Source organism: Streptomyces sp. NPDC031132 (assembly GCF_055570595.1).
Map to the genome: position 1 here is coordinate 150,962 of NZ_JBVIGX010000013.1, position 54,631 is coordinate 205,592.

56 protein-coding genes and 1 pseudogene (1 of these 57 only partly in view) are annotated in these 54,631 nt (G+C 72.0%); 20 read left to right on the forward strand and 37 right to left on the reverse strand.

The annotated features are described in order from the left end of the window. Positions 1–149 precede the first annotated feature (149 nt). The 6 genes from ACZ49B_RS21190 to ACZ49B_RS21215 all read right to left on the reverse strand — a co-directional run bounded on the left by ACZ49B_RS21190 (position 150) and on the right by ACZ49B_RS21215 (position 6,488). Positions 150–1,724: a DoxX family protein gene (locus ACZ49B_RS21190; RefSeq protein ID WP_468308061.1), complete on the reverse strand. Its 1,575-nt coding sequence runs from the start codon at positions 1,722–1,724 to the stop codon at positions 150–152. 158 nt (positions 1,725–1,882) lie between these two features. Continuing rightward, on the reverse strand, positions 1,883–2,854 hold the full coding sequence (gene rlmB / locus ACZ49B_RS21195; protein WP_030300786.1) for a 23S rRNA (guanosine(2251)-2'-O)-methyltransferase RlmB: 972 nt from the start codon (positions 2,852–2,854) through the stop codon (positions 1,883–1,885). 112 nt (positions 2,855–2,966) lie between these two features. Then, positions 2,967–4,367 carry a cysteine--tRNA ligase gene (gene cysS, locus ACZ49B_RS21200; RefSeq protein WP_468308065.1) on the reverse strand — a complete coding sequence of 467 codons (1,401 nt, stop codon included), beginning with the start codon at positions 4,365–4,367 and terminating at the stop codon, positions 2,967–2,969. Positions 4,368–4,470: 103 nt separating this feature from the next. Then, the gene (gene ispF / locus ACZ49B_RS21205; protein WP_468308067.1) at positions 4,471–5,004 is read right to left on the reverse strand and encodes a 2-C-methyl-D-erythritol 2,4-cyclodiphosphate synthase; all 534 of its coding nucleotides are present in this window, start codon (positions 5,002–5,004) and stop codon (positions 4,471–4,473) included. After that, positions 4,994–5,740, reverse strand: coding sequence for a 2-C-methyl-D-erythritol 4-phosphate cytidylyltransferase (gene ispD, locus ACZ49B_RS21210; RefSeq protein ID WP_468308068.1), 747 nt, complete (start codon positions 5,738–5,740; stop codon positions 4,994–4,996). The genes ispF and ispD overlap by 11 nt, the downstream gene beginning before the upstream one ends. Positions 5,741–6,005: 265 nt before the next feature. Continuing rightward, complete coding sequence (locus tag ACZ49B_RS21215; protein WP_003953493.1) at positions 6,006–6,488, reverse strand: CarD family transcriptional regulator; 483 nt, start codon at positions 6,486–6,488, stop codon at positions 6,006–6,008. 649 nt (positions 6,489–7,137) lie between these two features. On the opposite strand from ACZ49B_RS21215, the gene ACZ49B_RS21220 reads away from it, so the two are divergent. Further along, positions 7,138–7,821 (forward strand): copper chaperone PCu(A)C domain-containing protein, encoded by a 684-nt coding sequence (locus tag ACZ49B_RS21220; RefSeq protein WP_468308071.1) that lies wholly within the window; start codon positions 7,138–7,140, stop codon positions 7,819–7,821. Positions 7,822–8,188: 367 nt separating this feature from the next. Here ACZ49B_RS21220 and ACZ49B_RS21225 read toward each other — a convergent pair. From ACZ49B_RS21225 to phoR, 3 genes and pseudogenes are all read right to left on the reverse strand, one after another. Continuing rightward, a pseudogene (locus ACZ49B_RS21225) lies at positions 8,189–8,260 on the reverse strand (DNA-binding response regulator); the annotation flags it as partial. Between the two features lie 129 nt (positions 8,261–8,389). Beyond that, on the reverse strand, positions 8,390–9,061 hold the full coding sequence (phoP, locus tag ACZ49B_RS21230; RefSeq protein WP_466527820.1) for a two-component system response regulator PhoP: 672 nt from the start codon (positions 9,059–9,061) through the stop codon (positions 8,390–8,392). A 61-nt stretch (positions 9,062–9,122) separates the two neighbouring features. Then, a complete protein-coding gene (gene phoR / locus ACZ49B_RS21235) occupies positions 9,123–10,349 on the reverse strand; it encodes a two-component system sensor histidine kinase PhoR (protein ID WP_468308074.1) in 1,227 nt (408 codons plus the stop codon). A gap of 212 nt (positions 10,350–10,561) precedes the next feature. On the opposite strand from phoR, the gene phoU reads away from it, so the two are divergent. Both phoU and ACZ49B_RS21245 read left to right on the forward strand, forming a co-directional pair. Then, positions 10,562–11,239 (forward strand): phosphate signaling complex protein PhoU, encoded by a 678-nt coding sequence (gene phoU / locus ACZ49B_RS21240; RefSeq protein WP_112449136.1) that lies wholly within the window; start codon positions 10,562–10,564, stop codon positions 11,237–11,239. 102 nt (positions 11,240–11,341) lie between these two features. Beyond that, a complete protein-coding gene (locus ACZ49B_RS21245) occupies positions 11,342–11,491 on the forward strand; it encodes a hypothetical protein (protein WP_363179467.1) in 150 nt (49 codons plus the stop codon). 87 nt (positions 11,492–11,578) lie between these two features. Here the strand turns inward: ACZ49B_RS21245 and ACZ49B_RS21250 are convergent, their stop codons facing one another. Continuing rightward, positions 11,579–12,337 (reverse strand): phosphoglyceromutase, encoded by a 759-nt coding sequence (locus ACZ49B_RS21250; protein WP_266628056.1) that lies wholly within the window; start codon positions 12,335–12,337, stop codon positions 11,579–11,581. 152 nt (positions 12,338–12,489) lie between these two features. Between ACZ49B_RS21250 and ACZ49B_RS21255 the strand changes: the two genes are divergently transcribed. Further along, on the forward strand, positions 12,490–13,767 hold the full coding sequence (locus ACZ49B_RS21255; protein ID WP_468308079.1) for an MDR family MFS transporter: 1,278 nt from the start codon (positions 12,490–12,492) through the stop codon (positions 13,765–13,767). A 109-nt stretch (positions 13,768–13,876) separates the two neighbouring features. On the opposite strand, the gene ACZ49B_RS21260 is transcribed toward ACZ49B_RS21255, so the two are convergent. Then, complete coding sequence (locus ACZ49B_RS21260) at positions 13,877–14,380, reverse strand: type III secretion system chaperone family protein (protein WP_468308082.1); 504 nt, start codon at positions 14,378–14,380, stop codon at positions 13,877–13,879. Then, a complete protein-coding gene (gene mshA / locus ACZ49B_RS21265) occupies positions 14,373–15,743 on the reverse strand; it encodes a D-inositol-3-phosphate glycosyltransferase (protein ID WP_468308084.1) in 1,371 nt (456 codons plus the stop codon). Before mshA ends, ACZ49B_RS21260 begins: the two co-directional genes overlap by 8 nt. A 229-nt stretch (positions 15,744–15,972) precedes the next feature. On the opposite strand from mshA, the gene ACZ49B_RS21270 reads away from it, so the two are divergent. From ACZ49B_RS21270 to ACZ49B_RS21280, 3 genes are all read left to right on the forward strand, one after another. Next, a complete protein-coding gene (locus tag ACZ49B_RS21270) occupies positions 15,973–16,782 on the forward strand; it encodes a class I SAM-dependent methyltransferase (protein WP_468308087.1) in 810 nt (269 codons plus the stop codon). Positions 16,783–17,006: 224 nt separating this feature from the next. Further along, entirely contained in the window at positions 17,007–18,068 is a 1,062-nt protein-coding gene (locus tag ACZ49B_RS21275; protein ID WP_468308089.1) for a C40 family peptidase, read from the forward strand. 280 nt (positions 18,069–18,348) lie between these two features. Further along, positions 18,349–19,656: a PP2C family protein-serine/threonine phosphatase gene (locus tag ACZ49B_RS21280; protein WP_468308092.1), complete on the forward strand. Its 1,308-nt coding sequence runs from the start codon at positions 18,349–18,351 to the stop codon at positions 19,654–19,656. A gap of 84 nt (positions 19,657–19,740) precedes the next feature. Here the strand turns inward: ACZ49B_RS21280 and ACZ49B_RS21285 are convergent, their stop codons facing one another. From ACZ49B_RS21285 to ACZ49B_RS21325, 9 genes are all read right to left on the reverse strand, one after another. Then, positions 19,741–20,082, reverse strand: a complete 342-nt coding sequence (locus ACZ49B_RS21285) for a DUF2516 family protein (protein WP_030300817.1) — start codon at positions 20,080–20,082, stop codon at positions 19,741–19,743. Positions 20,083–20,226: 144 nt separating this feature from the next. Continuing rightward, on the reverse strand, positions 20,227–20,802 hold the full coding sequence (locus tag ACZ49B_RS21290) for a hypothetical protein (RefSeq protein ID WP_468308094.1): 576 nt from the start codon (positions 20,800–20,802) through the stop codon (positions 20,227–20,229). A gap of 26 nt (positions 20,803–20,828) precedes the next feature. Further along, the gene (locus ACZ49B_RS21295) at positions 20,829–21,227 is read right to left on the reverse strand and encodes a helix-turn-helix domain-containing protein (protein WP_468308097.1); all 399 of its coding nucleotides are present in this window, start codon (positions 21,225–21,227) and stop codon (positions 20,829–20,831) included. Positions 21,228–21,278: 51 nt separating this feature from the next. Continuing rightward, on the reverse strand, positions 21,279–21,698 hold the full coding sequence (locus ACZ49B_RS21300; RefSeq protein WP_468308099.1) for a VOC family protein: 420 nt from the start codon (positions 21,696–21,698) through the stop codon (positions 21,279–21,281). Between the two features lie 10 nt (positions 21,699–21,708). Then, the gene (locus tag ACZ49B_RS21305; RefSeq protein WP_468308102.1) at positions 21,709–22,143 is read right to left on the reverse strand and encodes a helix-turn-helix domain-containing protein; all 435 of its coding nucleotides are present in this window, start codon (positions 22,141–22,143) and stop codon (positions 21,709–21,711) included. Continuing rightward, positions 22,140–22,670 (reverse strand): hypothetical protein, encoded by a 531-nt coding sequence (locus tag ACZ49B_RS21310; protein WP_468308105.1) that lies wholly within the window; start codon positions 22,668–22,670, stop codon positions 22,140–22,142. The genes ACZ49B_RS21305 and ACZ49B_RS21310 overlap by 4 nt, the downstream gene beginning before the upstream one ends. Positions 22,671–22,781: 111 nt before the next feature. Next, entirely contained in the window at positions 22,782–23,600 is an 819-nt protein-coding gene (locus ACZ49B_RS21315) for a putative protein N(5)-glutamine methyltransferase (protein ID WP_468308108.1), read from the reverse strand. Between the two features lie 20 nt (positions 23,601–23,620). Beyond that, positions 23,621–24,865 (reverse strand): GNAT family N-acetyltransferase, encoded by a 1,245-nt coding sequence (locus ACZ49B_RS21320; RefSeq protein ID WP_468308111.1) that lies wholly within the window; start codon positions 24,863–24,865, stop codon positions 23,621–23,623. 90 nt (positions 24,866–24,955) lie between these two features. Continuing rightward, positions 24,956–25,549: an RsiG family protein gene (locus ACZ49B_RS21325; RefSeq protein WP_468308114.1), complete on the reverse strand. Its 594-nt coding sequence runs from the start codon at positions 25,547–25,549 to the stop codon at positions 24,956–24,958. A gap of 162 nt (positions 25,550–25,711) precedes the next feature. Between ACZ49B_RS21325 and dtd the strand changes: the two genes are divergently transcribed. Then, a complete protein-coding gene (gene dtd, locus ACZ49B_RS21330; RefSeq protein ID WP_468308115.1) occupies positions 25,712–26,137 on the forward strand; it encodes a D-aminoacyl-tRNA deacylase in 426 nt (141 codons plus the stop codon). A gap of 18 nt (positions 26,138–26,155) precedes the next feature. On the opposite strand, the gene ygfZ is transcribed toward dtd, so the two are convergent. The 13 genes from ygfZ to ACZ49B_RS21395 form a co-directional block, all read right to left on the reverse strand. Beyond that, on the reverse strand, positions 26,156–27,124 hold the full coding sequence (ygfZ, locus tag ACZ49B_RS21335; RefSeq protein WP_468308118.1) for a CAF17-like 4Fe-4S cluster assembly/insertion protein YgfZ: 969 nt from the start codon (positions 27,122–27,124) through the stop codon (positions 26,156–26,158). A gap of 33 nt (positions 27,125–27,157) precedes the next feature. Next, entirely contained in the window at positions 27,158–27,613 is a 456-nt protein-coding gene (locus tag ACZ49B_RS21340) for a Fur family transcriptional regulator (RefSeq protein WP_468308121.1), read from the reverse strand. A gap of 99 nt (positions 27,614–27,712) precedes the next feature. After that, a complete protein-coding gene (locus ACZ49B_RS21345; RefSeq protein ID WP_030300838.1) occupies positions 27,713–28,285 on the reverse strand; it encodes a heme-binding beta-barrel domain-containing protein in 573 nt (190 codons plus the stop codon). Positions 28,286–28,559: 274 nt separating this feature from the next. Beyond that, positions 28,560–29,489, reverse strand: a complete 930-nt coding sequence (locus tag ACZ49B_RS21350; protein WP_468308124.1) for a hypothetical protein — start codon at positions 29,487–29,489, stop codon at positions 28,560–28,562. After that, on the reverse strand, positions 29,486–30,343 hold the full coding sequence (locus ACZ49B_RS21355; RefSeq protein ID WP_468308127.1) for a hypothetical protein: 858 nt from the start codon (positions 30,341–30,343) through the stop codon (positions 29,486–29,488). Before ACZ49B_RS21355 ends, ACZ49B_RS21350 begins: the two co-directional genes overlap by 4 nt. Further along, positions 30,340–31,113 carry a hypothetical protein gene (locus ACZ49B_RS21360; RefSeq protein WP_468308129.1) on the reverse strand — a complete coding sequence of 258 codons (774 nt, stop codon included), beginning with the start codon at positions 31,111–31,113 and terminating at the stop codon, positions 30,340–30,342. Before ACZ49B_RS21360 ends, ACZ49B_RS21355 begins: the two co-directional genes overlap by 4 nt. A 113-nt stretch (positions 31,114–31,226) precedes the next feature. Beyond that, positions 31,227–31,490 carry a DUF3099 domain-containing protein gene (locus ACZ49B_RS21365; RefSeq protein ID WP_030300849.1) on the reverse strand — a complete coding sequence of 88 codons (264 nt, stop codon included), beginning with the start codon at positions 31,488–31,490 and terminating at the stop codon, positions 31,227–31,229. Positions 31,491–31,612: 122 nt separating this feature from the next. After that, positions 31,613–31,903: a DUF1416 domain-containing protein gene (locus ACZ49B_RS21370; RefSeq protein ID WP_327284077.1), complete on the reverse strand. Its 291-nt coding sequence runs from the start codon at positions 31,901–31,903 to the stop codon at positions 31,613–31,615. Positions 31,904–31,961: 58 nt separating this feature from the next. After that, positions 31,962–32,807 carry a sulfurtransferase gene (locus ACZ49B_RS21375; RefSeq protein ID WP_468308133.1) on the reverse strand — a complete coding sequence of 282 codons (846 nt, stop codon included), beginning with the start codon at positions 32,805–32,807 and terminating at the stop codon, positions 31,962–31,964. A 216-nt stretch (positions 32,808–33,023) separates the two neighbouring features. Next, positions 33,024–33,113, reverse strand: coding sequence for an Ms5788A family Cys-rich leader peptide (locus tag ACZ49B_RS21380; RefSeq protein WP_350875872.1), 90 nt, complete (start codon positions 33,111–33,113; stop codon positions 33,024–33,026). 155 nt (positions 33,114–33,268) lie between these two features. Then, on the reverse strand, positions 33,269–33,979 hold the full coding sequence (locus ACZ49B_RS21385) for an LmeA family phospholipid-binding protein (RefSeq protein ID WP_468308136.1): 711 nt from the start codon (positions 33,977–33,979) through the stop codon (positions 33,269–33,271). A 119-nt stretch (positions 33,980–34,098) separates the two neighbouring features. Then, positions 34,099–35,271 (reverse strand): hypothetical protein, encoded by a 1,173-nt coding sequence (locus tag ACZ49B_RS21390; protein ID WP_468308256.1) that lies wholly within the window; start codon positions 35,269–35,271, stop codon positions 34,099–34,101. Between the two features lie 760 nt (positions 35,272–36,031). Further along, positions 36,032–36,286, reverse strand: coding sequence for a MoaD/ThiS family protein (locus ACZ49B_RS21395; protein WP_468308139.1), 255 nt, complete (start codon positions 36,284–36,286; stop codon positions 36,032–36,034). A gap of 451 nt (positions 36,287–36,737) precedes the next feature. Here ACZ49B_RS21395 and ACZ49B_RS21400 point away from each other — a divergent pair, with 451 nt between their 5' ends. The 5 genes from ACZ49B_RS21400 (at position 36,738) to ACZ49B_RS21420 (ending at position 42,057) form a co-directional block, all read left to right on the forward strand. Next, positions 36,738–37,529 (forward strand): response regulator transcription factor, encoded by a 792-nt coding sequence (locus ACZ49B_RS21400; RefSeq protein WP_468308141.1) that lies wholly within the window; start codon positions 36,738–36,740, stop codon positions 37,527–37,529. Positions 37,530–37,553: 24 nt separating this feature from the next. Continuing rightward, positions 37,554–38,576, forward strand: coding sequence for a LacI family DNA-binding transcriptional regulator (locus ACZ49B_RS21405; RefSeq protein ID WP_030300863.1), 1,023 nt, complete (start codon positions 37,554–37,556; stop codon positions 38,574–38,576). Between the two features lie 140 nt (positions 38,577–38,716). Further along, entirely contained in the window at positions 38,717–39,817 is a 1,101-nt protein-coding gene (locus tag ACZ49B_RS21410; RefSeq protein WP_468308145.1) for a S1C family serine protease, read from the forward strand. Positions 39,818–39,868: 51 nt separating this feature from the next. Next, on the forward strand, positions 39,869–40,621 hold the full coding sequence (locus tag ACZ49B_RS21415) for a response regulator transcription factor (protein WP_468308148.1): 753 nt from the start codon (positions 39,869–39,871) through the stop codon (positions 40,619–40,621). Further along, complete coding sequence (locus tag ACZ49B_RS21420) at positions 40,618–42,057, forward strand: sensor histidine kinase (protein WP_468308151.1); 1,440 nt, start codon at positions 40,618–40,620, stop codon at positions 42,055–42,057. The genes ACZ49B_RS21415 and ACZ49B_RS21420 overlap by 4 nt, the downstream gene beginning before the upstream one ends. A 41-nt stretch (positions 42,058–42,098) precedes the next feature. Here ACZ49B_RS21420 and ACZ49B_RS21425 read toward each other — a convergent pair whose 3' ends face one another. Next, positions 42,099–42,992, reverse strand: coding sequence for a phosphatidylinositol-specific phospholipase C (locus ACZ49B_RS21425; RefSeq protein ID WP_468308154.1), 894 nt, complete (start codon positions 42,990–42,992; stop codon positions 42,099–42,101). 101 nt (positions 42,993–43,093) lie between these two features. After that, positions 43,094–43,663: a TetR/AcrR family transcriptional regulator gene (locus tag ACZ49B_RS21430; RefSeq protein ID WP_468308157.1), complete on the reverse strand. Its 570-nt coding sequence runs from the start codon at positions 43,661–43,663 to the stop codon at positions 43,094–43,096. Between the two features lie 152 nt (positions 43,664–43,815). Between ACZ49B_RS21430 and ACZ49B_RS21435 the strand changes: the two genes are divergently transcribed. Next, on the forward strand, positions 43,816–44,601 hold the full coding sequence (locus ACZ49B_RS21435) for an alpha/beta fold hydrolase (protein WP_468308160.1): 786 nt from the start codon (positions 43,816–43,818) through the stop codon (positions 44,599–44,601). A 132-nt stretch (positions 44,602–44,733) separates the two neighbouring features. Here the strand turns inward: ACZ49B_RS21435 and ACZ49B_RS21440 are convergent, their stop codons facing one another. Next, positions 44,734–46,548 (reverse strand): bifunctional metallophosphatase/5'-nucleotidase, encoded by a 1,815-nt coding sequence (locus tag ACZ49B_RS21440; RefSeq protein WP_468308163.1) that lies wholly within the window; start codon positions 46,546–46,548, stop codon positions 44,734–44,736. 175 nt (positions 46,549–46,723) lie between these two features. Between ACZ49B_RS21440 and mshD the strand changes: the two genes are divergently transcribed. The 6 genes from mshD to pstA all read left to right on the forward strand — a co-directional run. Next, complete coding sequence (gene mshD / locus ACZ49B_RS21445; RefSeq protein WP_468308166.1) at positions 46,724–47,656, forward strand: mycothiol synthase; 933 nt, start codon at positions 46,724–46,726, stop codon at positions 47,654–47,656. A gap of 237 nt (positions 47,657–47,893) precedes the next feature. Then, positions 47,894–50,167, forward strand: a complete 2,274-nt coding sequence (locus tag ACZ49B_RS21450; RefSeq protein WP_468308169.1) for an RNA degradosome polyphosphate kinase — start codon at positions 47,894–47,896, stop codon at positions 50,165–50,167. After that, on the forward strand, positions 50,148–51,104 hold the full coding sequence (locus ACZ49B_RS21455) for a CHAD domain-containing protein (protein WP_468308172.1): 957 nt from the start codon (positions 50,148–50,150) through the stop codon (positions 51,102–51,104). Before ACZ49B_RS21450 ends, ACZ49B_RS21455 begins: the two co-directional genes overlap by 20 nt. A 287-nt stretch (positions 51,105–51,391) precedes the next feature. After that, positions 51,392–52,531, forward strand: coding sequence for a phosphate ABC transporter substrate-binding protein PstS (gene pstS, locus ACZ49B_RS21460; RefSeq protein ID WP_468308174.1), 1,140 nt, complete (start codon positions 51,392–51,394; stop codon positions 52,529–52,531). 126 nt (positions 52,532–52,657) lie between these two features. Then, positions 52,658–53,647, forward strand: a complete 990-nt coding sequence (pstC, locus tag ACZ49B_RS21465) for a phosphate ABC transporter permease subunit PstC (protein WP_468308176.1) — start codon at positions 52,658–52,660, stop codon at positions 53,645–53,647. Continuing rightward, positions 53,647–54,631 carry the 5' portion of a phosphate ABC transporter permease PstA gene (pstA, locus tag ACZ49B_RS21470; RefSeq protein WP_468308179.1) on the forward strand. The gene runs 98 nt beyond the window's last position, so the window shows 985 of its 1,083 coding nt (coding positions 1–985); the start codon lies at positions 53,647–53,649; the stop codon falls past the right edge of the window. Before pstC ends, pstA begins: the two co-directional genes overlap by 1 nt.

Genomic DNA, 54,631 nt, shown 5'->3' on the forward strand with positions numbered 1-54,631 from the left:
GAAGGCCCCGACCAGGGTTGGTGGGGGGTGTGGCCGGGGGGGGTGTCTTTGGGTGCTTGGGGGGGGGTGGGTGGGCGGGGGCCGGCTGTCTTGGCCGCCCCCCGGCCCCGGCTTCGTCTCGTGGAGTGCAGTGCAGTCCCGTCCCGTCGTCAGCCGAGGAGGCCGCCGACCAGGCCGGGCTTCTTGGACGGCGCGTCGCCGCCGCCGCTGCCGCTGCCGGAGGTGGAGGACGGCGGCTTCGGGGTGGACTGCTTGGGCGTGCTGCTCGAGCTGTGGCCGCTGCCGGAGCCGCGGGTGGCGGTGGGCGACTGCGAGCCGGTGCCGGCGGTCTCCTTGGTGGTGGAACCGGTGCTGCCCCGCCCGGACTTGGCGGCGGGCGCCGAGGCGCTGGCGGTGGGTTCTGCGGGCTTGGAGGGCTGCTGGGCGGTGGGCTGCCGCTGCTGTTGCTGCTGCTTGGTGGGGGCCTGCGGGAGCGGGGAGCCGGGCAGGTAGTTGCTGGGGGCCTGGCCGGGTCCGGGCACCGTGACCACGGTGGTGGAGCGGACGGCGCCGCCGAGGAGCGAGCCGATGAGCAGGGTGAGTCCGCAGACGATGGTGGCCATGATGGTTCCGCGGCGCAGGACGCGTCGGCGCAGCCGCCAGATCTCGGAGCGGGGTCCGAGGGTGCGCCAGGCTTCGCCGGCGAGGCGGCCGTCGAGGGAGTAGACCGGGGCGCCGGCGATGATCAGCGGGCTCCAGGCGGCGAGGTAGATGATGTCGGGGGCGTCGTAGGCGGGGACGGTCTTCCAGCTCACCGTCATGAGGAGTGCGGCGGACAGCAGGGCGCCGATGCAGGCGGCGAACCGCTGCCACAGGCCGAGGACGGTCAGGACGCCGACGATGACCTGGAGGAAGGCGACGCTGAGCCCGGCCCCGACGGGGTGGGCGAGGGCGAAGTCGCGCAGGGGTTCGGCGAGTGCCCAGGGGTGGAGGGTGCGGAGCCAGGTGACCATGGAGCCGCGTTCGCCGCCGTCGAAGTAGACGGGGTCGCACAGCTTGCCCATGCCGGCGTAGATGCAGATGAAGCCGAGGAAGACGCGCAGCGGGAGGAGGACGACGCCGAGGTTCATGCGGCGGCCGGGGTAGTACGAGGCCTGCCCGCGCGTGTCGGGGGAGGCCCGGCGGGAGTCGGTGCCGGGGCCGCCGTCGTGGCCGCCGTGGCCGTCGTAGCGGTCGTAGGGGCCGCCGCCCGCGTACCGGGCGTCGTGGGGGAGGTCGCGTACGGGGGTCAGCGGGCGGGTCTCGTCCGGGGATCCGTAGGTGCGCTGGCCGATGACGGTCGGCGTGGCGAGGGTGTCCTCGGCGAGGTCGTGGGCGAGGTCGATCCGGGGGATGGTCTGGGTCGCGCCCGCATCGCCGTCGTCGTAGCCGCCGTGTCCACGCCCGTGTTCGCGCACGGCCTGGATGAGTCCGCCCATCGCGGCGGTGTCGCCGGGGGCGGATCTGCCGCTCCAGACGACGGGGGCCCGGCGGCGGCCGGCACCGGCGGCGGCGACCACGGCGCCGCCGAGGACGGGCACGCGGCCGGGGGCGTTCGCGGGCTTGGAACGCGCGCTCGGGCTCGGTGCGAGCCGCACGCGGAAGCTGGCGTGGTTGACGATGACCTGTGCGGGATCGCACGGCACCTTGACCATGCTCAGCGCGGGCTGGTCGTCGAACCCTGACGTTCTGGTGTCCACACTCATCTAACCGAGTGATCAGTGGTTAGGACACTGCCTTGACGGGAGGGATGTGTCCGAGGCCCGTCAAGATCAAGCCACCCCGCCCGAAAGGGGCGGGGTGGCACGCTCACGGGTCACGTTCCATGAGCCAAGTGGATCAAGGCGGCGGGGCCGCCCGGGGGTCAGACGCGGCCGCGGGTGGCCCGGCGGCGGGCCGCCTCGTAGAGCACGACGCCCGCGGCGACACCGGCGTTCAGGGACTCGGCGCCGCCCGGCATCGGGATGCGGACGAGGTAGTCGCAGTTCTCGCCGACGAGCCGGCCGAGGCCCTTGCCCTCGGAGCCGACGACGATGACGACGGGACCGCCGAGCGCCTCCAGGTCCTGCACCTCGTGCGTGCCCTCGGCGGCGAGGCCGACGATGGCGATGCCGGCCTTCTTGAAGTCCTGGAGGGCGCGGGTGAGGTTGGTGACGCGGGAGACCGGGGTGCGGGCGGCGGTGCCGGCCGAGCTCTTCCAGGCGCCGGCGGTCATACCGGCCGCGCGGCGCTCGGGGATGACCACGCCGTGGCCGCCGAAGGCGGAGACGGAGCGGACGATCGCGCCGAGGTTGCGGGGGTCGGTGACCCCGTCGAGGGCGACGATCAGCGGGTCGTCGCCCTCGTCGTACGCGGCGGAGGTGAGGTCCTCCGGGTGCGCGTACTCGTACGGCGGGACCTGGAGGACCAGGCCCTGGTGGTTGAGCCCGTTGGTCATGCGGTCGAGCTCGGGGCGCGGGGCTTCCATCAGGTTGATGTTGCCGCGCTCGCCCGCGAGCTGGAGGGCCTCGCGGACGCGCTCGTCGTTGTCGATGAACTGCTGGACGTAGAGGGTGGTGGCCGGGACGCCGTCGCGCAGCGCCTCGAAGACCGGGTTGCGGCCGACGACCATCTCGCTGGTGCCCTTGGGGCCTCCGCGGCGCGGGGCCGGACGGCGCTTGGCGGCCTGGCGGGCCATGGCGTTGCTGATGCGGTTCGCCTTGTGCTTCTTGCGGTCCTCGGCCTTGGGCGTGGGGCCCTTGCCTTCCAGGCCCTTGCGCCGCTGGCCACCGCTGCCGACCGTGGCGCCCTTCTTGTTGGACGTGCGGCGGTTCCTGCGCTGGCTGTTCCCGGCCATGACCTCTACCTGTTTTCGTTGGTGCTGCGATATGTACGTATGAAGAGTGTGCCGCCCGGAGCGCCGGGCGGCCACCAAGCTCGGCTGCCCGGGCTCGGGGCGGGCCGGGCGCTCAGCGCGGGCCGAGCGTCCAGCGCGGGCCTGCCGGGCTGTCCTCGATGACGAGGCCGGACTGCTGGAGCTGGTCGCGGATGGCGTCGGCGGTCGCCCAGTCCTTGCGGGCCCGGGCGGACTCGCGCTGCTCGAGGACGAGGCGTACGAGGGTGTCGACGGCGCCGTGGAGGTCCTCGCCGCGGTCGTTCTCCTCGGCCCAGTGCGGGTCGAGCGGGTCGAGGCCGAGCACGCCGAGCATGGCCCGTACTTCGGACAGCCGGGCGATCGCGGCGTCCTTGTCGTCGGCGGCGAGGGCGCTGTTGCCCTGGCGGACCGTGGTGTGGACGATGGCGAGCGCCTGTGGGACGCCCAGGTCGTCGTCCATGGCCTCGGCGAAGGCGAGCGGGACCTCGGGAGCCGGGTCGACGGTCTTTCCGGCCTTCTCGATGACGCGCTGGTAGAAGCCCTCGATGCGCGCGAACGCGGACTCGGCCTCGCGCAGCGCTTCCTCGCTGTACTCGATCATCGAGCGGTAGTGCGGGGTGCCGAGGTAGTAGCGCAGGACGATGGGGCGCCAGTTCTTGACCATCTCGGAGACGAGCACCGAGTTGCCGAGGGACTTGGACATCTTCTCGCCGGACATGGTGACCCAGGCGTTGTGGACCCAGTACTTCGCGAACTCGTCGCCGAAGGCCTTGGCCTGGGCGATCTCGTTCTCGTGGTGCGGGAAGATCAGGTCCAGGCCGCCGCCGTGGATGTCGAAGGCCTCGCCGAGGTACTTGTGCGCCATGGCGGAGCACTCGAGGTGCCAGCCGGGGCGGCCGCGGCCCCACGGGGTCTCCCACGAGGGCTCGCCGGGCTTGGCGGACTTCCACATGGCGAAGTCGCGGGGGTCGCGCTTGCCGGTCTCGCCCGCGCCGGAGGGCTGCTGCAGGTTGTCGAGCTCCTGGTTGGAGAGCGCGAGGTAGCCGGGGTACGAGCGCACGTCGAAGTAGACGTTGCCGTCGGACTCGTAGGCGTGGCCGCGCTCGATGAGGCCGCGCATCATCTCGACCATCTCGGTGACGTGCCCGGTTGCGCGCGGCTCGTAGGTGGGCGGGAGGCAGCCGAGGGCGGTGTAGCCGTCGTCGAAGGCCCGCTCGTTGTCGTAGCCGATGGACCACCAGGGGCGGCCCTGCTCGGCGGACTTCGCGATGATCTTGTCGTCGATGTCCGTGACGTTGCGGATGAAGGTGACGTCGTAGCCCCGGTACGTGAACCAGCGGCGCATCATGTCGAAGTTGAGGCCCGACCTGATGTGCCCGATGTGCGGGGCCGCCTGGACGGTGGCGCCACAGAGGTAGATCGAGACGCAGCCCGGGACGAGCGGGGTGAAGTCGCGGATCTGCCGGGCGCTGGTGTCGTACAGGCGAATAGTCACGGCATCCAGGGTAGTGGGCGTGCGGCAGTGCCCCGCGACCCTTTATGGGCGCGGGGGCGCTTTGTTGCCCAAGCGGTGTCGTCGGGGGCCGCGTACGGACGGGCTAGGCGGGGCTCGTCCGGTACACCAGTGCGGTGGCGATGGCGGCGAGGCCCTCGGCCCGGCCGGTGAGGCCGAGACCGTCGGTGGTGGTGCCGGAGACGGAGACGGGGGCGCCGGCGGCTGCCGCGAGCGCCTTCTGCGCTTCTTCGCGCCGTTTGCCGATCTTCGGGCGTACGCCGATCACCTGGATGGCGATGTTGCCGATCTCGAAACCCTCGGCGCGGACGATGCGGGCGGCTTCCGCCAGGAGGGTGACTCCGGCGGCGCCGGACCACTCGGGGCGGGAGGTGCCGAAGTGCGCGCCGAGGTCGCCGACGCCGGCGGCGGAGAAGAGGGCGTCGCAGGCTGCGTGGGCGGCGACGTCGCCGTCGGAGTGCCCGGCGAGGCCGTCCTCGCCCTCCCAGAGCAGCCCGGCGCACCACAGCTCGCGTCCGGCCTCGAAGGCGTGCACGTCGGTCCCGATGCCGACGAGCGGCATGACGGGGCCGGCGGCGGCCCCGGCGGACTCCTCAGAACCTGCGGAGCTAGTACGCATCGGTGGCCCTCCTGCGGGCGAGTACGGCCTCGGCGAGGACCAGGTCGAGCGGGCGGGTGACCTTGAAGGCCTCTTCGTGGCCGGGGACCACCATGACGGTGATGCCGAGCTGTTCCACCATTCCGGCGTCGTCGGTGGCGCCCTCGCCGTTGACGGCGATCGTCTCGTGCGCGCGGACGAGGGTGGCGAGGTCGAAGCCCTGCGGGGTCTGTACGGCGCGCAGCCTGGCCCGTTCGGGAGTGGCGACGACCGGCTCGGGCTCGCCGGGCTTGCCGGGCTCGACCTCCTTGACGGTGTCGGCCAGCGGCAGCGCCGGCACCACGGCCGGCGAGCCGTCGCGTACGGCTTCGACGACGGAGTCGACGGTGTCCACGGGGACGAGCGGGCGGGCCGCGTCGTGGATGAGGACGGAGGTGACGTCCGCGGGGAGCGCGGCGAGGCCGGCGCGTACGGATTCCTGCCGGGTTTCGCCGCCGGGGACGACCAGGATGTCGGTCCGGTCGGGCAGGGCGTGCTCGTCGACGAGCCGGCGTACCTCGGCGGCGCCGTCGGACGGGGCGACGACGACCACGAGGGAGACGGCCCGGGAGCGGGCCATCGCGCGGACGGCGTGGATGAGCATGGGGGTGCCGCCCAGGGCCCGCAGGGCTTTGGGGGCGCCGGGGCCGAGGCGTACCCCGCGGCCGGCGGCCGGGATCACCGCGGCGGTGCGGTGGGGGCGCGTTTCGTCAGACATCAGTAGCTCCGAGCCAGGTTTGTGACTTCGGCCGACGTGGGTATGGCCTGAAGGGTGCCGGGTGCGACGCCCTCGCCCCTTCCGTGACGACCGGTCGAGCAGGCTGTCCGGACCCGGCACGCCGGTGGAAAAAAGCCGGTGGAAAAAGATGTGGGTGCAGACATGCCGCAGCGCCCGGCAACAGCCCTCTCGTGGAGGAGAGGGCGTGTCATCGGGCACCGCGGCACAACCGTGTGAACGCTGTTTTCCTGGGCGGCACGCCGCGTCAGGACGCGAGAACCTCGTCGAGGAGGGCTTCCGCCTTGTCCTCGTTGGTGTTCTCGGCGAGCGCGAGCTCGCTCACCAGGATCTGGCGCGCCTTCGCGAGCATGCGCTTCTCGCCCGCGGAAAGCCCGCGCTCACGCTCACGACGCCACAGGTCACGCACCACTTCGGCGACCTTGATGACATCGCCAGAAGCGAGCTTCTCCAAATTTGCCTTGTAGCGCCGGGACCAGTTCGTCGGCTCTTCGGCATACGGTGCACGCAGCACCTCGAAGACCCGGTCCAGCCCGTCCTGGCCGACTACGTCGCGAACGCCGACGAACTCCGCATTGTCCGCAGGCACACGAACCGTCAGGTCGCCCTGGGCGACCTTGAGCACCAAGTAGGTCTTGTCCACGCCTTTGATCTGGCGAGTTTCGATGGCCTCGATCAGCGCGGCCCCGTGATGGGGATAGACCACGGTGTCGCCAACCTTGAACGTCATGTGACAGGTACCCCTTCCGTGGCTATCCAGGGTAACACGAGAACTGACTGTTATGAATGGCGTTTTCGCAGGTCAGGGCACATCTCGGGGCTTGACAACAGCGACACGAACGTGCTGCGAAGGGCTTCCGGAGGGGGGTATTCGCAGGTCGGAGGCGCTGTGCGGACCGGGCGAAACGGCCACGTTACACCCGGGTGGTGATCGCGTCCCTGTGACGTACGTCCCGTTTTGCCGGTTTCGAAGCCGGGAAACCGAACTACTCCGTTCGACTGGCGACCACCCGTACGGAGCGGTTCCGGCCCAATCCGGAATTGATCACCGACGGCCGTTCGAAGGAATCCCGGAATTGATCACGGCAGGTCCGGAGGGCGATATGCGGGCGGCACATGATCGGCAGATGAACGGCGCGGGAAGTGCGGGACGGAAGGGCGGCCGGAAGGGCGGGAGCAAGGCTCGACGGAAGGGCCTGCGGAAAGGAAGATCGCGGGGCCGGTGCAGGGCGGCCCGTGCGCTGCGGAGGGTCGGGTGCGGGGGCGGGGCGGCGGCTCGGTAACCTAAGCGCGCTGACACACCCTTAGGACGGCTTTACCTCGGCCGCTCTGAGACTGCCCACCCTTCCGTTCCGTACGTCCAAGGAGTTGCCGCCGCCGTGAGCCGCAGCCTTCGACGCGGCGCCCTCGCCGCCACCGCCGTCGTGTTCTCGATCGCCTCGCTGGCCGCTTGCGGTGCAGGCAACAACGCGGAGACGCTCCAGATCAAGCCGGACAACGCCGCCGTCACCAAGGGCGAAATCAAGATCCAGAACGCGCTGGTGATCACTCAGGGCGAGAAGGGCAAGAAGGGCCCGGCCGCGGTCTCCGCGACGGTCTTCAACTCCGGCGACAAGCCGCAGACCCTCGACGCCATCACCCTCCCGGGTGGCAAGTCCAAGGTCGTCCTGAAGGGCGCCGAGGGCGCAGCCGGCAAGGTGACCGTGCCGGCCGGCGGCTCCGTGGTCATCGGCGGCAAGGGCAACGCCTCCGCCGTGGTCGAGGGCGGCGAGGCCGTGCAGAACGGCAACGCGCAGAAGGTCGTCTTCCAGCTGAGCAAGACGGGCGACGTGGAGCTCGACGCGTTCGTCGTCCCGGGCACCGGCATGTACGCGGGCTTCGGCCCGACCGAGGCCCCGGCCGCGGCCCCCGGCTCCGCCCCGTCGGGCAGCCCCTCGGGCACGCCGTCGGGCAGCCCGTCCGGCTCCCCGGCCACGGCCCCGTCGGGCGCCGCTTCGGGCACCCCGTCGGGCGCGGCCTCGGGTTCGCCGTCGGGTTCCCCCTCGCACAGCGCCGGCCACTGAACCGGTAGCACCCCGTACGAAAGGGCCCCCTCCGCTCCGGCGGAGGGGGCCCTTTCGTATACGACTGCGGAGCCTGCCCCAGGGGCCTCCCGGGCTTCGGGACGCTGCGCCGGCCTCCGACCGGCCACGGCCGGCCAGGGCCCCCGCAACCGCCGGAGGCTACGGCTTACGGCTCAAACTTGTACCCCAGGCCGCGGACCGTGACCAGGTAGCGCGGCGCGCCCGGGTCGGGCTCGAACCCCATCCCCCGTGCGCCCCTCACACCGGTCGGCCCCAGGGGCCTCCCGGGCTTCGGGACGCTGCGCCGGCCTCCGACCGGCCCCGGCGACGGCCGGCCAGGGCCCCCGCAACCGCCGGAGGCTACGCCTTACGGCTCGAACTTGTACCCCAGACCGCGGACCGTGACCAGGTAGCGCGGCGCGCCCGGGTCGGGCTCGAGCCCCATCCCCCGTGCGCCCCTCACACCGGTCGGCCCCAGGGGCCTCCCGGGCTTCGGGACGCTGTGCCGGCCTCCGACCGGCCACGGCCACGGCCGGCCAGGGCCCCCGCAACCGCCGGAGGCTACGGCTTACGGCTCGAACTTGTAGCCCAGGCCGCGGACCGTGACCAGGTAGCGCGGCGCGCCCGGGTCGGGCTCGATCTTGGCGCGGAGGCGCTTGACGTGGACGTCCAGGGTCTTGGTGTCGCCGACGTAGTCCGCGCCCCAGACCCGGTCGATCAGCTGCATGCGGGTCAGTACGCGGCCCGCGTTGCGCAGCAGCATCTCGAGCAGGTCGAACTCCTTCAGGGGGAGGTCCACCTTGGCTCCGGCGACGGTGACCACGTGGCGGTCGACGTCCATCCGTACGGGGCCGGCCTCCAGCGCGGCCGGGGTGACCTCCTCCGGCTCACCGCGGCGGCGCAGGACCGCGCGGATGCGGGCGACCAGCTCCCGCGAGGAGAAGGGCTTGGTGACGTAGTCGTCGGCTCCTATCTCCAGCCCGACGACCTTGTCGATCTCGCTGTCCTTGGCCGTCACCATGATGACGGGGACGTTGGAGCGGCCGCGCAGCTGCCGGCAGACCTCCGTGCCGGGCAGGCCGGGGAGCATCAGGTCGAGGAGGACGAGGTCGGCGCCGTTGCGCTCGAACTCGTCGAGCCCGTCGGGCCCGGTCGCGGCGATGGCGACCTCGAAGCCTTCCTTGCGGAGCATGTAGGACAGGGCGTCGCTGAAGGATTCCTCATCCTCGACGACGAGCACTCGGGTCACGGAAGGACCTCCGGGGCAGGAATGGCTGGCGTGGTTCTTTGGGGAGCGTGGTTCAGGCAGAGGTGGGGTGGCTGGGTGCGGGGGCGGGATCCGCGGCCGGGCCGGCCGGGGACGCGGGAGCCGGAGCGGCTGCTTCCGGCAGGCGCAGGGTGAACGTGGAGCCCTGACCCTCCGAGCTCCATACAGACACCTCCCCGCCGTGTGAGGCCGCTACGTGCTTCACGATCGCAAGGCCGAGGCCGGTTCCTCCCGTGGCGCGGGAGCGGGCCGGGTCCACGCGGTAGAAGCGCTCGAAGATGCGCTCGCGGTCCTTTTCCGGGATGCCGATGCCCTGGTCGGTCACGGCGATCTCGATCAAGTCTCCCCCGGGTGCCGCGACCCTGCGTCCGGCTATGCCGACGCGGGTGCGGGCGGGGCTGTAGTTGACGGCGTTCTCGACCAGGTTCCCGAGGGCTGCCGCGAGCTGGCCGCGGTTGCCCCAGACGCGCAGGTCGGCGGTGCCGCCCGCGGCCATGGTGATCTGCTTGGAGGATGCCGTGTGGCGGCAGCGGTCGATGGCCTCGGCCACGAGCGTGTCCACGCGTACGGGCTCCGCGTCCTCGAGCGGGTCGTCGTTCTGTACCCGGGAGAGGTCGATGAGCTCCTGCACGAGGTTGATCAGGCGGGTGGCCTCGATCTGCATGCGGCCGGCGAAGCGGCTGACCGCCTCGGGGTCGTCCGCGGCGTCCATGACGGCCTCGGACAGCAGGGAGATGGCCCCGACCGGCGTTTTCAGCTCGTGCGACACGTTCGCGACGAAGTCGCGCCGTACGGCCTCGATGCGGCGTGCCTCGGTGAGGTCCTCGACCAGGAGCAGGACGAGGCGGGAGCCGAGGGGGGCGACGCGCGCCGAGACCGCGAGGCCCTCGCCGCGGCCGGTGCCGCGCCGGGGCAGGTCGAGCTCGACCTGGCGTATCTCCCCGTCGCGGCGGGTGTCGCGGGCCATGTGGAGCATGGGTTCGACGGCCAGTTTGCCGCCGCGTACGAGCCCGAGGGCGTAAGCGGCGGACGAGGCCTTGACGACCGCGTCCCCCTCGTCGAGTACGACGGCGGAGGAGCGGAGCACGGAGAGGACGGTGTCCACGCCGGGCGGGAGCACCGCGTTGATGTCGGGGCGCATGGAGCTCCGGGTGGGGCGGGCATGGTCGCGCTCGCTCCAGCGGAACGCCAGCATCGCGATCACACCGGTGCAAAGACCGGCGATCGCTGCAGCTGCGGCGACCGCCGCGTTCACGTCCATGCATCCAGGTTAAGCAGGCGCAACGACACTTCCACAGCCGTTCGGGTGGCACCTCGAACAGTCGTCGCCCAGAGTTCACCGTGGCGACGGGGTTGATTCACTTGGGGTGCCGAAGTCGGACGCGTTTGCGGCCCAACGTGTCAACGTGGGGGCACGAGGCGGCCCCGGCCCGGCCCGTGGGGCAAGAGGCAGTAGGCAAGAGAGGGACACCCATGCGTGACGCGTACCACGAGGAACTGGACTCGATCGGAGAAGGCCTGGTCGAGATGGCGCGGCTCGTCGGTTCCGCGATCGGGCGGGCCACGACCTCCATGCTCGACGCCGACCTGAAGCTCGCCGAGAGCGTGATCGCCGCCGACCAGAAGGTCGACGACCTCCAGCACGACCTGGAGGCCCGTGCCATCGCGCTGCTGGCGCGCCAGCAGCCCGTCGCCACCGACCTGCGCATCGTGGTGACCTCGCTGCGCATGTCCGCCGACCTGGAGCGCTCGGGCGACCTGGCCCAGCACGTGGCGAAGCTGGCCCGGCTGCGCTTCCCGGACACGGCGGTGCCGCGCGACCTGCACGCGACCATCCTGGAGATGGGGCAGCTGGCGCAGCGCCTGATGGCGAAGGCGGCCGAGGTCATCATCACGAAGGACGTCGACCTGGCGCTCCAGCTGGAGCAGGACGACGACGAGATGGACCAGCTGCACCGCACGCTGTTCCAGCACCTGATGGACGACCGCTGGAAGCACGGCATCGAGACCGCGGTCGACGTGACCCTGCTGGGCCGCTACTACGAGCGCTTCGCGGACCACGCGGTGTCGGTGGCCAAGCGCGTGGTCTACCTGGTGACGGGCGAGCACGCGGACGAGCTGCAGCCGCCGACGCAGGTCGAGGGCGTCTGAGCCGTTCTGCCCCCGTGCGCCGTTGACGCGCCGGTGCGGCTGGGCATGAATGAGGCGAAGGCCGGTACGACTCTCCCTGTACGCCGCCTGCGAGGAGGAACCATGCCCGATTCCCCCGTCCCCATCACCCCGGACCACGAGCAGCCGCCGAGGCCGGAGCCCCTCCGCCTCCCGCTGCTCGCGGCCTGCGGCTGCGGCTCGGGCTGCGGCTGCGGCTGCCAGTCCGGCGCGCCCTGCCAGTGCGGCGGCTGAGCCGGCCGCCCCGCCCCGGCACCCGGAGCGACGAGAAGGCCCCCACCCGCTGAATCCAGCAGGTGGGGGCCTTTCCGTACGTCAGGGTTACTTCTTGCCCTGGTTCTTGACCGCCTCGATGGCGGCCGCCGCGGCCGTCGGGTCGAGGTAGGTGCCGCCCGGGTTGAGGGGCTTGAACTCGGCGTCCAGCTCGTAGGCGAGCGGGATGCCGGTCGGGATGTTCAGGCCCGCGATGTCGGCGTCGGAGATGCCGTCCAGGTGCTTGACCAGGGCGCGCAGGGAGTTGCCGTGCGCGGCCACCAGGACCGTGCGGCCCGCGAGGAGGTCGGGGACGATGCCGTCGTACCAGTACGGGAGCATGCGGACGACGACGTCCTTGAGGCACTCGGTGCGCGGGCGCAGCTCCGGGGGGATGGTCGCGTAGCGCGGGTCCTCGGACTGGGAGAACTCCGTACCGTCCTCGAGGGCCGGCGGCGGGGTGTCGTACGAGCGGCGCCACAGCATGAACTGCTCCTCGCCGAACTCGGCGAGGGTCTGGGCCTTGTCCTTGCCCTGGAGCGCACCGTAGTGGCGCTCGTTCAGGCGCCACGAGCGGTGGACCGGGATCCAGTGGCGGTCGGCGGACTCCAGGGCGAGCTGCGCGGTGCGGATCGCGCGCTTCTGGAGGGACGTGTGGACCACGTCGGGGAGGAGGTCGGCGTCCTTCAGGAGTTCGCCACCGCGGACTGCCTCCTTCTCGCCCTTCTCGTTGAGATTGACGTCCACCCAGCCGGTGAACAGGTTCTTCGCGTTCCACTCGCTCTCGCCGTGACGGAGGAGGATCAGCTTGTACGGTGCGTCGGCCATGCGTACGAGCCTAATGGACGCCCGGGGGCGCTCGCGCGCGGTGTCCACGGTCGTCGATTGACGGTGCACGTCAATCCGGTGGCCTTCTCAGACTCCCCACCCGTAGGGTGCGGCAAGCAGGAGGGCCACTTACATCGCCGGGGGGATTCCGTATGTCCGTTACCAGTCTCAGACGGGCGGCGCGCGCGAGCGTGTCGGGTCTGCCGCGGGAGTTCTGGTGGCTGTGGACCAGCACGCTGGTCAACCGCCTCGGCGCGTTCGTCGCCACGTTCCTGACCTTGTACCTGACCGTGGACCGGGGCTATTCGGCCTCCTTCGCGGGACTCGTGGTGGCGTTGCACGGGCTCGGCGGGGTGATCTCCTCGCTCGTCGCGGGCGTGATGACCGACCGGCTGGGTCGGCGCCCGACGCTGATGGCGGCTCAGGCCTCGACGGCGTTCTCGGTGGCGCTGCTCGGGTTCATGGAGCACCCGGCGGCCATCGCGGCGGTGGCGCTGCTGGTCGGCATGACCTCGAACGCCTCGCGCCCGGCGGTGCAGGCGATGATGGCGGACATCGTCCGGCCCGAGGACCGGGTCCGGGCCTTCGCGCTGAACTACTGGGCGATCAACCTGGGCTTCGCCGTCTCGGCGACGGCGGCGGGCTTCATCGCCGAGTACAGCTACCTGGCCGGGTTCCTCGGCGAGGCGGCGCTGACGCTGGTCTGCGCGGTGCTCGTGTTCGTGAAGCTGCCGGAGTCGCGGCCGGAGCGCACCGCCGCGGAGAAGGCGGCCGCCGAACCGGAGATCGGGCTCGGCACGGTGCTGCGCGACGGGCGCTTCATGGGCGTGGTCGGGCTGTCGTTCCTGATCTCGCTGATCTTCACGCAGGGCTCGTTCGGGCTGCCGCTGGCCATGAGCTCGGGCGGTTTCTCCGCCGGGGACTACGGGCTGGTCATCGCCGTCAACGGGGTGCTGATCGTGCTGTTGCAGCTCCCGGTCACCCGGTTCATCGAGACGGGCGACCCGCAGAAGCTGCTGGTGGTCTCGGCGCTGCTGGCCGGGTACGGGTTCGGGCTGACGGCCTTCGCCGGGTCGGTGTGGAGCCTGGGGCTGACCGTCTGCGTGTGGACGCTGGCCGAGATCATCAACTCCCCGACCCAGATGGGCCTGGTCGCCCGGCTCTCCCCGTTGCACGGGCGCGGCCGCTACCAGGGCATGTACACGATGTCCTGGGCGGTGGCCTCACTGCTGGCTCCGCTGATGGCCGGGTTCATGATCGACCGGTGGGGTGCGGGCTGGCTCTGGGCGTCCGTGGCGCTGCTGGGCACGGTGGCGGCGCTGGGCTACTGGCTGCTGATGCGGAACCTGGCCGGGAACGAGTCCGGGTCCGTGGTCTCGGCATCGGCTGCGGCGCCGGCGGTCCCGGCCCCGGCCGTCGCCGACGCCTAGGGCCTGTCTTTTGGATCAGGCCGGATCAGGGAGCGGGGCCCGACGACACGGCGAGCGCGCGTGCCAGGCCCGGCGAGCACGGCATGATCCGAAAGACAGGCCCCAAGGGTCAGGACGACGGCTGCGTCAGGTGCTTGAAGGCGTCCAGGTTGTACGTCGGCTCGCCGCGCGAGACGCGCCATTCGTACTCGCGGCGGATCGCGCTCGCGAAGCCCAGCTCCAGCAGGGTGTTGAAGGCGCCGTCGGCCGCCTCGAGGACCGTGCCGAGCAGCTGGTCCAGGTCCTGCGGGGTGACCACGGAGAGCGGGAGCCGGGCCGTCAGGTAGACGTCGCCGAGGGCGTCGACCGCGTAGGCCATCCCGTACAGCTTGAGGTTGCGCTCCAGCAGCCAGCGGTGGACGCCCGCCTCGTTCTCGTCGGGGTGCCGGATGACGAAGGCGTTCACCGACAGGGAGTGCCGGCCGACCCGGACCGAGCAGGTGGTGCTCAGCTTGCGGGTGCCGGGGAGCTGGACCACGTACGAGCCCGGCTCCGGGCTCTCCCACGCGAGTCCGGCTTCGGCGAGGGTGCTCTCGATGATCGCGGCGGTGTCGGCGGTGTCAGCGTCAGCCATGGTGGGAGCGTACGCGACGGCGGTGATCATGCATGGCTGCGGTGTACACGTCCGCCGTGCCGCTCGCCGCCGTGTCCCAGCCGAAGAACTGCGCGTGCCGCGCGGCCTCGGCGCCCATCCGGCCCGCGAGCCCCGGGTCGTCCACGAAGCGCCGCAGCTCCCGTGCGTAGTCCACCGGGTCGTGCCCGGGTACGAGGATCCCCGTCACCCCGTCGTTGACGGCGACCGGCAGCCCGCCGACCTCGGCGGCCAGTACCGGCGTGGCGGTGGCCTGGGCCTCGATCGCGACGAGCCCGAAGGACTCGCTGTACGAGGGCATGACCAGTACGGACGCCGCCCGGAACCAGTCGGCGAGCGCGTCTTGGCGGACCGGCGGGTGGAAGTGGACGAGGTCGGCGATGCGGAGCTTCGCGGCGAGCTTCTGCAGCCCCTCCGGCTTGGCGAGGCCGCTGCCGCTGGGGCCGCCGACGACGGGGACGAACAGGCGGCGGCGCAGCGCGGGGTCCCGGTCGACGAGCTCGGCGACCGCGCGCAGCAGGATGTCGGGGGCCTTGAGCGGCTGGATCCGGCCGGCGAAGAGCGGGATGACGGCGTCCTGCGGCAGGCCGAGGCGGGCGCGGGCGGCGGCCCGGCCGTCGGCGACGGTGAAGCGGTCGAGGTTCACGCCGGGGTGGACGACGGCGACCTTGCCGGGGTCGGCGTCGTAGTGCCGGACCAGCTCTTCGGCCTCTTCGGTGGTGTTCGCGATGAGGCGGTCGGCGGCGGCCACGATCTGGGTCTCGCCGATGACGCGGGCGGCGGGCTCGGGCGTGTCGCCCTCGGCCAGCGCGGCGTTCTTGACCTTGGCCATGGTGTGCATGGCGTGGACGAGGGGGACGCCCCAGCGCTCGGCGGCGAGCCAGCCCACGTGGCCGGAGAGCCAGTAATGGGAGTGGACGAGGTCGTAGTAGCCGGGCCGGTGGCCGGCCCAGGCCTGCATGACGCCGTGGGTGAAGGCGCACAGCTGGGCCGGGAGCTCCTCCTTGGCGAGGCCTTCGTACGGGCCCGCGTCCACGTGCCGTACGAGGACTCCGGGGGCCAGCTCGACCACGGGCGGGAGGCCGCCCTCGGTGGCGCGGGTGAAGATCTCGACCTCGATGTTGATCGCGGCGAGGCGCTTGGCGAGCTCCACGATGTACACGTTCATGCCGCCGGCGTCGCCGGTGCCGGGCTGGTGCAGCGGTGAGGTGTGCACGCTGAGCATGGCGACGCGGCGCGGCTTGCGGTGGTGGCCGACGGCCGGCAGGCGCAGGCGGGGCGGGTCGTGGCGGGTGCCGCGGGCGGCGGCGATCCGGCCGCCGAGGCGGGACACGTACTGGCTCAAGAGAGCAGTTCCTCTCGCTCGGACGGCGGCGTGCTGAACGGGACGGGCAGGGGAGGGCAGCGCTGACGGAGCGCGCGGGGCGCCCTCCAAGGAGTGCAACCCGGACGGCCGTGTCCCGCATTCCGGGAGCCGGCGTTTTTTCCTCGGCGTTTGCCGCGCGGTCTGCCCTCTTTTCATCCGGCGGGGGCCCTTTTTCCTCCGGCGGGGGCCCTCCGCTTACGCTCGGCGCATGTCCTCCCGCTCCGCCCCGCCGCCGCGCCGCCCTGTGGGCACGGTGACCCGCGGGACGACGAACCCGAACCGGCTGCGCCGGATGGACCGCTGGATCGCGGCCACGCACGGGGCGGTGCTGCGTCGCGCGCAGGCGCCGGTCGCCGTCGACCTCGGCTACGGCGCCGCGCCGTGGACGGCGGTGGAGCTGCTGGCCCGGCTGCGGGAGGCGGCGCCGCGGGTGCGGGTCGTCGGCATCGAGATCGAGCCGGCGCGGGTCGCGGCGGCGAAGCCGTACGAGCGCGAGGGGCTCAGCTTCCGCCACGGCGGGTTCGAAGTGCCGCTGGAGGGCGGGGCCCGGCCGGCGCTGATCCGCGCGGCGAACGTACTGCGCCAGTACGACGAGGAGCAGGTCGCGGCGGTGTGGGAGCGGCTGTGCGCACGCCTGGCTCCGGACGGGCTGCTCGTCGAGGGGACCTGTGACGAGATCGGGCGCCGCCATGTGTGGGTTGCACTGGGGCCCGAAGGGGCGCGCACGGTGACGTTCGCAACCCGGCTGGGCTCCCTCGAGCGCCCTTCGGACCTGGCGGAGCGGCTGCCGAAGGCGCTCATCCACCGCAATGTGCCGGGCGAGCCGGTGCATGCGTTCCTGCGCGACTTCGACCGGGCGTGGGCGGCGGCCGCCCCCTACGCCTCGTACGGGGCGCGGCAGCGCTGGATCCGGACGGCGCGGGCGCTGGCCGCCGACTGGCCGCTGGCGGACGGGCCGGGGCGGTGGCGGCAGGGGGAACTGACGGTGCGCTGGGAGGCGTTGCGCCCGGCGGGGTGAATGTGGCGCAGCGGGGAACCGGTTACCGGGGTGGCCCGTTGAGCCGTCGGGATGCGTGTGGGGGACTGGGGAAGATCGGGACGGCGCCTGCGAGGGTGTTGGAATTCACCGACTCGTGGCACCATCCCGAAGGCAGTGCAAAGTTACTGATGGATAGTCAGATGTGATGTCGGATCCGGTGCGGATCTGACGTCGGGTCGGACTCGGGGCACCTTGGGGGGACCATGGGGACCGTGGAGCGTAGGCGGCGCAGCGGTGTGTCCGCTCTCACGCTGCTGTGTGCGACGGCGCTGCTCGCCGTGGCGGGCACGAGCGGTGTGGCGCAGGCGGCGCCGCTGCCGGAGCCGGGTGTCAAGTCCCTCGAGCAGGTGCGCAAGGAGATCGACGAGCTGTACCGCCAGGCGGGCACGGCGACGGACGCGTACAACCTCGCCGAGAGCGAGGCCAAGGCCCAGTCCGCCAAGATCGTCGAGATCGCGAAGCAGGTGGCGGCGGGTCAGGACCGGATCACGGCCCTGAAGAACCGCGCGGGAGCCGCCGCGCGCGCCCAGTACCGCTCGGGCGGGATGCCGGCCGGCGCGCAGCTGGCGCTGAGCGGCACCCCGAGCCAGTTCCTCGACGGTGCGGACCGGATCCGCCGGGGCGAGAAGGCCGCCACGGACCTGATGTCCGAAATGAACCGCACGCAGAGCGACTTGCAGCAGTACGCGAAGGACGCGAGCGCGCAGTGGGAGAAGCTCGAGGCCAACCGGATCAAGCAGGAGAGCTCGAAGAAGCAGATCGAGGAGAAGATCAAGTCTGCGGAGGCGCTGGAGAGCAAGCTGCAGGCCGAGGAGAAGGCCCGGCTGATCCAGCTCGAGCAGGAGGCGCAGTACAAGGCGCAGTCGGCATGGCTGTCGACGGGCGTGCTGAAGGAGATCAACAGCTCGGCGTCGGAGTCGGGGAAGAAGGCGATCCAGTACGCCACGGCGCAGATGGGCAAGCCGTACGTGTGGGGCGCCGAGGGACCGGACTCGTTCGACTGCTCCGGGCTCACCTCGCAGGCCTGGCGCGCGGCGGGCAAGGGCATCCCGCGCACTTCGCAGGAGCAGCTGCGGCTGCTGCCGAAGGTCGCGATCAAGGACATGCGGCCGGGTGACCTGATCATCTACTTCGACGACGCCAGCCATGTCGGGATGTACGTGGGCGACGGCGCGATCGTCCACGCTCCCCGCCCGGGCCGCAACGTCACCCTGACGGGCGCGGGCTCGATGCCGATCAAGGCAGTGGTCCGCCCGGACGCGTAAGCGCAGCCGGTCTGCGGCCCGGGCCTGCGGCCGGCGGGAGCCGCGGGGGAAAGGGCCGTGGCGGAGGGAACCCGCGGGGGGTTCCGGGCGTCTCGCCAGGCGGGACGACGACGGCCTACGTCGTGACGTTGGTCATTCAGTGGTCAGTCAGTGAGGCGCATTCCCCCGCGATAACGGCATATGACAGTGGCCCTGGCCCGGAACGCCATTCCGTTCTGCGGCCACCGACCGCTAGGGTCTGCCGGACGCACCCTCGGGGGGAGGGAAGGAACCGGAGACGATGGCCGTACCCGTACCGCGGCAGAGGGAGACCCCCGCCTCGGAGAGCGCGCAGGCCGCCCAGGCGGTCCTGGCCGCTCAGCTGCCCGCAGCCCCGCACGCCACCGCACCCCAGGCGTCCCTGACCCTGCTGGTGATCGAGGACGACCCTGCGGGCGGGCTCACCGTGCCCGAGATCCTCGACGCCGACCGGCACCGCATCCGGCTCCGCACCGCCCGCAACCTCACCGAGGCCGCACGCCTGCTCACCCACGACGTGCACTGCATCCTGCTGGACCTCGCCCTCCCCGGGACGGGTTCCACCGCCGGCGCCGGCTCCGGTACCGCGGTCGTCGACCAGCTGGCCACCCTCCGCGAGGTGCTCCGGATCGCACCCGGCCACGCCGTCCTCGTCCTCACCGCCGAGGCCGACGCCGAGCGCGCCGCCGAGGCCGTCCGGGTCGGGGCGCAGGACTTCCTCTTCCGCGACGAGCTGGACGGCCGCCTCCTCAGCCGGGCGATCCGCTACGCCGTGGAGAGAAAGCGGGCGGACATCGCCCAGTACAAGCTTGCAGAATCGAAACTTCGGGCCCAGGAGAACGCCCGCCTCGAGCGCGGCCTGCTCCCCAACCCCCTCCTGGAGGGCTCGGACCTGCGCTTCGCCGCCCGCTACCGCCCCGGCCGCAGCCGCGCCCTCCTCGGCGGGGACTTCTACGACACCGTCCGCACCCCCGACGGCACCGTCCACGCGATGATCGGCGACGTCTGCGGCCACGGCCCCGACGAGGCCGCCCTCGGCGTCGAGCTGCGCATCGCCTGGCGCGCCCTGACCCTGGCCGGGCTGTGCGGCGACGACCTGCTGGCCACCCTCCAGGAGGTCCTGGAGGTGGAGCGCCCCTGCGAGGAGATCTTCGCGACGCTGTGCACGGTGGACATCTCCCCCGACGGCCGCCGCGCGGGCCTGTGCCTGGCCGGCCATCCGGCGCCGCTGATATCCCGGCCGGGCCGCCGCGCGCAGCTGCTCCCGTACGAGAACAGCGGGCCGGCGCTCGGCCTGCTGCCCAAGGCCCGCTGGCCCCGCCGCCAGGTCGAGCTGGGCGGCACCTGGAGCCTGATGCTCTACACCGACGGCCTGATCGAGGGCCGCATCGGCGAGGGCAAGGAGCGGCTCGGGCAGGACGGCATGGTCGAGATGATCAACCGGCACCTGGGCGAGGGCCTGAGCGGCGAGGGCCTGCTGGAGGCCTCCGTCACCGAGGCCAGGCGCCTCAACGGCGGCGAGCTCACCGACGACGTGGCCGTGGTCCTGCTCTCCCGCGCGGAGGGCTGACAAGGAGGGCAGGCCGCGGGGTCGGACGAGAGCCGGCGATCGGCCGAGGGTCAGCGATCGGCCGAGGGCCTCGGCGGCGAGGCGTCAGCGCCCGCCGTTGTACGGGCCGTACGGGCCGTCGCTGCTGCTGCCGCCCTTGCGCCGGCCGCCGCCGCCCGAGACCTGCTTGAGGGCCGGGCGTACGTCGACGAAGAAGACGATGGTGGCCACGAGGCCGGCGATCTGCAGGAACAGCATCCCCAGGAAGAAGTCCACCAGCACGGTGACCCCGAGGATGACCAGCCAGAACGTCTTGGTCTGCTTGTCGGCGGCGCGGTACGCGTCCTCGCGCGCCAGCACCGCGAAGACGAGGGCCACGACGGCGAGCGCCAGCATGGCGAACCCGAGCAACGGGAGCACGCCGTTATCGAACCCGTTCATCAACATCGCTTCGACCGCCTTCTCACGCTTCGCCCGCCTGATGCCGCCTTCCTCCACGCTACCGGCAGAGCGGCCTTCGCAGAGAACAACGGGCCGGACACCCCGTTGGTGCCCGGCCCGCCGTCACGGAATCCGCTTCCGGTCCGCGATTCAGCTCTCGTCGCCCGCCATGGCGGCGGCCTTCTTCGTGTTGTTCCTGCGCGCCGCGGGCTTGCGGGCGGAGGGCTTCTCCTCGTCGGAGCCCGCGGCCTCGGCGGAGGCGTCGGCGGGCGCTTCCGCCGGCTGCTCGTGCTTCGGCTCGACGGCGACCGCGATGTCGACGATCTCCTCGGAGACCTCGCCGCGCCAGGTCCGCACGGCCTGCTCGCCGTGCTCGGCGACCTTGTCGTACGTCTCCTTGGCGCGCACCGCGTACTCGGCGGCCACGCCGACCCCGCGCAGCGCCAGGTCCTGCGCGGTCTCCCCGAGCTTCTTCGGGTCGATCGCGGTGAGCACCTCGGCGAACTTGGCGGTGACCGCCTCCTGCGCCTCCCGGGCCTTCTCCTGCACGATCTTCGGGTCGGTGTTCTTCACGGCCTCGATGCGTGCGGGTGCCTCGGCGCGCAGCTGCTCGATGAGGCCGGGCACCTTCTTCGCCTGCTGCACCGCGAGGTCGGCGGTGCCGGCGGCGAAGTAGAGCGGAGTCGGGTCGGTGAGGGTCTTCTTCAGGTCATCGGCGATGGCCATGTGGCTGGTCCTCCCGGATCAACAGTTCAGTTCGTAGGGTGCATGTCGGTGTCGTCGTCCGCGCCGGCCGGGTCGGCCTCGGCCGCGTTCTCCTTGCGGAACGAGTCGTAGATCTGGAGCAGCACCTGCTTCTGCCGCTCGTTGATGGACGGATCGCCGAGTATCGCGGCCCGCGTCTCCACCTCGTCACGATCCCGCTCGTCGAGGATCCCGGCCTGCACGTACAGCGTTTCCGCGGAGATCCGCAGCGCCTTGGCGAGCTGCTGCAGGATGTCCGCGCTCGGCTTGCGCAGCCCGCGCTCGATCTGGCTCAGGTACGGATTCGACACCCCCGCCGCGTCGGCCAGCTGCCGCAGCGAGAGCTGGGCCTGCCGCCGCTGCTCGCGGAGGTACTCGCCGAGATTTCCGACGTTGAGCGATGCCATGCCCCGATCCTGCCGGACTCTGCTAACTATTGCAAGCGCCTGCTTGCAAAATCACCCACCGGCGCGCGGCTGGTTGAAGCGCAGCATGTTGCCGGCCGGGTCCCGGAAGGCGCAGTCGCGGACCCCGTACGGCTGGTCGACCGGCTCCTGGAGCACCTCGCCGCCGGCGGCCCGGATGCGCTCGAAGGCGGCATCGACGTCGTCGGTGGAGAAGATCACGCCGCGCAGCATGCCCTTGGCGAGCAGCTCGGCCATCGCCTGCTTGTCGGCCGGCGAGGCGTTCGGGTTCGCGGCCGGCGGTTCGAGGACGATCTCCACGTCCGGCTGGGCGGGCGAGCCGATGGTCACCCAGCGCATCCCCTCGAACGCGACGTCGTTGCGGACCTCCATGCCGAGGGCGTCGCGGTAGAAGGCGAGCGCCCTGTCGTGGTCGTCGACGGCGATGAAGCACTGGGACAGCTTGATCTCCATGCCACCGACGCTACGGGCGGGCGCCGGTTTCCGCTCCTCCGCCCGCGACCGTTCCCCTTCTGACCGGCCGGGTGTGGATCTTGGCGATGCACGCCGGGACGGCCGCGCCCGGCTCGTGACGGCGGGCCCGGTAGGCGCTCGGGCTCTCGCCGACCAGCTCGGTGAAGCGGGAGCTGAACGACCCGAGCGAGGTACAGCCGACCGCGAAACACACCTCCGTCACGCTGAGGTCGCCCCGCCGCAGCAGCGCCTTGGCCCGCTCGACGCGGCGGGTCATCAGGTAGCTGTACGGGGTCTCCCCGAACGCGGCCCGGAAGCTGCGGGAGAAGTGCCCGGGCGACATGAGGGCGACGCGCGCCAGCGCCGGGACGTCGAGGGGCTCCGCATAGTCCCGGTCCATCGCGTCCCGGGCCCGCCGCAGCCGTACGAGGTCCTCGAGGTTCACCCTGCCAGCCTAAGGCGGCGGTGGCGGCGGTGGTGGGAGACCGCGACCGCCGCCAGGAGGGGGCCCCAGGCGACGAGGGGGAGGTAGAGGAAGCCCACGACCGTGGCGCCCAGGGCCGTCATGTCCGGGTTCGGGATGCTCCACCACAGGACGAACGGGGTCCACAGGCAGATCAGCCCCACGGCCCCGGCGCCGGCCGCCACCGTGACGAGCCGCTGCGGGACCCGGCGGCCGCCGAGCAGCGGAACCCAGGACGGGAGCACCTCGCCCCAGGGCCGGACCAGGCCGAGCGTGAGCAGCGCCAGCAGCTCGGAGGCCACGCTGAGACCGATCGCAATCACCCGGCCCCAGCCGGGCAGGCCCGCGGCCACGTACCCGGCCTCGGTGTACCCGGCGAGGAAGCCTGCGCCCAGCAGGAGCCGCCAGACGCCCGACGGCAGGGTGAGGAGCGCGGTGGCGTGCGCGGCCCGGACCGCCCAGCGGGGCGCGGCCGGAGCGGCTGGGCGGAGCTGCTGCGTATGCGTCATGCGCACCATCGTCCCGACCGCCCGACGCACCCACATCGCCCCCGGGGACCGGCCCGCGCCCGCCCGCCTCCCCCGCGCGGGGGAGCTCATGCCGCCGGGCCTGCCGGGGGCTCAGGCTGCGCGGGTGCCGATCATCACCGTGGCGTGCAGTTCCTCCGAGGTGGCCGCGCGGACCGCCAGGCCCGCCGCCGAGAGGGCCGAGGCCGTCTGCGGGGACTGGCGGGCGCTCGTCTCGATCAGCAGCCGGCCGCCCGGCGCCAGCCACGGCAGGGCGCCCGCCGCGACCCGGCGGTGGACGTCCAGGCCGTCCGCGCCGCCGTCCAGAGAGGTCAGGGGCTCGTGGTCGCGGGCCTCCGAGGGGAGCAGCCCGATCTCCTCCGTCGGCACGTACGGGGCGTTGACCACCAGCAGGTCCACCCGGCCCCGCAGCGAGTCGGGGAGCGCGGCGTACAGGTCGCCCTCGTGGACCCGCCCGCCGTACGGGGCCACGTTCAGCCGCGCGTACGCCAGCGCCGCCGGGTCGATGTCCGCCGCGTGCAGTTCCACGCCGGAGCCCAGCTGCGCCGCGACCGCCGCGCCCAGCGCGCCGACCCCGCAGCACAGGTCCAGTACGACGGCGTCCAACCGGCCCAGCGCCACGGCCTCCTGCACCAGGAACTCGGTGCGCCGGCGCGGTACGAACGCCCCCTCGCCCACGCGCATGCGCAGTCCGCAGAACTCCGCCCAGCCGACGACGTGTTCCAGCGGTTCGCCGCCGGCCCGGCGGGCCACCAGGTCCGCCAGGTGGCCGTCGTCCTCGGCGGCGGCCGTCAGCAGCTCCGCCTCCTCCTCCGCGAAGACGCAGCCCGCCGCGCGCAGGGTTTCCACAATCGAAGCCACGTAGTTCAGCCCACTTCTCGGTCGTGCACCAACAATTCCATGCCGTGTCATGCCCTCTCGTGCCCGCGGCATCAGAACATCGTCGGGCACCACGGGCGGCGGGCCGTGCGGAACACCGCGTCGGCGAGCGCCAGCGCCCCCGGCCGCTCCTCCGCGATCCGCCCCAGCGCCCCGAGCCGCACCGCCGACTCGTCGCCGAGGTACAGCGAACCCAGCTCCGACACGTCGAGCCGCAGGTCCGCCGGTTCCTCGGTGACCGTGCACTCCCCCGTGCCCGCGTCGAGCCGGTAGCGGCCCGCGGCCGGCCCCGTCGCGTCCGTCACCTCGAGCACGAGGACCCCGGGCACGGCGTACGTCCGCGCGCTCAGGGCCCGTACGACGTCGATCACCCGAACCCACAGGAAGTCCGAGGCGGTCACGAGCGTGGCCGCGCGCGGGTCGGGCAGCAGGTGCGGGACGAGGTCGTCGGTGGCGCGGTAGCCGGTGCGGACCTTCAGCACCCAGTCGATGGAGCACAGGAAGTGCCACAGGGCGCGCTCCGCGTCCGGGGTGACCGCGATCAGCTCCTTGACCTGCACGGTGTTGAGCGGGACCTTCGCGTCCGTCCAGTGGTCGTCGGACGTGTACACGACGATGCCGGCCGGCTCGCCGTCCGCCGTCCGGTACACGGCGTGGAACTTGTCCTTGTACGGGCGCAGCGACGTCTCCTCCAGCCCGCAGGCCAGGCGCCACCAGCGCGCGTCCCGGCTGACCGCGCCCGGCGAGAGTGCCCGCAGCCGCTCGTGCAGCCCGGGGCCGAGCGCGTGCGCCTCGGCCACGTCCACCAGTTCGATGCTCCCGCCGTCCGCGGGCCCGGACCAGCGCGGGTCGAGCCCGGTGCGGCTCACGTCGATCTCCCACTCGGCTATCGAGGCCGCGGACCCGAACCCGTACCGCCCGTAGATCGGGTACTCGGCGGAGATCAGCGTGGCCACCACGTCGCCGCGGGCCTGCGCGGCCGCCAGCTCGGCGGCCATCATCCGGGTCAACAGGCCTTGGCGTCGGTGCGTGGGCATGACGGCGACATTGGTGACGGCGCTCGCGGGCACGGCCGCACCGCCCGGGACGGTCAGCTCCTGGGCGAAGGAGCGCAGGGTGGCCACGCAGCGGCCCGTGCGGGCGTCGAAGGCGCCCAGCGTGCGGTCCAGGTCGGTGTACTTGGCTCGCTGGGCGAGGTCTGATTCGGTGACGCGTTCGGGGCGCAGGAAGCCGGTGTTCACGGCCCGGAGCCAGTCGGGGAGTTCGGATGCGGCGATCGGCCGGACGTCTGCACTCATAACCGGCCACGCTAACCGCAGCTCCCGGCCGAGTCGCCTGAATTTCCCTGCGCCGGAAGGCGATGCGCCGGAAGGCCCGTGCCGGCAGGCCTACGCCAGCAGGTCGTCCACCTGCGCCTCGCCCTCCCGGTAGCGCCGGGTGATCTCCGCGCTGCAGTCGTCCGCCGTGCGCTGCAGCTGCTGCCGGCGCCGCGAGACCTGCTGCTCGTAGCGCACCAACCGGCCCATCGCCTCGTGCAGTTCGCCGTCGGTGCGGGCGTCCAGGTCCGACAGCTCCACGTCGGACAGCATCTCCGCGGCCAGCAGCCGGAACTCCTCGCTGTGCGGGGTGCCGAGCGTGACGTGCCGGGCGGAGGCGCTGCGGCTGGAGGGCGCGTCGGCGAGGATCTCCGAGAGCCGGTCGACCACCGGTGGCTCCGGGGTCACCGGGGCCTCCGGGTCACTGCGCCGGGCCAGTTCGGCGCGCAGGATGTCGATCCGGCCCTGCAGGAGTCTGCGTACGTAGCTCAGATCGGCCTCGTCGCGCTGCGCATCGCGGCGCAGCGTGCGCAGTTCCGGCAGCCCCAGCGCGGTGGCGGGCGTGGTCGGCGCCTGCTCCTCGCCGGTGCGCTGCGCGGGCGGTCGGGCCGCGCCGGCCGGAGTGGCCGCAGATGATGCAGGTACGGAAGTACCAGAAGTATTCATGTGAACGTGTCCGTCCCCTCGACCGGTGCATGGGGTCTCGGCCGGCCCGTGGGACCGGAGGGAAGCACCGCCTGCGTGCATCGTGCCACTCTCCGTGGTGCAGGTGCAGTCCCACTCCACCCGATCGGCCCCTGATGGGTGCACGCCTGATACACAGGTGGTATGCGAGCAGTGGTGCAGAGGGTGGACGGCGCGAGCGTCGTCGTGGCCGGTGAAACCGTGGGCGAGATCGTCGGCGAGGGGCTGTGCGTGCTGGTGGGGGTGACCCATGACGACACCCCGGAGAAGGCGGCGCAGCTGGCGCGCAAGCTGTGGTCCGTACGGATCCTGGAGGCGGAGAAGTCCTGCAGCGACATCGGTGCGCCGCTGCTGGTGATCTCGCAGTTCACGCTCTACGGGGACGCCCGCAAGGGCCGCCGCCCCACCTGGAACGCGGCGGCGCCCGGCGAGGTCGCGGAGCCGCTGGTCGACGAGGTCGTCGCGCAGCTGCGCGCGCTGGGGGCGACGGTGGAGACGGGCCGCTTCGGCGCGGACATGCGCGTCTCGCTGACCAACCACGGCCCGTTCACCCTCGTCATCGACGTCTGACCGACGTCCGGAGCGCGACTACGGCGCTACGACGACCTCCTGCGCGGCGGCCGTCTTCCCGGCCAGCAGCGGGGCGTCGACCGGCACGTTCCGCTTGACCAGCGCGAGGGCGATCGGGCCCAGCTCGTGATGGCGGACTGCGGTGGTCACGAAGCCCAGCTGGCGTCCCTCCTCCCCGTCGGCGGCGAGCCGGATCGGCGTGCCGTGCGCCGGGAGGAGCACCTCGGAGCCGTCCAGGTGCAGGAAGACCAGGCGGCGCGGGGGCTTGCCCAGGTTGTGCACGCGGGCCACCGTCTCCTGGCCGCGGTAGCAGCCCTTCTGGAGGTGCACGGCGGTGCCGATCCAGCCCAGCTCGTGCGGGATGGTGCGGTGGTCGGTCTCCAGGCCGAGCCGCGGCCGGTGCGCCTCCACGCGCAGGGCCTCGTACGCGAGGAGCCCGGCGGCCGGGCCGTGCGTGGCGGCGAAGGCCTCCAGCTCGGCGCGGGGCAGGAAGACGTCGCGGCCGTGCGCGGTCTCCCGTACGGCGTGTTCCTTGGCGACCTCGGCGATGGAGCCGGCCGGCAGGTGCACGACGGCGAAGTCGGCGGTCCGGTCGGCCACTTCGACGCGGTAGAAGAACTTCATCGACTCCAGGTAGGCGATCAGCGCCTCCTGGGTGCCGGGCTCCACGTGCGCCCACACGGTCTCGCCGTCGTCGACGAGGTAGAGCGCGTGCTCGATGTGGCCGTTGGCGGAGAGGATCAGCGCCTCGGTGGCCTGCCCGGGCGGGAGTTCGGTGAGGTGCTGCGTGAGCAGCAGGTGCAGCCAGCTCAGCCGCTCCGGTCCGGTGACGGTGACGACTCCGCGGTGCGAGAGGTCGACGAAACCGCGGCCGTCCGCGAGCGCGCGTTGTTCGCCGTACAGCTCGCCGTAGTGGGCGGCGACGCCCTCGTCGCGGCCTTCGGCCGGTACGGCGCCGGGGAGATGGAGCAAGGGGCTGCTGGTCATGCCACCAAGCCTACGACCCGGCCCGGCCCGCTCCTATGCCGGAGCGTCGTGCTGCTTGGCGGCGCACTTCTTGCAGAGGCCGAAGATCGCGAAGTGCTTCATGTCGGTCTCGAAGCCGAAGGTGGCGCGCAGCTTCGCGGTGAAGTCCGCGGCGATGTCCACGTCCGCTTCGATCACCTCGGTGCACTCGCGGCAGACCAGGTGGATGTGGTGGTGCCGGTCGGCGAGGTGGTACGTGGGGGCGCCGTGCCCGAGGTGGGCGTGCGAGACGAGCTTCAGCTCCTCCAGGAGCTCCAGCGTGCGGTAGACGGTGGAGATGTTCACTCCGGAGGCGGTCTTGCGCACGTGCGCGAGGATCTCGTCCGGGGTCGCGTGCTCCAGCGTGTCGACCGCTTCCAGTACGAGCTGGCGCTGCGGGGTCAGCCGGTACCCGCGTTGCCGCAGGTCGGTCTTCCAGTCAGCACTGCCGGTGTCTCCGATGGTCCCCACCCGGCCAGTGTAAGCGCGCGAAGGGGACCACGGGCCGGCCCGTGGTCCCCTTCTTGCACAGTCTGTGGAAAGCCGCTCAGCGCTCGGCGACCCGGCGGCTCACCGGAAGAAGGCGATGCCGTCGTCCGGCATGTCCGGGAGGTTGCGCGCCATCTCGGCGACCTCCTCGGGCGTGACGACCTTCTTGAGCTGGGCCGACATGTACGGGCGCAGCTCGACGTCCGGCGTGGCCTTCTCGCCGACCCACATCAGGTCGCTCTTCACGTAGCCGTAGAGCCGCTTGCCGCCGCTGTACGGCCCGGAGGCCGCGGTGCGGGCGACGGCGTCCGTCACCAGGTCGATCTGCGGCTTCTGGTCGGCGAGCTCGCCGTACCAGACCTCGACGACGCCCTGGTCGCGGACCATGACGATCTCGACCTTGCGGTCCTTGTCGATGCGCCAGTAGCCGGACTCGGACTCCAGCGGCCGCACCTTGTTGCCGTCGGCGTCGAGGACCCAGCTGTGGGAGGTGTACTCCAGGAAGTCCCGGCCGTCGTGGCTGAAGACGACTTCCTGGCCGAAGTTGCACTTCTCTTCACCGGGGAAGTCGAAGACGCCCGCGCCCTCCCAGGTGCCGAGGAGGAAGGCGAGGGGGACGAGGCCCGGGTTCAGGTCGGACGGGATCTGGATCATGTGTGGCTGCTCAGGCGATCTGTGGGGAGGGGTTCCGGGTCCGGGAGGGCGGCCGATCGGAGATCAGCGCTGGCCCTGGTACAGCTTCTTCACTGCGAGGCCGGTGAAGGCGAGCACGCCGACGCAGACCAGGATCAGCAGGGAGGTGAAGAATGCCTCAAGCACGGGGTGCTCCTCGGAGTGATGGGGGCGTGTACGGGGCCGGTCCCCAAGCCTACTGGCCCGGGGACCGGCGCACTCCGTGAGGTAGGCCGCAGCCGCCTCCTGCGGGCGGTCAGCCCAGCAGCTGGCTCTGCAGGACCACCGTCTGGTGGAAGGGAACGACGGCCACCTCGCCCTTGCGGGTCTGGACGATCACGGCCTGGACGTCACCCACCTGGAGGCATCCGAGCTTGGTCTGCTCGTCCCCGTTCGCGGGCTTGGGCTCCTGGTACAGGCTGATGGCGCTGCTGCTGAGGGTGCCGACGTAGCCGACAGCCTGCCCCTCCATGCTGGGCTGCGTGCTCTTGACCCTGCTCCAGGCCAGGTCCATCTCCAGGGCCGGGGCGCCCACCAGCTGCGTGTTGATGTTGCAGCCGCGGAAGGTGTTCACGAAGCCCGAGGAGTGGAAGCGCAGCAGGTAGATGTGCGTGCGCGTGCCGTCGGGGGTGGTCCAGCCACGGCCTGCGATCTGGCGCAGCCCCTCGTACTCCAGGCCCTCCTTCAGCTTCGCCCGGCTGTCGGGGGCGTACTCCTCCAGGAAGGCGTCGGTGGACACCAGCCGGTCCTTGTCCGCCTTGAGCCCGGCATCCGGCTCGGCACCCTCGGGGGCAGGCAGCAGCAGACCGGTGAGCGGCGCGTAGTGAGTGTCGTCCTTGTTGTCCTTGCCCGCGGGCAGCGGGGCGCCGGCGGGCAGTGCGGGCTTGGCCAGAGCCGGGTAGACCCAGCGGCCGTCGTCCTCGGTGGACAGACCGGGGAGGTCGGTGCGCTCGGCCCGGCCGATCCCGTACGTGACCCCGGTGCCGACGGCGGCGAAGACCACGACGGCGGCCGTCCAGCGGAGCGCGGCGAACAGCATGCGGCGGTCCTTCGGGGCGGCCGGTACCGCTGCTTGTGCCGGCGCCGGCGGCTCGGCGACCGGTACGAGCGTGCCGGCGCCGGCGGGCTGCTCCTGCGGGGCGGGCTCCGCCACGGGGGCGGTGTCGGCGGTGTTCTGCTCGGTCACACGGACTCCCCGGGGGACTTCAGGTGGTTCAGCTGCTGCTTGAACAGGCCGGCGGCGTCGTTCGCGGAGAGGGGCTTCGGCCCGTACATCCGGAAGCTCACCAGCACATCGCCCTGGAGGGCCTCGCAGTCGATCGTGTCGATCTTGTTCTGGTCCTCCTGCTTCTCCTTGCCGAGGACCGACACCGAACACTTGGCGTCGGGGAAGCCCTCGATCTTCGGCGCGTCGCGGTCGCCGCCCAGCAGCTCGAGGATCTTCTTGCTGAACTCGGAGAACTTCGCGAGGGCCTGGGGGTCGGCCTGGGTGAGCTGGATCTCCATCACCTGGTGGTCGCGGAGGTGGTGGTAGCTGCGTCCGGCCACGCCCCTCAGCTTCAGGCCGTCCAGCGCCTTGTCCCGTTCCGCCCGCTCCTCGCCGGAGAGCCCGGTGTCCGCGTCCTTGACGGCCTGGAGCGCCCGCTCGCCCGACACGTAGAAGTCGTTGCCCTCGGCGTCGAGGTCGGGACCGAGCTCGAATTCGGCGGAGACCGGCAGCAGCTTGCCCGTCAGCTCGTTCGGCGGCACGGTCGGGACCGGCTCCGGCGTACCGGTGGGCCTGGGATCGGCGCCCGCCGCCACCCAGTACCGGGTCGGCGCGGTGCGGTCGGCGTCGGCGATCCGCCCGGCGGCCCAGAGGGCGCCGCCGGCGAGGACGGCGACGGCGAGCCCGCCCGCGACGAGTGCCGCGGTCCGGCGGCTGCGCGCCCGCGGCGCGGCGGGGGGTGCCACCACGGAGGCGGTCGCCTCGGTGGCGGTCGCCTCGGTCGCCCCGGCCGTGACGTCCTTGCTGTCCTTGCTGTCCTGCGGGTCGCTCACAGCCGCTCCCACTGTCGCTTGGCGATCTCGACGATGTCCTTCTCGTCGAGGACGCCGCGGTTGTTCATGTAGCTGACCTCCATGACGATGTCGCCGCGCCGGGCGAGGACCCGGGCCGACTTCACCGGGAGGTAGCCCGGCTTCTCCCGCTGCGCGGAATCCACCCACAGGTGGCCGTAGTCGGCGGGCACGCCGGGCAGGGCCTTGCCCGAGTTGCCCGCGTACCTCTCTTCCACCAGGTAGTCGTGGGCGTGCTGGTACCAGTCGGCATCGGAGCGGTCCCGGTACTGGAAGAGCCGGACGGTGACGAAGTTCCGGTCGTCCTGCGCCCACTCCAACTCGGCGATCCGTCGTACGTCGTGCCGGAGCTGGCTGGCGAGCCCGCTGCCCGGCTTCTCGTAGTAGTCCGCCGAGAACTCGTCCGGGGACACCGTCCCCGAGGAACGGACCTCCACCCCGGCCGGGGCTTCGATCAGCAGCTTCGCCAGATCGTCGTCCGTCTTGTGCCAGCGGTTGGCGTTGAGGGAGCGGGCGCTCGTCGCCTCGTTCGGAGCCTGGGGCTTCGGCTGGTCGATCTTCTGCTGCGCCAGCGGCGGCAGCGGGGTGGGCTCGCGGTCGTACTGGATCGCGTATCCGGTGACCGTGCCCGCGAGCGCGCCGAGTACGGCGGCCCCGGCGATCAGGAGGACCGTACGGCTGCGGCCTCGGGGGCGGCGCGCTGCGGTCTCCTCCCCTTCCGGCTGCTCAGGAAGGGTCTGTTCGTGTTCCAAGGAAGTCCCCCCACAGGACGTGAGGCACTGGGTGGGTACCCGTGCGTACCCATGACCCGTCCGCGAGGGGAGCAGTTGTACGCATGCTTATTACGTTTTGATGTCTCGGGGTTTCAATCCTCGTGACGCCGCTTTCCGTCCAGTTCGTCCCACCACTCGTCGGACTTCGGGTCGCCCGAGGGGTCGTCCCACCAGCGGTCGTCCGGCCCGCGCCGGTTCGCGATCATCGCGGCGACCGGGGGGATGACCATGGCGACCACGCACAGGGCCACGGCCGCCTCGACCGAGAACAGCCGCACGAAGGACCAGGCGGAGACGAACAGGAAGATGCATCCGCCCATGAGGAGGAAGTAGACGCGGCGCCGCCGGGCGTACATGCCTCCAGGGTAGGTCCGCAGCCGGACGGCGCGAAGGGCCGCACCCCGTTCCAGTGGCGTCCAACCCCCTGGGGTGCGGCCCTCCGGCCGGTTCAGCTGTCGCTGCGTGCGCAGCGCGGTCGTCAGACCGCGATCGCCACGTCCGTCACGCCGCCGGCCTCGGCCACGACCACGGCGCGGTCCGCCTGGGCGCCGGGGACCAGCGCGCGCAGGGTCCACGTGCCGGTCGCCGCGTAGAAGCGGAACTGGCCGGTCGCCGAGGTCGGGACCTCGGCCGTGAACTCGCCGGTCGAGTCGAGCAGGCGCACGTACCCGCTGACGGGCTCGCCGTCCTTGGTCACCTGACCCTGGATGGCGGTCTCACCGGGCTTGAGCGTCGCGAGGTCGGGCCCGCCGATCTGTGCTCCACACATGTTCTCTGTCCTGTCCTAGAGAGGTCGTACGGTCTACGGGGCGTCGCGTGCCCGGGAACTACTTGTTGGCGCCGAGCTCGATCGGCACGCCGACCAGGGAGCCGTACTCGGTCCAGGAGCCGTCGTAGTTCTTGACGTTCTCCTGGCCCAGGAGCTCGTGCAGCACGAACCAGGTCAGCGCGGAGCGCTCACCGATGCGGCAGTACGCGATGGTGTCCTTCGACAGGTCGACCTGCTCGGCCTCGTAGAGGGCGGTCAGCTCCTCGTCGGACTTGAAGGTGCCGTCGTCGTTGGCGTTCTTCGACCACGGGATGTTGCGGGCGCTCGGCACGTGGCCGGGGCGCTGCGACTGCTCCTGCGGGAGGTGCGCCGGGGCGAGCAGCTTGCCGGAGAACTCGTCGGGCGAGCGCACGTCGACCAGGTTCTGGGCGCCGATCGCGGCCACGACGTCGTCGCGGAAGGCGCGGATCGAGGCGTCCTGCGGCTGGGCCTTGTACTGGGTGGCCGGGCGGCTGGGGACCTCGGTGCCGTCGACCAGGTCGCGGGAGTCGAGCTCCCACTTCTTGCGGCCGCCGTCGAGGAGGCGGACGTCCTGGTGGCCGTACAGCTTGAAGTACCAGTAGGCGTAGGACGCGAACCAGTTGTTGTTGCCGCCGTAGAGGACGACGGTGTCGTCGTTGGAGATGCCCTTGGCGGAGAGGAGCTTCTCGAAGCCCTCCTGGTCCACGAAGTCGCGGCGGACCGGGTCCTGGAGGTCCTGCTTCCAGTCGATCCGGACGGCGTTGGTGATGTGGTTCTTGTCGTACGCGGACGTGTCCTCGTCCACCTCGACGATCACGACGTTGGCGTCGTTCAGGTGGGCCTCGACCCAGTCGGCGTCTACGAGGACGTCGCTGCGGCTCATGGTGTTCTCCTCCGGGGCAGTGTGCGGCGGGGCGTGCTGTGCAGGTGCAGGTGCTGCGGAGCGGTCTGCGGGTGCTGGGTGCTGCTGGTGCGTGCCGCTGCGGGCGGCGCCCTCGGACACTGCGCGGGGAGGCGTCAGGGGGGAGGAGGGGGCGGCTGCGGTGCGGTCACGCGGGAAGGACGGTCGTCCGGCTGATGGAGCGGAAGCGCTCACAGGTCACATGGATCGACAGAGCATGGCGGCGACGCGACACAGGTCTACTGCCCGTCGCTTCGTGAGGTCCGCCTGCTGATGCTTCATAGCCATGGATCGTAGGGACGAATCGGCCGCCCTGTCACCGGTGTGTCATATTCCGAGACAGGATCGTCCGAATACTGGGATCCACATGCCCCCGGGCGGCTGCCGCGCCGCCTCCGGGGGCCTTCGTGCGGCCCGTCCTTCTACGGATCGGACCGTCCGTCTCACGATCCGGCCAGCACCACGTTCGAGCCGGTCAGCGTGAGGTGGACGCCGGCCCCGTCCGAGGTCAGCGTGGTCAGCGTGAGCCCGGACGGCAGTCCGCCGTCGAGCCGTCGGTCGAAGTCGGTCTTCTTGCGGACCGCGCCCTCGACCCCGGGCAGGCCCTCGCCCGGCACCTCGTCGGCCCGGACCCGGACCATCTTGCCGCCGCCCGGGGCGTCCACGAGCGTGACGGTCGACACCACGCTGGGCGAGAGCCTGCGGCCCAGGACCTCCACGGCCGCCGTGACCTTCACCTTGCCCGGCGCCCCGCCGTAGGTGACCGTCACACCGGTCTGCGAGGCCTCGGTCAGGTCCTGGTACGTGACGAGGGCAGTGCCCTCGGCCCGCTCGGCGGTGCCCCCGCTGTAGTCCCCGTTCAGCTTCACGCTGCGGAAGCTGGCGTCGAGCTGCGAGAGCCGGGTCTTGCGGCCGTCCGAGACGGCCTCGACGCCCTTCAGCTTCACGTCGACGCGGTCGAGGTCGTGGCTGAGCGCCTGGGTCAGGAACGGGAACCCGTGGATGTCCACCTCCGTGCTCCCCGCCAGCCCCTGACGGGCCTGGATGCGCTCGGCCAGCCGGTTCTCGGCATAGTTGACCGCCCAGCGGTCGGCGCCCGCGAACAGCGCGCCCAACACCACTCCGATGATCACAACGACACGCAGGAACCGCACGTGCCCCACCCCCTGTAGATCGGTACGTGCGTTCTAGTGGACCATGATCGGCCGTACGGACGCCGTCAGCGGCAGTGTGATGCCCGCCGCCTACGGCCGGGCGTACGGAAGATCCGGTCTCAGCCGACCACCCGTCCGATCAGGTAGACCGCGGGAGCGGCGGCCGCCAGCGGCAGCGCGACACCGGCCGTCATGTGGACGAACTTGGACGGGTAGTCGTACGCGGCCACGCGCAGCCCGATCAGCGCGCACACCCCGGCGACCAGGCCGACCAGCGCCCCGCCCACCCCGACGGAGGTCAGTCCGCCGACCGCGATGCCGGCGCCGGTGGCGGCGGCCAGCGAGACGCCGACCGAGGCCGGCATCGGCAGCGGCAGCGCACGGGTGAACGCGGCGACCGCGACGGCCGCGGCGCCGACGCTGACGGCGGCGGAGTCGGCGGCCAGGTAGCCGGCGCAGGCGATGGCGAGCGCGGCGGAGGCCACGGAGGCCATCAGCCCGTACATCCGCTCGTCGGGGTCGGCGTGGCTGCGCAGCTGGAGGACCAGCGTGAGCAGCACCCAGGCCCCGAGGGTGCCGATGATCGCGCCGGGGCCGTACGAGTCGTCCACGGCGAGCACGGCGCCGTCGGCGACGAGCGCTCCGAGGAAGGCGAGGGCGATGCCCTGCCGGGCGGGCCACATGCCGTTGAGCCGGAACCAGCCGGCCGCGGTGAGCGCCTGGAGAGCGACCAGCGGGGCGAGCAGCGCGAGGTCCCCGAAAGCGGCCGCACCGGCCAGCAGCAGCCCGAGGCCGGCGGTCAGTATGGCCGGCTGCGGGCCGGGGTCGATGATCGGCGAGCGGCCCTCGGCGCGCGCCTGGGCGGGGTCGACGGCGCGCAGGGTGTTGCCGGCGAGGGTGGGCGGGGAGTACGCGGGCTCCTCGCCCGGATCCTCGGAGCCGACGGGGCCCGCGGGGCCCGCGGTGGCCGCGGGCTGTTCCGCCGGAGCGGGGGCGGCCGTGGCGGCCGGCTCCTCGGAGCCGGGGCCCGAGCCGGAGCCGGGGCCGGGGTACGGCGGCAGGAAGGCGGTCTGCTCGGCGGCGTCGCCCGCGGGGGCGGCGGCCTGCGGTGGGAGATAGGCGGTCTGCTCGGCGGCGGGCCCCTCGCCCCACGGGGCACCCTCGCTCGGCGCCCAGTCGGCGGCCTGGGCCTGGGCGACGGGAGCTTCGTCGCGGAGGCTGCCCGGCCGCCAGTCGGCGGCAGGAGCCTGGGCGGCCGGAGCCTCGTCGCGGAACCAGCCGTCGGGCGCCATGGGCTGCGCCTGCTGCTGCGGCTCGGCCGCGTCGGGGCCGGGGTACGGCGGCAGGTACGCGGTCTCGGCGGCCGCGGCGGTACCCGGGTACGGCTGACCGGCGGCGGGCTGCGGCCCGGCCGCGGCCGGGCCGGGGTACGGCGCTGCGTACGGGGTCTCGGCGGCCGCCGGCGCCTCGGGGCCGGGGTACGGCGGCAGGTAGGCCGTCTGCTCGGCGGCGCCTGCCGCCTGGGGCGGGAGGTAGGCCGTCTGCTCGGCGGCGGAACCCTCGGACCAGGCCGCGCCGCCCGGGCCGGCACTCGGCGGCCACTCGGCCGCGGGAGCCTGGGCCTGGACCGGGGCCTGGTGGGCGGCGGGCGCCTCGTCCCGGAACCACCCTTCGGGAGCAACCGGCTGAGGCTGCGGGTCGGCCGCGGCCGGGCCCGGATACGGCGGCAGGTACGCGGTCTGCTCGGCCGCGGCGCCGGACGCGTCCGGCCACGGCGCACCGGCGCCGCCCTGCGGCCAGCCCTCGGAGGCCTGGGCCTGGGCCTGGGCCTGGGGCTGGGCGGCCGGTGCCTCGTCGCGGAACCAGCCCTCGGGCGCCCCGGGCTGGCCGGGCAGCGCGCCCAGCGGCGGCTGGACCGGCTGGACCTGCTGCACCTCGTGGACCGGCTGGTATCCGGTGTCCCAGGTGTCCGACTGCCAGGTCTGGGTCCCGTACGGGTCCTGCTGGCGGTGCTGCTGCTGTTGTTCCTCGGGAGTGCTCATCGGTTTCCGCTCACCCGCCCGCGAACGGCGGGAGCACCTCGACGGTGCCCCCCTCGGTCAGCGGAACGGCATCGTGCGGGCGCTTGCCCACGGGCTCTTCGTTCACGAGGAAGGAGCAGCGCTGCAGGACCCGGGTCAGCTCCCCGGGGTGGCGTCGCCGCACGGCGTCGAGCGCCTCGGCCAGTGTCTGCGCCGAGTACGGCTCCTCCGCCGTCTTGGCCGCGGCCTTGGCCGCCGCCCAGTAGCGGATGGTTCCGGTTGCCACTGCAGCTCCTATCGTCGGCTCTCTACCGTCGGCCTCCATGATGACCCCTCCGGCCCGCTGATCCGGTGCGCCTCCGCGCGCCCCGTGTGCGCCCGGGCGGCCTGCCGTACGTCCATCGATCCGGTGAAACCGGGGCATAAGCTGGGCGTAAGGGTGGCAGGAACCACAGAGGGGGCGATGGCCGAAGCCTCGGCCCCGCACCGGCCGGTGGGCTATTCTGCTGGCGAGAGGATCCGGGCAACGTTGCCCCCGGGTCCTTTTGTGCTTTCAGCGCGTTGAACGGACCGAGAACAGTGGTGCCGTCCGGACCTCAGGGCGCGGGGACCGGCAAGGCGCCACACGCACCACGTACGAAGCAGTGCCGCGAAAGTCCTCGACGGGACCGAGGAGGAACCGACGTGATGGACCAGCGAACCGTGCAGAACCGCCCCACCTGGGCAGGTGGTCGGGCATGAGCTCTCTCCTGCTGCTGACCAATGCCCTGCAGCCGTCCACCGAGGTGCTGCCCGCCCTCGGCCTGCTGCTGCACAACGTCCGGGTGGCCCCGGCCGAGGGCCCCGCACTCGTGGACACCCCCGGCGCGGACGTCATCCTCGTCGACGGCCGCCGCGATCTGCCGCAGGTGCGCTCTCTGTGCCAGCTGCTCCGCTCCACCGGCCCCGGCTGTCCGCTGATCCTCGTCGTCACGGAGGGCGGCCTCGCCGCCGTCACCGCCGACTGGGGCATCGACGACGTCCTCCTCGACACCGCGGGCCCGGCCGAGGTCGAGGCGCGGCTGCGCCTCGCCACCGGCCGTCAGCAGCTGGGCTCCGACGACTCCCCGATGGAGATCCGCAACGGCGACCTGTCGGTCGACGAGGCGACGTACTCGGCGAAGCTGAAGGGCCGGGTCCTCGACCTCACCTTCAAGGAGTTCGAGCTCCTCAAGTACCTCGCGCAGCACCCGGGCCGGGTCTTCACCCGGGCCCAGCTGCTCCAGGAGGTGTGGGGGTACGACTACTTCGGCGGCACCCGGACGGTGGACGTCCACGTGCGGCGGCTGCGCGCGAAGCTCGGTCCCGAGCACGAGTCGCTGATCGGGACGGTCCGCAACGTCGGCTACCGCTTCGTCACGCCGGAGAAGGTCGAGCGGGCGGCAGCGGAGGCGGCGGCCAAGGCCGCGGCCAAGGCGCAGGCCGACGTCCCCCGTATGGAGGAACCTCCTGTGATCGTCCAGTCGGCAGGACGGCCTGCCCAGAGGTAGGTCACCCCGCGTAGACTCCCGAGCGTGGCCAAGGTGACGCGGGATGACGTTGCACGACTTGCGGGTACGTCTACCGCCGTCGTGAGCTACGTCATCAACAACGGACCCCGGCCGGTCGCCCCGGCCACGCGCGAGCGTGTACTCGCCGCGATCAAGGAGCTGGGCTACCGCCCGGACCGGGTCGCCCAGGCGATGGCGTCACGGCGCACCGACCTCATAGGCATGATCGTCCCCGATGCGCGCCAGCCGTTCTTCGCGGAGATGGCGCACGCGGTCGAGCAGGCCGCCGCCGAGCGCGGAAAGATGGTCCTGGTCGGGAACTCCGACTACCGGGACGAGCGCGAGGTGCACTACCTGCGGGCCTTCCTCGGGATGCGGGTCTCCGGGCTGATCCTGGTCAGCCAGGGCATGAGCGAGCGGGCGGCCTCGGAGATCGAGGCGTGGGACGCGCGGGTGGTGCTGCTGCACGAGCGGCCGGAGGCGATCGACGACGTCGCCGTCGTCACGGACGACATCGGCGGTGCGCAGCTCGCCACCCGCCACCTGCTCGAGCACGGGCACGAGTACGTCGCCTGCATCGGCGGGGTGGAGAACACCCCGTCGGTCGGCGACCCGGTCGCCGACCACGTGGAGGGCTGGCGCCGCGCCATGCAGGAGTCGGGTCGCTCGACGGAAGGCCGCCTCTTCGAGGCCCCCTACAACCGGTACGACGCGTACCGCGTCGCGCTGGAAGTCCTCTCCGGCCCGGACCGGCCGCCGGCCATCTTCTGCGCGACGGACGACCAGGCGATCGGTGTGCTGCGGGCTGCGCGGGAGCTGCGGATCGACGTGCCGGGGGAGCTGGCGGTGGCCGGCTTCGACGACGTCAAGGAGGCGGCCCTGACGGACCCGCCGCTGACGACGATCGCCTCGGACCGCCCGGCGATGGCGCGGGCCGCGGTGGATCTCGTCCTGGACGACGCCCTCCGGGTGGCCGGGTCCCGCCGGGAACGGCTGAAGCAGTTCCCGTCGGCCCTGGTGATCCGCCGCTCCTGCGGCTGCCACTGATTTTTCCCGCAGCCCTCGCACCGCTCGGCGCGGACCGGGCCACCCGGACCCGGCCGGTTCATGTCGGGCATACGCGGTTCTGTCGGGGTTCTCAGCGGGGACTCAGGAAGCTCTCATGATCCGCGGACAGAGTCGTGGTCATGACCGAGAGCTTCCGCCGCGACGGCGAGTACCCGCAGGAGAACGGCCCGACCCAGAGCGCGCCCCTCGGCGGGGCCTACCCGCCGCCGCCCGCCTACCCGCCCCCGGCGGCACCGGGCTGGCACGAGGCGCACCAGCCCCCGGCACCTCCCGCGTCCCCGGCGGGCCCCGCGCATGCGGCGCGGGCCCGGCGCCCCGTCGCGCTGCTCGTAGCCGTGGCGCTGGCCGCCGCCGTCGTCGGGGGTGGCACCGCCGCCGCCGTGCAGCAGCTGCTCGACGGTCAGGGCCGCAGCGGCGGCGGCGTCACCGGCACCAACGTCTCGCAGTCCAGCAGCGGCACCGTCTCCGGAGTGGCCGAGCAGGTCAGCCCCTCCGTCGTGCGGATCGACACCCGCACCGGCTCCGGCCAGGGCACCGGCTCCGGCATCGTGGTCACCGCCGACGGCGAGATCGTCACCAACAACCACGTGATCGACGGCGCCACCGAGATCCAGGTGACGATGAGCGACGGCAAGAAGTACCCGGCCAAGACCGTCGGCACCGACCCCGACAAGGACCTCGCCCTCATCAAGCTCCAGGGCGCGAGCGGCCTGAGGCCGGCCAGGCTCGGCGACTCCGATGGCCTCAAGGTCGGCGACCAGGTCGTCGCGATCGGCTCCCCCGACCGCCTGACCGGCACGGTCACCAGCGGCATCGTCTCGGCCCTGAACCGCGAGGTCAACGTGCCCAAGTCCGAGCAGCAGGCGCCCCAGCGGCAGCGGAGCAACGGCGGCGGCTGGCCGTTCTCGTACGACGGTCGGCAGTTCAACGGGAACACCGGATCGGACACGACCTCGTACAAGGCCATCCAGACGGACGCCTCCCTCAACCCGGGCAACTCCGGCGGCGCCCTCGTCAACATGAACGGCGAGATCGTGGGCATGCCCTCCGCGATCTACTCCCCCTCCAGCGACGGCTCCACCGCCGGCAGCGTCGGCCTCGGCTTCGCCATCCCGGTGAACACGGTCAAGGCCGACCTGGCCTCCCTCCGCAAGGGCGGCAGCGGTGGCGGCAACAGCAACGGCAACGGCGTCGGCGACGGCTACGGGACCTCCTCCTAGGGCTCCCGTGCGAGCCTGGTACGACCGACCACGACCCCTGGGGGACCGCAGATGAATCCGGCCGAAGGCGACCCGCACCGCATCCTCGTCGTCGACGACGAGCCCGCCGTGCGCGAGGCGCTGCGCCGCAGCCTCGCCTTCGAGGGGTACGCCGTGCAGACCGCCGTCGACGGGCTCGACGCCCTCGACAAGGCGGCCTCGTACGACCCCGGCCTGATCGTCCTCGACATCCAGATGCCCCGTATGGACGGCCTGACGGCGGCCCGCCGGCTGCGTGCCGCCGGCAGCACCACCCCGATCCTGATGCTCACCGCCCGCGACACCGTCGGCGACCGCGTCACCGGCCTCGACGCGGGCGCCGACGACTACCTCGTCAAGCCCTTCGAGCTCGACGAGCTCTTCGCCCGCGTCCGCGCCCTGCTGCGCCGCAGCGCGTACGCCGCCCCGCGGCCCGGCGGCGTCGAAGCCGAGGAGACGGACACGCTGGCCTTCGGCGACCTGCGCATGGACCTCGCCACCCGCGAGGTCACCCGCTCCGGGCGCCCGGTGGAGCTGACCCGCACCGAGTTCACGCTGCTCGAGATGTTCCTGGCGCACCCGCGCCAGGTGCTGACCCGCGAGCAGATCCTCAAGACCGTCTGGGGCTTCGACTTCGAGCCCAGTTCCAACTCCCTGGACGTGTACGTCATGTACCTGCGCCGCAAGACCGAGGCCGGCGGCGAGCCCCGCCTGGTCCACACCGTGCGCGGAGTGGGCTACGTCCTGCGCGCCGCCGGGGCCGGCGACGCGGGAGGGCACGAGTGAGCCCGGTCGCCAGATTCCGTGCGCTGCCGCTGCGCTCGCGGCTCGCGCTGCTGGTCACGGTCGCGGTGGCGGTCGCCGTCGCGGCCGTCGCCGTCGTCAGCTGGTTCATGGTCCGTACGCAGCTGAAGGGCCAGCTGGACAGCTCGCTGCGCTCCACCAACGCGAGCGCGCAGGCCAACCAGACGCTGCCCCAGCTCGGCTGCCGGGAGCAGGTGCCCGGCGCCATCGTGAACAACCTGAGCGCGCAAGTGCAGATCGTGCTGCCGACGGGCGGCCGCTGCTGGGTGGACGGCAAGAACACCCTCCCTGTCACGGGGTACGACCTCGAGGTCGCCCGGGGCGAGCGCGGCCCGGTGCTGTACGACGGCCACACCACGGACGGCACGCCCGTACGGGTCTACACCCAGCCGGTGAAGGTCACCGGCCCGGTGGGCGGCAGCGTCGCCATCTCGGTCGCCAAGCCGCTCGCCGACGTCGAGAAGCCGCTGTCCACCCTGGCCTGGGTGCTGCTCTTCGTCTGCGGGGTCGGTGTCGTCGGCGCGGGCGCGGCCGGCCTGTGGGTGGCCCGTACGGGGCTGCGGCCGGTCGACGAACTCACCGGCGCCGTCGAGCACATCGCCCGGACCGAGGACCTCACCGTGCAGATCCCGCACGACGGCGACGACGAGATCGCCCGCCTGTCGCGGTCCTTCAACTCCATGACGGCGGCGCTCGCCTCCTCACAGGAGCGGCAGGCCCAGCTGATCGCGGACGCCGGCCACGAGCTGCGCACGCCGCTGACCTCGCTGCGGACCAACGTCGAGCTGCTGGCGCGCAGCGAGGAGACCGGCCGGGCCATCCCGCCGGAGGACCGCAAGGAACTGCTGGCCTCGGTCAAGGCGCAGATGACGGAGCTGGCCGCGCTGATCGGTGACCTCCAGGAGCTGTCCCGTCCGGACGCGGCCCCGGCCGCCAGGCTGGAGGTGGTGGCGCTGCAGGAGATCGTGCAGCGCGCGCTGTCCCGGGCCCGGCTGCGCGGTCCCGAGCTGGACTTCACGTCCGATCTGGAGCCCTGGTACGTGCGGGGCGAGGCGGCGGCGCTGGAGCGGGCGGTGGTCAACGTCCTGGACAACGCGGTGAAGTTCAGTCCGCCGGGCGGCTCGGTGGAAGTCTCGCTGCGGGCGGGCGAGCTGACCGTACGCGACCACGGTCCCGGTGTTCCGGCCGAGGACCTCCCGCACGTGTTCGAGCGGTTCTGGCGGTCCCCGTCGGCCCGGGCCCTGCCGGGCAGCGGACTCGGCCTGTCGATCGTGGCCCGTACGGCGCAGCGCGCGGGCGGCAGCGCCGAGCTGCGCGCTCCGGCGGACGGCGGCCCGGGCACGGAGGCCCTCCTCCGCATCCCGGGCGCCCCGACCCCGCCCCCGGCCGACCGGCCGGATCCGCAAGACGCCCCGTAGGGCCTCCCCGTCGCGGGGCCGGTCCAGCCGGGTACCGGCCGTCAGTTGTGCCGGATCAGGGAGGCGACCAGGCCGGAGCGGGTGTTCGGGAAGTCCATCGGGACGATCCCCAGCCCGGTCCGGCCGGCCAGCTCCCCGCCGTCGACGAAGCCGTGCACCTGCGGGTTGAGCCGGTCGGAGTTCCAGCGCGGCGGCATGTAGGCGGCGGTGCTGACGTAGTTCACGAAGAGCTTGCCGGGCTGTTGGACGGCCTTGCGGAAGTGGTTCTCGATCCGGCCGCGCTTGGCGAAGGGCTCGGTGTTGTAGTCGTCCTGGATGTCGAAGACGTTGCCGTCGCCGTAGCGCAGTCCGGGCAGGCCGCCGTTGTCGGCGAGGAGCACGACCTTGCCGCGGGCCTGGCCGAGGGTGGGCAGGCTGTCGGCGATGCGGAAGAGGGGACGCCAGCCGCGGTGGTCGAGGTAGTCGTCGAAGACGGCGCGGAAGGTGGCGTCGCTGTCCTCGGAGTACTCCTGCTTGAGCCGCATCAGCACGGTCTCGGAGGGGTGCGCGGCGAGGAAGTTCCAGCAGGCGACGAGGACGTCCCCGAACATCAGGTCCTGGAAGAAGGCCGCGTGGTGGATGGCGAACGAGCCGCCCGTGACGCGGCAGCGGACGTCGAGGAAGCGGATCCCGGAGTCGAGCTGCTGGGCGATCGAGGTGTTCTGGCAGGCGACGTAGAGCCCGCCCTTGGTGGCGCCGGAGTCGTGCGTGCCGGGGATGGTCATGCGCTGCAGGGCCGTGGAGTCGCCGAGTCCGGCCATCCAGTCCTGCGTGCCGAGGGCCCCGCGGGTGCCGAGCGTGCGCGCGGAGGCCGGGGCCGCCGCTCCGAGGCCCACGGCCGCGGCCGCGCCCGCCGCCGTCGCCCCGACCAGAAATGCCCGACGATCCAGTGCCATGTCCGCCCCTTTGCCGACCCGGTGATGGATTCCCAGCCACGGCTGGGAGTGCCCCCGGATTCTGGCGTGCGGGACCCGGCTTTACTACCCTTCGGTAGCACTCACCTTTCGAGCAACTCGGCCATGGCGCGCAGCCCTTGGGCGAGTTCCCGCCCGTTCGGCGCCTGCTCGGGGTCCGTCAGGGTCTGCACCATCACCCCGGTCAGCAGCGCGATGTGCAGCGACCCGAGGGCCCGTACGTCCTCCTCGGCGACCGCGTCCTCGGGGACTCCGCGCAGCTGCGCGGCCACCATGCGCCGGGACCGGCGCTGGCCCTCGGCGAGGGCGGCGAGCAGCTCGGGCGAGGACTGCGCGTGGACGAAGGCCTCGACGTTGGCGATCCAGAGCCAGCGCATGTCGCCGAAGTCCCGGATCTTGCGGTCCCAGGTGTCGGCGTACCGCTCCTCGGTGGTGTCGCCCTGGCCGGCCAGCCGGCCGGACCCGGCGGCCCATTCGTCCATGGCGGCGAACAGGGCGAGGTTGAGCAGGGCCTCGCGCGAGCCGAAGTGGTAGCCGATCGCGGCCATGCTCACCTTCGACGCCGCGGCGATGTCGCGCACGGTCGTGCGCGAGTACCCCTTCTCCTCCAGGCAGCGGCGCGCTCCGGCCAGCAGGTCCTCGCGATTTCCCATGCCGGGATCGTAGCCGCGCGGGCTTTTGGGGCTGCACCCCTGCACACCTCTTGGGCAAGCGCCCCATACAAATGTATTGCGCGCTTGCCCAAATCCTGGCAGGCTCGGGTAACGTCACCGCCACAGCAGGACACACAGGGGAGAGCGGAACCATGCGCCACACGCTGACGATCGACGGCCGCACACTGTCGTACCGGGACTTCGGCGGCCCGGGCCGCCCGCTGCTGGCCCTGCACGGGGGCATGTCCGAAGGCCTCGCGTTCGCCGGCCTCGCCGACGCCCTGGGCGACGACTGGCGGGTCATCGCCCCCGACCAGCGCGGCCACGGCGACTCCGACCGGGCCGCCGACTACGGCCGCGCCGGATACGTCTCCGACGCCGTCGCGCTGCTCGACCACCTCGGCCAGGGCGCCCCCGTCGCCCTCCTCGGCTACTCCCTCGGCGGGCTCAACGCCGTCCACCTGGCGGCCGCCCACCCGGACCGGATCTCGGCGCTCATCGCCGTGGATTCCACCGTGGAGGTCCACCCCGTCCCGGAGGGGGCCGTCTTCGACTTCCTCCACGACATGCGGTACACCGCCCCCACCCGCGAGGAGCTGCTCGCCGCGGCCGGGCCGGTGGGCTCCCGCTTCGTCGAACGGGTGCTGCGCCGGCTCCCTTCCGGCGAGGGCTGGCGGCTGCCGTTCCACCCGCAGGACATGCTCGACTCCATCGAGGGCTGCCGCGGCGACCACTGGGACGCCTGGCTCGCGAGCAGCTGCCCGGCCGTGCTGATCCACGGCACCGGCAGCCAGGCGCTCACCCAGGACACGGCCGACGCGATGGTCGCCCGGCGGCCCGGGACCTCGTACGCGCCCCTGGACGGGGACCACTTCGTGCCGTTCACGGACCCGGCCGGCTTCCACGAGGCCGTGGCGAAGTTCCTCGCGACGCTCTGACGGCCGGGCCGGCCGGGGCGGCCCCGTCACGGGGGTACGGGGCAACGCCGAAGGGGCGGCGGGCCGCAGGGCCCACCGCCCCTTCGGACGTGGCTGTCACGTACAGACCGTCGCAGGTGCCGTACGCAGGTGTTACTTGACGACCGTGATGCGGTCCGCCGCCGGCGGGGCGATCGGAGCGGCCTCGGTCGACTTCGCCAGGTAGGCGTTGAACGCCTCCAGGTCGGGCACGCCGACCAGCTTGTTCTTGTGCTCCTTCAGGACGGTGAAGCCGTCACCGCCGCCCGCGAGGAACTCGTTCATCGCGACCCGGTAGGTCTTGGCGGGGTCGATCGCCGCGCCGTTCAGCTTCACCGAGTCCACGACGATGCGGTCCGCGCCCGTCTTCGTCATGTCCAGGGTGTAGGTGAAGCCCTTCGAGACCTGGAGGATCTTCGGGTTCGGGCCGTTGACCGTGCCGCTGACCTGCTGCTGGAGCGCGGTGATCAGCTGCGCGCCCGTCAGGTCGACGATGTTCATCAGGTTGTTGAACGGCTGGACCGTGTAGGACTCGCCGTACGTCACGACGCCGTCGCCCTCGGCGCCCGCGGCCTTGTAGGCCAGGTCGGCACGGATGCCGCCCGGGTTCATGATGGCCAGCTGCGCGCCGCCCTTGGCCGCCGGGGCCGTGGCCTCCAGCTGCGCGTCGGCGATCAGGTCGCCGAGCGGCTTCTCGGGCGCCTCGGAGCCGCGGCCCGCGATGTCCGCCGAGATGTAGCCCATCGGACGGCTGGCGACCGGGGCGGCCAGCGCGTTCCAGCGGGTGATCAGCTCGGTCATGTCCGGGGCCTTGGGCTGGTCCCGGGTGACGACCTTGTTGACCGGCTTCGGCGCGGCGGCCGCGGTGCGGACGATGTCCTTGGTCTGGCGGTCGTACGTCAGCGTGGTGTCCGTGAACAGGCGGCCGTAGGAGGCGGCCGAGGTCACCATGCGCGGGTTGCCCGCCGGGTCCGGGATGTTGCAGGCGTACGCCTGGTGCGTGTGGCCGGTCACCAGCGCGTCGACCTTCGGGTCCACGTTCTTGGCGATGTCCACGATGGCGCCCGAGATGCCGGCGCCGGCGCCCGGGACGTCGCAGTCGTAGTTGTAGGCGCCGTTCGCGGGCAGGCCGCCCTCGTGGATGAGCGCGACGATCGAGTTGACGCCCTGCTTGTTCAGCTCGGCGGCGTACTTGTTGATCGTCTCGACCTCGTCGCCGAACTTGAGGCCCTTGACCCCGTCGGCGGTCACGACGTCCGGCGTGCCCTCCAGGGTGACGCCGATGAAGCCGATCTTCACGTCCCCCTTCTTCCAGATGAAGGTGGGGTTCATCATCGGACGCTTGGTCTTCTCGTCCGTGACGTTCGCCGCGAGGTACTTGTACTCGGCGCCCGTGAACTCCTTGCCGTACTCGAAGCAGCCCTCGACCGGGTGGCAGCCGCCGTACGCCATGCGGCGCAGCTCGGTCTTGCCCTCGTCGAACTCGTGGTTGCCGACGCTGCTGACGTCCAGCTTCAGCTTGTTCAGCGCCTCGACGGTGGGCTCGTCGTGGAAGAGACCGGACAGCATCGGGCTGCCGCCGATCATGTCACCGGCCGCGGCCGTGACGGAGTACTCGTGGCCCTTGCGGGCCTCGCGCAGGCTGGTCGCCAGGTACTCGACACCACCGGCAGGTATCGCCTTGGTGGTGCCGTCCGCCTGACGCTCGCTCACGGTGCCGGAGGAGCCCTGCGGCGGCTCCAGCGTGCCGTGGAAGTCGTTGAACGACAGCATCTGCACGTCGACGGTGCGGCTCTTGCCGGCACCGCCACCACTCGCGGCACCGGCCGGCAGTGCGGCCGCGACCATCGCTCCGGCCCCGGCCGTGACGGCGATGGCGGCGAAGGTCAACCGGCGGGTTCGGCGGTGCCGTTGTGGCGTCGCTGACATTTAGTCCCCTTTTGGACAGCGGTGAAACTCGGGAGGTCGGCGGCAGCCTATGGTCAACGCGCGTAGCACGACAGGGGGTACGGGTGTCGGCCTGGTTACATGCAGGAGACGGCTCACCGCCGGCCCTCTGCACGCACACCACCGCAGGTGCCTTCCACGGTCGTACGCTCGACGTATGACTGACGACGTAGCAGCGGCCCTGGAGCCGGGACGCCAGATTGAGACCCTCGACGAGCTGACGGAGGAACAGGCCGCGGCCGTGCTCGCGCTCGTCGAGGACGCGGCGCGCACGGACGGCACGACCGCCGTGTCCGAGCAGGGCCGCCTCCAGCTGCGCGGCGGGCGCCGCGAGGGGATCCGGCACTTCCTGCTCACCGAGAAGGGCCGGCTGGCCGGATACGGGCAACTGGAGGACACCGACCCGGTCGAGGCCCCCGCCGCCGAGCTCGTCGTCCACCCCGCCCTGCGCGGGCGCGGGCACGGGCGGGCGCTGGGCTCGGCCCTGCTGGCCGCCTCCGGCAAGCGGATCCGGGTGTGGGCGCACGGCGGCAAGTCAGCCGCCCGCCACCTCGCCCAGGTCCTCGGCCTGACCCTGTTCCGCGAGCTGCGCCAGCTGCGCCGACCGCTCGGCCCGGAGGGGCCCCCGCTGCCCGAGGTGGTGCTGCCGGCCGGGGTGACCGTACGCACCTTCGTGCCCGGCCAGGACGACGCGGCCTGGCTCGCGGTCAACGCGGCCGCCTTCGCCCACCACCCCGAACAGGGCGCGCTGACCCAGCGGGACCTGAACGACCGCATCGCACAGCCGTGGTTCGACCCCAAGGGCTTCTTCCTCGCCGAGCGGGACGGGGAGCTCGTCGGCTTCCACTGGACGAAGGTCCACGCCGAGGAGCGGCTCGGGGAGGTCTACGTGCTCGGCGTCCGCCCCGGCGCCCAGGGCGGCGGCCTCGGCAAGGCCCTCACCGCGATCGGGCTGCACCACCTCGCGGGGGCGGGCCTGCCCACCGCGATGCTGTACGTGGACGCCGACAACCCGGCGGCCCTCGCGGTCTACGAGGGCCTCGGCTTCAGCACCCACGAGGTCGACCTGATGTACCGCACCGAGAGCTGATCCGCAGTCTCCAGGTCGTAGGCCCGTACGGGAGCGCGGGGGGGGCGCGGGGCCCGTACGGGTGCATTCCGGGCGGGGAAAAGACGTACTCGTGCACCACCCGGACCCTGGATGCCATACGCCATTCACCGGACCTTAAGACGCGCTTGCGACTCTCCCCGCATGCAGCCCCGACTCCGACTGACGGCGAACACTTCCGACGCGCCTGTCCTGCCGCGTGCGCGGAACAATGGAGTCATGAGCCACCAGCCCAGCGCAGGCCCCACCGAGGTCCCCGCCCAGCACCCGTCTCACACGTCCCCCGCCGCCTCCCCCGGCCCGGCGGCCAAGCCTGCGCGGATCGGCTCCATAGCCGCGCACCGCCCGCATTCCGGCCAGGGTCCCGGTCTCGCACCGGATCTCGACGCCGACCTGGACGCCTACGACGACAAAGACGGCGGCGAGCTCCCGCCGGGGCGGTTCCTCGACCGCGAACGCAGCTGGCTGGCCTTCAACGAGCGGGTCCTGGAGCTGGCCGAGGACCCGGCGACGCCGCTGCTGGAGCGCGCCAACTTCCTGGCGATCTTCGCGAGCAACCTCGACGAGTTCTTCATGGTCCGCGTCGCCGGCCTCAAGCGCCGCATCGCGACCGGCGTCGCCACCCGTTCGGCCTCCGGGCTGCAGCCCCGTGAGGTGCTCGACCTGATCTGGACGCGCTCGCGCGAGCTCATGGCGCGCCACGCCGCCTGCTTCCAGCAGGACATCTCCCCGCAGCTCGCCGAAGAGGGCATCCACCTCATCCGCTGGCCGGACCTCACCGAGAAGGAGCAGGCCCGCCTCTTCACACTGTTCCGGAACCAGATCTTCCCGGTGCTCACCCCGCTGGCCGTGGACCCCGCGCACCCGTTCCCGTACATCTCCGGGCTCTCGCTGAACCTGGCCGTCGTCGTCCGCAACCCGGTCAGCGGCCACCGGCACTTCGCCCGGGTCAAGGTCCCGCCGCTGCTCTCGCGCTTCCTGGAGGCCTCCCCGGAGCGCTACGTCCCCCTCGAGGACGTCATCGCCGCGCACCTGGAGGAGCTCTTCCCCGGCATGGAGGTGCTCGCGCACCACATGTTCCGGGTGACCCGCAACGAGGACCTCGAGGTCGAGGAGGACGACGCCGAGAACCTGCTCCAGGCCCTGGAGAAGGAGCTCATGCGGCGCCGCTTCGGCCCGCCGGTGCGCCTGGAGGTCGAGGAGTCCATCGACCCCGGCATCCTGGACCTCCTCGTGCAGGAGCTGAACGTCTCCGCCGCCGAGGTCTACCCGCTGCCCGGCCCGCTGGACCTGACCGGCCTCTTCGGCATCGCCTCCCTGGACCGGCCCGAGCTGAAGTACCCCAAGTTCGTCGCCGGCACCCACCGCGACCTCGCCGAGGTCGAGTCCGCGTCCGCGCCCGACATCTTCGCCGCGCTGCGCGAGCGGGACGTGCTGCTGCACCACCCCTACGACTCCTTCTCCACCTCGGTGCAGGCCTTCCTGGAGCAGGCCGCCGCCGACCCGGACGTCCTCGCGATCAAGCAGACGCTGTACCGGACCTCCGGCGACTCACCGATCGTGGACGCCCTGATCGACGCCGCCGAATCCGGCAAGCAGGTCCTCGTACTCGTCGAGATCAAGGCCCGCTTCGACGAGCAGGCCAACATCAAGTGGGCCCGCAAGCTGGAGGAGTCCGGCTGCCACGTCGTGTACGGCCTGGTGGGCCTGAAGACGCACTGCAAGCTGTCGCTCGTCGTCCGCCAGGAGGGCGACACGCTGCGCCGCTACTCCCACGTCGGCACCGGCAACTACCACCCCAAGACCGCCCGCCTGTACGAGGACCTCGGCCTGCTCACCGCCGACCCGCAGGTCGGCGCGGACCTCTCCGACCTCTTCAACCGGCTGTCCGGGTACTCGCGCCGCGAGACCTACCGGCGGCTGATCGTCGCGCCGCGCTCGCTGCGCGACGGGCTGATCTCGCGGATCGACAAGGAGGCCGCCCACCACCGGGCCGGCCGCCCCGCGTACGTGCGCCTCAAGATGAACTCGATCGTCGACGAGGCCCTGATCGACTCGCTCTACCGGGCCTCCCAGGCGGGAGTGCCCGTCGACATCTGGGTGCGCGGCATCTGCGCCGTGCGTCCCGGGGTCCCCGGACTCTCGGAGAACATCCGGGTCCGCTCGATCCTCGGCCGCTTCCTGGAACACTCCCGGGTCTTCGCCTTCGGCAACGGCGGCGAGCCCGAGGTGTGGATCGGCAGCGCCGACATGATGCACCGAAACCTCGACCGCCGCATCGAGGCACTGGTCAGGGTCGCCGACCCGGCCCACCGCGCGGCACTGGACCGGATGCTGGAGACCGGGATGTCCGACGCCACCTCCTCCTGGCACCTGGGCCCGGACGGCGAATGGACCCGGCACAGCACGGACCACGACGGCCAGCCGCTGCGGCACGTTCAGGAGATGCTCATAGACGCCCGGAGGCGCCGGCGTGGCTCTGCCAAACCATGACCTGACAGCGCGTGGAGAGGGCTCCGCGGGTGACGTGCTCGGCACGTACCTGCGGGCCCAGGCGACCGCCTTCCTACGGGGGCTGCGCCTCCACGAGGAGAGCGGGGCCGACGCCGCGGAGAGCAGCGGTGCGGCGCGCAGCCTGCGGGGGGCTGCGCGCCGCATCAGCGGGTCCCTGACCACCTTCCGGGTGGTGACCGAGTCCTCCTGGGCCGACGGGCTGCGCACCGAGCTGGTGTGGCTGTCCTCGACCCTGGCGGACGAGCACGCGTACGCCGCCAGGCTGACCCGGCTGCTCGACGCCCTGCACCGGCTGTCGGGCTCGCCGGAGGTGCCCGCGCCCCGCGGCGCCCCGGGCGCGCTGACGGTGGGCTCGGCGCGGGCGGCCGCCCTGCTGGAGCGGCAGTTGACGCTGGCCCGGACCCGCGCCCACTCGGCGACCCTGCAGGCGCTGGGCTCGTCCCGGTTCCACGCCGTCGCGGACGCGGTGGCGGTCCTGGCCTCCGAGGTGCCGCTGGACCCGGTCGCGGCCCGGGGGCGGGTGGACGAGGTCCTGATCCCGCTGGCGGAGGTGGCCCGGACCCGGCTGGCGGCGGCCGTCTCGGCGCTGCCGCATGCCGCCGAGGCCCATCCGTACAACTCCGACCACGACGGCTCCTGGCACGAGGTGCGCCGGCTGCTGCGGGTCCACCGCTACGCCCGGGAGGCCCTCGGCGAGGACGTGGCCCGACTGACGGCGGCCGGCGACGCCCTGGACCGCCACCGCGACGCCGCCGAGGCCGCGGCCGCGTCGGCGACGGCGGCCCGCACCCCGCGGATCGCCCCGGCGACGGCGTACGCGCTCGGGGTGCTGCACGCAGACCAGCGGCACGAGGTGGAGGCGGCCCGGTTCACGTTCCAGGACCTGTGGCAGCCGGTGGCGGCCCCCGCCCTCTGACCGAAAGGAATCAGCCACCCCCGGGCGGTCACATAACGGTAACGGCGGGACAACGGCGGATGACACCGCAGTGCAAAACCGCCCATCCACACCAGGCCGTCCGCCACGGTTCACCGTCCGTTCATGTGCCCCGGTCGGCCGCTTCACCTGATCTGCCTAATTTCAGTGGTGCACGGAGCGCGTCGCCGACCGGAACGAGCGACACGTCCTGCACCCGACGTAGTCCTCTTCGCACGCCGCCCCGATACAGAAAGCGGCCGGCGGCTTCTGGAAGGAACACCCGAAAAGTGAAGCTTCAGCGCAAGAACATGCTTCGTGCCTCCGCCCTCGGGGCGCTTGTCGTGTCCGGCGCCCTGGTCCTCACGGCGTGCGGCTCGGACGACAACACGAAGGACGGCGGCTCCGCCAGCGGCAAGCCGTCGGCCGCCGCTGCGGGCGACATCAAGTGCGACGACGCCAAGGGCAAGCTCCTCGCCTCCGGCTCCTCCGCCCAGAAGAACGCCGTCGACCTGTGGGTCAAGAACTACATGGCCGCCTGCTCCGGCGTCGAGGTCAACTACAAGTCCTCCTCCTCCGGTGAGGGCGTCGTCGCCTTCAACCAGGGCACCGTCGGTTTCGCCGGCTCGGACTCGGCGCTGAAGCCCGAGCAGGTCGAGGAGTCGAAGAAGATCTGCACCGGTGGCCAGGGCATCAACCTGCCCATGGTCGGCGGCCCCATCGCGGTCGGCTTCAACGTCGCCGGCGTGGACAAGCTGACGCTGGACGCCCCCACCCTCGCCAACATCTTCAACGACAAGATCAAGAAGTGGGACGACGAGGCGATCAAGAAGCTGAACCCCGGCGTCACGCTTCCCTCCACCGCCATCCAGGCCTTCCACCGCTCCGAGGACTCGGGCACCACCGAGAACCTGGGCAAGTACCTCAAGGCCGCCGCTCCCGAGGCCTGGACGTACGAGGCCGCCAAGAAGTGGCCGGCCCCCGGTGGCCAGGCCGCCTCCGGCTCCGCCGGTGTCGCCTCGCAGGTCAAGGCCGTTGACGGCGCGATCGGTTACTTCGAGCTGTCCTACGCCTCCGCCCAGAGCATCAAGACGGTCGACGTGAACACGGGCGCCGCCGCTCCGGTCAAGGCCTCCGCCGACAGCGCCTCCAAGGCCATCGCCGCCGCCAAGATCGCCGGGACCGGCTCGGACCTGGCTCTTAAGCTTGACTACACCACCAAGGCCGAGGGTGCCTACCCGATCGTCCTGGTGACGTACGAGGTCGTCTGCGACAAGGGCAACAAGCCCGAGACGCTCGCCACGGTCAAGTCCTTCCTCAACTACACCGCCTCGGACGCGGGCCAGAAGGTCCTCTCCGAGAACGGCTACGCGCCGATCCCGGCCGAGATCAACACCAAGGTCCGCGAAGTCGTCAAGTCGCTGTCCTGATCACTGAACCCCAGGTGCCGGGCAGCTCCCGTCCGAGCTGCCCGGCCTCCGGGGCCCTCCCCTCCACCCAGGGGATCCGGTGCACCGCCGCCAGGGGGCCCTCCCCCCACCCAGACCGGAAAGACCATGGCTTCCACCACACCCACCCAGATAGACCAGGCTCCGCCTGTCTCCAAGAGCGCAAGGTCCACCGGCCGCGCCGGTGACAAGATCTTCGCCGGGCTGTCCAAGGGCTCCGGCATCCTGCTCCTGGTGATCATGGCGTCGATCGCCCTCTTCCTCACCTACCGCGCCTCGATCGCACTGTCGAAGAACGAGGGCAACTTCCTCACCACCTTCGACTGGAACGCGTCGGCCAACCCGCCCGTCTTCGGCATCGCCGTCCTGCTCTTCGGCACCGTCGTCAGCTCGATCATCGCGATGGCCATCGCGGTTCCGATCGCTGTCGGCATCGCCCTCTTCATCTCGCACTACGCGCCGCGCAGGCTGGCCGCGCCCCTCGCGTACGTGGTCGACCTGCTGGCCGCCGTGCCGTCGATCATCTACGGCATCTGGGGAGCGCTCTTCCTCGTCCCGCAGCTCGGGGGCCTGAACCTCTGGCTCGACGAGTACATGGGCTGGACCTACGTCTTCGACAAGACGCAGGTCGGCGTCGCGCGCTCCCTCTTCACCGTCGGCATCCTGCTCGCGATCATGATCCTCCCGATCGTGACCAGCGTCAGCCGCGAGGTCTTCCTGCAGGTCCCGCGCATGAACGAGGAGGCCGCCCTGGCCCTCGGCGCGACCCGCTGGGAGGTCATCCGCATGTCGGTGCTGCCCTTCGGCCGCTCCGGCGTCATCTCCGCCTCGATGCTCGGCCTCGGCCGCGCCCTCGGCGAGACCATGGCCGTCGCGACGGTCCTCTCCCCGAGCTTCCTGATCAACGGGCACATCCTGGACGCGGGCGGCGGCACGTTCGCGCAGAACATCGCCGCGAAGTTCGACGAGGCCAACGAGTTCGGCCGCGACGCCCTGATCGCCTCCGGTCTCGTGCTCTTCCTGCTCACCCTGCTGGTCAACGGCGCAGCCCGGCTGATCATCGCCCGTCGCAAGGACTTCTCGGGGGCGAACGCCTGATGAGCCACGCACTCCAGGACCAGCGCCCCACCGGGGCCCGCACGTCCGTCGCCCCCGCCGGCCTCACCCGGGGCGGCCTGCCCCGCTGGGCCCCGGCCGCCATCGCGGTCCTCTCGATCGCCCTCGGCTGCGGCATCGGCGTCGTCGCCGACCTCCACAGCAAGGTCCAGTGGGGCCTGATCGCGTCGCTCCTGTTCGTCGCGATCACGTACACCGCCAGCGCGGTCGTCGAGAACCGCCGCCAGGCCAAGGACCGCGTCGCGACCTCCCTCGTGTGGGTCTGCTTCGTCCTCGCCGTCATCCCGCTGCTCTCGCTGATCTGGACCACCGTCAGCCGCGGCATGGAGGCCTTCTCCGGGGACTTCCTCAGCCACTCGATGAACGGCGTCACCAGCTTCGAGGAGGGCGGCGGCGTCTACCACGCGCTGCTCGGCACCATCGAGCAGGTCGCCCTGGCCACCGCGATCGCCGCGCCGATCGGCCTGCTGACCGCCGTCTACCTGGTCGAGTACGGCAGGGGCAAGCTCGCCAAGTCCGTGACGTTCTTCGTCGACGTGATGACCGGCATCCCCTCCATCGTCGCGGGTCTGTTCATCCTGACGACCTGGAACCTGGCGCTCGGCTTCGGGCCGTCCGGCTTCGCCGGCGCCATGGCCCTGTCGATCCTGATGATGCCCGTCGTGGTCCGCTCCACCGAGGAGATGCTCAAGCTCGTCCCGAACGAGCTGCGCGAGGCGGCCCTCGCCCTCGGTGTGCCGAAGTGGCGCGTGATCCTCAAGGTCGTGCTCCCCACCGCCATCGGCGGCATCGCGACCGGCGTCATGCTGGCCGTCGCCCGCATCGCCGGTGAGACCGCGCCGATCATGCTGCTGGTCTTCGGTACCCAGCTGATCAACGGCAACCCCTTCGAAGGTGCTCAGTCCTCGCTCCCGCTGTACATCTGGGAGCAGTACAAGGTCGGCAGTGACGCCTCCTACGACCGGG

Coding starts and splice junctions, on each gene's coding strand:
- ACZ49B_RS21190 (WP_468308061.1), bottom strand. CDS start 1,724: ATGAGTGTGGACACCAGAACGTCAGGGTTCGACGACCAGCCCGCGCTG.
- rlmB (WP_030300786.1), bottom strand. CDS start 2,854: ATGGCCGGGAACAGCCAGCGCAGGAACCGCCGCACGTCCAACAAGAAG.
- ispF (WP_468308067.1), bottom strand. CDS start 5,004: ATGCGTACTAGCTCCGCAGGTTCTGAGGAGTCCGCCGGGGCCGCCGCC.
- ispD (WP_468308068.1), bottom strand. CDS start 5,740: ATGTCTGACGAAACGCGCCCCCACCGCACCGCCGCGGTGATCCCGGCC.
- ACZ49B_RS21215 (WP_003953493.1), bottom strand. CDS start 6,488: ATGACGTTCAAGGTTGGCGACACCGTGGTCTATCCCCATCACGGGGCC.
- phoR (WP_468308074.1), bottom strand. CDS start 10,349: ATGGACGTGAACGCGGCGGTCGCCGCAGCTGCAGCGATCGCCGGTCTT.
- phoU (WP_112449136.1), top strand. CDS start 10,562: ATGCGTGACGCGTACCACGAGGAACTGGACTCGATCGGAGAAGGCCTG.
- ACZ49B_RS21245 (WP_363179467.1), top strand. CDS start 11,342: ATGCCCGATTCCCCCGTCCCCATCACCCCGGACCACGAGCAGCCGCCG.
- ACZ49B_RS21250 (WP_266628056.1), bottom strand. CDS start 12,337: ATGGCCGACGCACCGTACAAGCTGATCCTCCTCCGTCACGGCGAGAGC.
- ACZ49B_RS21255 (WP_468308079.1), top strand. CDS start 12,490: ATGTCCGTTACCAGTCTCAGACGGGCGGCGCGCGCGAGCGTGTCGGGT.
- ACZ49B_RS21260 (WP_468308082.1), bottom strand. CDS start 14,380: ATGGCTGACGCTGACACCGCCGACACCGCCGCGATCATCGAGAGCACC.
- ACZ49B_RS21270 (WP_468308087.1), top strand. CDS start 15,973: ATGTCCTCCCGCTCCGCCCCGCCGCCGCGCCGCCCTGTGGGCACGGTG.
- ACZ49B_RS21275 (WP_468308089.1), top strand. CDS start 17,007: ATGGGGACCGTGGAGCGTAGGCGGCGCAGCGGTGTGTCCGCTCTCACG.
- ACZ49B_RS21280 (WP_468308092.1), top strand. CDS start 18,349: ATGGCCGTACCCGTACCGCGGCAGAGGGAGACCCCCGCCTCGGAGAGC.
- ACZ49B_RS21285 (WP_030300817.1), bottom strand. CDS start 20,082: ATGTTGATGAACGGGTTCGATAACGGCGTGCTCCCGTTGCTCGGGTTC.
- ACZ49B_RS21290 (WP_468308094.1), bottom strand. CDS start 20,802: ATGGCCATCGCCGATGACCTGAAGAAGACCCTCACCGACCCGACTCCG.
- ACZ49B_RS21295 (WP_468308097.1), bottom strand. CDS start 21,227: ATGGCATCGCTCAACGTCGGAAATCTCGGCGAGTACCTCCGCGAGCAG.
- ACZ49B_RS21300 (WP_468308099.1), bottom strand. CDS start 21,698: ATGGAGATCAAGCTGTCCCAGTGCTTCATCGCCGTCGACGACCACGAC.
- ACZ49B_RS21310 (WP_468308105.1), bottom strand. CDS start 22,670: ATGACGCATACGCAGCAGCTCCGCCCAGCCGCTCCGGCCGCGCCCCGC.
- ACZ49B_RS21315 (WP_468308108.1), bottom strand. CDS start 23,600: ATGACACGGCATGGAATTGTTGGTGCACGACCGAGAAGTGGGCTGAAC.
- ACZ49B_RS21320 (WP_468308111.1), bottom strand. CDS start 24,865: ATGAGTGCAGACGTCCGGCCGATCGCCGCATCCGAACTCCCCGACTGG.
- ACZ49B_RS21325 (WP_468308114.1), bottom strand. CDS start 25,549: ATGAATACTTCTGGTACTTCCGTACCTGCATCATCTGCGGCCACTCCG.
- dtd (WP_468308115.1), top strand. CDS start 25,712: ATGCGAGCAGTGGTGCAGAGGGTGGACGGCGCGAGCGTCGTCGTGGCC.
- ygfZ (WP_468308118.1), bottom strand. CDS start 27,124: ATGACCAGCAGCCCCTTGCTCCATCTCCCCGGCGCCGTACCGGCCGAA.
- ACZ49B_RS21345 (WP_030300838.1), bottom strand. CDS start 28,285: ATGATCCAGATCCCGTCCGACCTGAACCCGGGCCTCGTCCCCCTCGCC.
- ACZ49B_RS21365 (WP_030300849.1), bottom strand. CDS start 31,490: ATGTACGCCCGGCGGCGCCGCGTCTACTTCCTCCTCATGGGCGGATGC.
- ACZ49B_RS21370 (WP_327284077.1), bottom strand. CDS start 31,903: ATGTGTGGAGCACAGATCGGCGGGCCCGACCTCGCGACGCTCAAGCCC.
- ACZ49B_RS21375 (WP_468308133.1), bottom strand. CDS start 32,807: ATGAGCCGCAGCGACGTCCTCGTAGACGCCGACTGGGTCGAGGCCCAC.
- ACZ49B_RS21380 (WP_350875872.1), bottom strand. CDS start 33,113: ATGGCTATGAAGCATCAGCAGGCGGACCTCACGAAGCGACGGGCAGTA.
- ACZ49B_RS21390 (WP_468308256.1), bottom strand. CDS start 35,271: ATGGCGCCCGACGGCTGGTTCCGCGACGAGGCTCCGGCCGCCCAGGCT.
- ACZ49B_RS21400 (WP_468308141.1), top strand. CDS start 36,738: ATGAGCTCTCTCCTGCTGCTGACCAATGCCCTGCAGCCGTCCACCGAG.
- ACZ49B_RS21410 (WP_468308145.1), top strand. CDS start 38,717: ATGACCGAGAGCTTCCGCCGCGACGGCGAGTACCCGCAGGAGAACGGC.
- ACZ49B_RS21415 (WP_468308148.1), top strand. CDS start 39,869: ATGAATCCGGCCGAAGGCGACCCGCACCGCATCCTCGTCGTCGACGAC.
- ACZ49B_RS21425 (WP_468308154.1), bottom strand. CDS start 42,992: ATGGCACTGGATCGTCGGGCATTTCTGGTCGGGGCGACGGCGGCGGGC.
- ACZ49B_RS21430 (WP_468308157.1), bottom strand. CDS start 43,663: ATGGGAAATCGCGAGGACCTGCTGGCCGGAGCGCGCCGCTGCCTGGAG.
- ACZ49B_RS21435 (WP_468308160.1), top strand. CDS start 43,816: ATGCGCCACACGCTGACGATCGACGGCCGCACACTGTCGTACCGGGAC.
- ACZ49B_RS21440 (WP_468308163.1), bottom strand. CDS start 46,548: ATGTCAGCGACGCCACAACGGCACCGCCGAACCCGCCGGTTGACCTTC.
- mshD (WP_468308166.1), top strand. CDS start 46,724: ATGACTGACGACGTAGCAGCGGCCCTGGAGCCGGGACGCCAGATTGAG.
- ACZ49B_RS21450 (WP_468308169.1), top strand. CDS start 47,894: ATGAGCCACCAGCCCAGCGCAGGCCCCACCGAGGTCCCCGCCCAGCAC.
- pstC (WP_468308176.1), top strand. CDS start 52,658: ATGGCTTCCACCACACCCACCCAGATAGACCAGGCTCCGCCTGTCTCC.